This is a genomic window from Rubrivirga sp. SAORIC476, from assembly GCF_002283555.1.
Classification (GTDB): Bacteria; Bacteroidota; Rhodothermia; order Rhodothermales; family Rubricoccaceae; genus Rubrivirga.
On record NZ_MVOI01000006.1, the window covers coordinates 452040 to 508935 of the forward strand.

At 71.8% G+C, this 56896-nt stretch carries 52 protein-coding genes and 1 tRNA gene (1 of these 53 running past the window's edge); 29 read left to right on the forward strand and 24 right to left on the reverse strand.

What is annotated here, in order from left to right; genetic code table 11:
• Window positions 1-781: hypothetical protein (locus B1759_RS13525; protein ID WP_158225257.1), on the forward strand; the 781-nt coding region annotated here is incomplete at its 5' end.
• Here B1759_RS13525 and B1759_RS13530 read toward each other — a convergent pair.
• Window positions 778-1116 (reverse strand): hypothetical protein, encoded by a 339-nt coding sequence (locus tag B1759_RS13530; RefSeq protein ID WP_095515593.1) that lies wholly within the window; start codon window positions 1114-1116, stop codon window positions 778-780. The genes B1759_RS13525 and B1759_RS13530 overlap by 4 nt on opposite strands.
• A 57-nt stretch (window positions 1117-1173) precedes the next feature.
• Between B1759_RS13530 and B1759_RS13535 the strand changes: the two genes are divergently transcribed.
• The 6 genes from B1759_RS13535 to B1759_RS13560 all read left to right on the forward strand — a co-directional run bounded on the left by B1759_RS13535 (window position 1174) and on the right by B1759_RS13560 (window position 3898).
• Window positions 1174-1587: a hotdog fold thioesterase gene (locus B1759_RS13535; RefSeq protein WP_095515594.1), complete on the forward strand. Its 414-nt coding sequence runs from the start codon at window positions 1174-1176 to the stop codon at window positions 1585-1587.
• A 214-nt stretch (window positions 1588-1801) separates the two neighbouring features.
• Window positions 1802-2293 carry a hypothetical protein gene (locus B1759_RS13540; RefSeq protein WP_095515595.1) on the forward strand — a complete coding sequence of 164 codons (492 nt, stop codon included), beginning with the start codon at window positions 1802-1804 and terminating at the stop codon, window positions 2291-2293.
• A gap of 119 nt (window positions 2294-2412) precedes the next feature.
• Entirely contained in the window at window positions 2413-2859 is a 447-nt protein-coding gene (locus B1759_RS13545; RefSeq protein WP_095515596.1) for a hypothetical protein, read from the forward strand.
• A 50-nt stretch (window positions 2860-2909) separates the two neighbouring features.
• Complete coding sequence (locus B1759_RS13550) at window positions 2910-3290, forward strand: DUF6314 family protein (protein ID WP_143537387.1); 381 nt, start codon at window positions 2910-2912, stop codon at window positions 3288-3290.
• A gap of 42 nt (window positions 3291-3332) precedes the next feature.
• On the forward strand, window positions 3333-3629 hold the full coding sequence (locus B1759_RS13555) for a EutN/CcmL family microcompartment protein (RefSeq protein WP_095515598.1): 297 nt from the start codon (window positions 3333-3335) through the stop codon (window positions 3627-3629).
• Window positions 3626-3898: a EutN/CcmL family microcompartment protein gene (locus B1759_RS13560; protein WP_095515599.1), complete on the forward strand. Its 273-nt coding sequence runs from the start codon at window positions 3626-3628 to the stop codon at window positions 3896-3898. The genes B1759_RS13555 and B1759_RS13560 overlap by 4 nt, the downstream gene beginning before the upstream one ends.
• A 63-nt stretch (window positions 3899-3961) precedes the next feature.
• On the opposite strand, the gene B1759_RS13565 is transcribed toward B1759_RS13560, so the two are convergent.
• The gene (locus B1759_RS13565) at window positions 3962-4384 is read right to left on the reverse strand and encodes a hypothetical protein (protein WP_095515600.1); all 423 of its coding nucleotides are present in this window, start codon (window positions 4382-4384) and stop codon (window positions 3962-3964) included.
• Window positions 4385-4405: 21 nt separating this feature from the next.
• On the opposite strand from B1759_RS13565, the gene B1759_RS19755 reads away from it, so the two are divergent.
• Window positions 4406-5290, forward strand: a complete 885-nt coding sequence (locus B1759_RS19755) for a hypothetical protein (RefSeq protein WP_095515601.1) — start codon at window positions 4406-4408, stop codon at window positions 5288-5290.
• 68 nt (window positions 5291-5358) lie between these two features.
• On the opposite strand, the gene B1759_RS13575 is transcribed toward B1759_RS19755, so the two are convergent.
• The 6 genes from B1759_RS13575 to infC all read right to left on the reverse strand — a co-directional run bounded on the left by B1759_RS13575 (window position 5359) and on the right by infC (window position 11578).
• Window positions 5359-6318 (reverse strand): DUF368 domain-containing protein, encoded by a 960-nt coding sequence (locus B1759_RS13575; protein ID WP_095515602.1) that lies wholly within the window; start codon window positions 6316-6318, stop codon window positions 5359-5361.
• Between the two features lie 72 nt (window positions 6319-6390).
• Window positions 6391-8928: a phenylalanine--tRNA ligase subunit beta gene (pheT, locus tag B1759_RS13580; protein WP_095515603.1), complete on the reverse strand. Its 2538-nt coding sequence runs from the start codon at window positions 8926-8928 to the stop codon at window positions 6391-6393.
• Window positions 8929-9012: 84 nt separating this feature from the next.
• A complete protein-coding gene (gene pheS, locus B1759_RS13585) occupies window positions 9013-10059 on the reverse strand; it encodes a phenylalanine--tRNA ligase subunit alpha (protein ID WP_095515604.1) in 1047 nt (348 codons plus the stop codon).
• A 152-nt stretch (window positions 10060-10211) separates the two neighbouring features.
• Window positions 10212-10559, reverse strand: a complete 348-nt coding sequence (gene rplT / locus B1759_RS13590; protein ID WP_095515605.1) for a 50S ribosomal protein L20 — start codon at window positions 10557-10559, stop codon at window positions 10212-10214.
• A gap of 60 nt (window positions 10560-10619) precedes the next feature.
• Window positions 10620-10814 (reverse strand): 50S ribosomal protein L35, encoded by a 195-nt coding sequence (gene rpmI / locus B1759_RS13595; RefSeq protein ID WP_095515606.1) that lies wholly within the window; start codon window positions 10812-10814, stop codon window positions 10620-10622.
• Between the two features lie 182 nt (window positions 10815-10996).
• A complete protein-coding gene (infC, locus tag B1759_RS13600; RefSeq protein WP_369811377.1) occupies window positions 10997-11578 on the reverse strand; it encodes a translation initiation factor IF-3 in 582 nt (193 codons plus the stop codon).
• Between the two features lie 134 nt (window positions 11579-11712).
• Here infC and B1759_RS13605 point away from each other — a divergent pair, with 134 nt between their 5' ends.
• Window positions 11713-12696: a sulfotransferase gene (locus B1759_RS13605; protein ID WP_095515608.1), complete on the forward strand. Its 984-nt coding sequence runs from the start codon at window positions 11713-11715 to the stop codon at window positions 12694-12696.
• Window positions 12697-12751: 55 nt separating this feature from the next.
• Window positions 12752-13027: a hypothetical protein gene (locus B1759_RS13610; protein ID WP_095515609.1), complete on the forward strand. Its 276-nt coding sequence runs from the start codon at window positions 12752-12754 to the stop codon at window positions 13025-13027.
• Here B1759_RS13610 and B1759_RS13615 read toward each other — a convergent pair.
• The 3 genes from B1759_RS13615 to B1759_RS13625 form a co-directional block, all read right to left on the reverse strand.
• Window positions 13024-13971 (reverse strand): alpha/beta hydrolase, encoded by a 948-nt coding sequence (locus tag B1759_RS13615; protein ID WP_095515610.1) that lies wholly within the window; start codon window positions 13969-13971, stop codon window positions 13024-13026. The genes B1759_RS13610 and B1759_RS13615 overlap by 4 nt on opposite strands.
• Window positions 13972-14086: 115 nt before the next feature.
• Entirely contained in the window at window positions 14087-16099 is a 2013-nt protein-coding gene (thrS, locus tag B1759_RS13620) for a threonine--tRNA ligase (protein ID WP_095515611.1), read from the reverse strand.
• A gap of 111 nt (window positions 16100-16210) precedes the next feature.
• Window positions 16211-16729, reverse strand: a complete 519-nt coding sequence (locus B1759_RS13625) for a hypothetical protein (RefSeq protein ID WP_095515612.1) — start codon at window positions 16727-16729, stop codon at window positions 16211-16213.
• A gap of 207 nt (window positions 16730-16936) precedes the next feature.
• Between B1759_RS13625 and B1759_RS13630 the strand changes: the two genes are divergently transcribed.
• Both B1759_RS13630 and B1759_RS13635 read left to right on the forward strand, forming a co-directional pair.
• Window positions 16937-17131, forward strand: a complete 195-nt coding sequence (locus B1759_RS13630) for a hypothetical protein (protein WP_095515613.1) — start codon at window positions 16937-16939, stop codon at window positions 17129-17131.
• A 125-nt stretch (window positions 17132-17256) separates the two neighbouring features.
• Window positions 17257-18501 (forward strand): nucleotidyltransferase family protein, encoded by a 1245-nt coding sequence (locus B1759_RS13635; RefSeq protein ID WP_095515614.1) that lies wholly within the window; start codon window positions 17257-17259, stop codon window positions 18499-18501.
• Between the two features lie 12 nt (window positions 18502-18513).
• On the opposite strand, the gene B1759_RS13640 is transcribed toward B1759_RS13635, so the two are convergent.
• From B1759_RS13640 to B1759_RS13665, 7 genes are all read right to left on the reverse strand, one after another.
• The gene (locus B1759_RS13640; protein ID WP_095515615.1) at window positions 18514-20730 is read right to left on the reverse strand and encodes a CRTAC1 family protein; all 2217 of its coding nucleotides are present in this window, start codon (window positions 20728-20730) and stop codon (window positions 18514-18516) included.
• Window positions 20730-23951: an FG-GAP-like repeat-containing protein gene (locus B1759_RS13645; RefSeq protein ID WP_095515616.1), complete on the reverse strand. Its 3222-nt coding sequence runs from the start codon at window positions 23949-23951 to the stop codon at window positions 20730-20732. Before B1759_RS13645 ends, B1759_RS13640 begins: the two co-directional genes overlap by 1 nt.
• 79 nt (window positions 23952-24030) lie before the next feature.
• Window positions 24031-24183, reverse strand: coding sequence for a hypothetical protein (locus tag B1759_RS19760; RefSeq protein ID WP_158225258.1), 153 nt, complete (start codon window positions 24181-24183; stop codon window positions 24031-24033).
• On the reverse strand, window positions 24180-25973 hold the full coding sequence (locus B1759_RS13650; protein WP_095515617.1) for an asparagine synthase-related protein: 1794 nt from the start codon (window positions 25971-25973) through the stop codon (window positions 24180-24182). Before B1759_RS13650 ends, B1759_RS19760 begins: the two co-directional genes overlap by 4 nt.
• On the reverse strand, window positions 25970-26848 hold the full coding sequence (locus B1759_RS13655; RefSeq protein ID WP_095515618.1) for a sulfotransferase domain-containing protein: 879 nt from the start codon (window positions 26846-26848) through the stop codon (window positions 25970-25972). Before B1759_RS13655 ends, B1759_RS13650 begins: the two co-directional genes overlap by 4 nt.
• Complete coding sequence (locus B1759_RS13660) at window positions 26848-27843, reverse strand: hypothetical protein (RefSeq protein WP_095515619.1); 996 nt, start codon at window positions 27841-27843, stop codon at window positions 26848-26850. The genes B1759_RS13655 and B1759_RS13660 overlap by 1 nt, the downstream gene beginning before the upstream one ends.
• 1 nt (window position 27844) lies before the next feature.
• Window positions 27845-28138: a PqqD family protein gene (locus B1759_RS13665; RefSeq protein WP_095515620.1), complete on the reverse strand. Its 294-nt coding sequence runs from the start codon at window positions 28136-28138 to the stop codon at window positions 27845-27847.
• A gap of 146 nt (window positions 28139-28284) precedes the next feature.
• Between B1759_RS13665 and B1759_RS13670 the strand changes: the two genes are divergently transcribed.
• Window positions 28285-28737 carry a lasso peptide biosynthesis B2 protein gene (locus tag B1759_RS13670; RefSeq protein ID WP_158225259.1) on the forward strand — a complete coding sequence of 151 codons (453 nt, stop codon included), beginning with the start codon at window positions 28285-28287 and terminating at the stop codon, window positions 28735-28737.
• 42 nt (window positions 28738-28779) lie between these two features.
• Here the strand turns inward: B1759_RS13670 and B1759_RS13675 are convergent, their stop codons facing one another.
• On the reverse strand, window positions 28780-30123 hold the full coding sequence (locus tag B1759_RS13675) for an MFS transporter (protein ID WP_158225260.1): 1344 nt from the start codon (window positions 30121-30123) through the stop codon (window positions 28780-28782).
• A 136-nt stretch (window positions 30124-30259) separates the two neighbouring features.
• Between B1759_RS13675 and B1759_RS13680 the strand changes: the two genes are divergently transcribed.
• From B1759_RS13680 to B1759_RS13690, 3 genes are all read left to right on the forward strand, one after another.
• Window positions 30260-31492 carry a cysteine desulfurase gene (locus tag B1759_RS13680; protein ID WP_095515996.1) on the forward strand — a complete coding sequence of 411 codons (1233 nt, stop codon included), beginning with the start codon at window positions 30260-30262 and terminating at the stop codon, window positions 31490-31492.
• Window positions 31493-31572: 80 nt separating this feature from the next.
• On the forward strand, window positions 31573-31983 hold the full coding sequence (locus B1759_RS13685; protein ID WP_198948883.1) for a SufE family protein: 411 nt from the start codon (window positions 31573-31575) through the stop codon (window positions 31981-31983).
• 41 nt (window positions 31984-32024) lie between these two features.
• Window positions 32025-33659, forward strand: coding sequence for a beta-N-acetylhexosaminidase (locus B1759_RS13690; RefSeq protein WP_095515623.1), 1635 nt, complete (start codon window positions 32025-32027; stop codon window positions 33657-33659).
• A 115-nt stretch (window positions 33660-33774) separates the two neighbouring features.
• On the opposite strand, the gene B1759_RS13695 is transcribed toward B1759_RS13690, so the two are convergent.
• Entirely contained in the window at window positions 33775-34245 is a 471-nt protein-coding gene (locus B1759_RS13695) for a methylated-DNA--[protein]-cysteine S-methyltransferase (RefSeq protein WP_095515624.1), read from the reverse strand.
• A gap of 190 nt (window positions 34246-34435) precedes the next feature.
• Between B1759_RS13695 and B1759_RS13700 the strand changes: the two genes are divergently transcribed.
• Entirely contained in the window at window positions 34436-39532 is a 5097-nt protein-coding gene (locus B1759_RS13700; protein WP_143537390.1) for a family 16 glycosylhydrolase, read from the forward strand.
• Window positions 39533-39650: 118 nt separating this feature from the next.
• On the opposite strand, the gene B1759_RS13705 is transcribed toward B1759_RS13700, so the two are convergent.
• A complete protein-coding gene (locus tag B1759_RS13705; protein ID WP_095515626.1) occupies window positions 39651-41795 on the reverse strand; it encodes a glutamine synthetase III in 2145 nt (714 codons plus the stop codon).
• Between the two features lie 54 nt (window positions 41796-41849).
• Window positions 41850-42332: an Lrp/AsnC family transcriptional regulator gene (locus B1759_RS13710; protein ID WP_095515627.1), complete on the reverse strand. Its 483-nt coding sequence runs from the start codon at window positions 42330-42332 to the stop codon at window positions 41850-41852.
• 195 nt (window positions 42333-42527) lie between these two features.
• Between B1759_RS13710 and B1759_RS13715 the strand changes: the two genes are divergently transcribed.
• The 5 genes from B1759_RS13715 to B1759_RS13735 all read left to right on the forward strand — a co-directional run bounded on the left by B1759_RS13715 (window position 42528) and on the right by B1759_RS13735 (window position 48050).
• Complete coding sequence (locus tag B1759_RS13715; RefSeq protein WP_095515628.1) at window positions 42528-42734, forward strand: DUF5683 domain-containing protein; 207 nt, start codon at window positions 42528-42530, stop codon at window positions 42732-42734.
• Between the two features lie 69 nt (window positions 42735-42803).
• A tRNA-Ile gene (locus B1759_RS13720) sits at window positions 42804-42879 on the forward strand.
• Between the two features lie 308 nt (window positions 42880-43187).
• Window positions 43188-46859 (forward strand): methionine synthase, encoded by a 3672-nt coding sequence (metH, locus tag B1759_RS13725; protein WP_095515629.1) that lies wholly within the window; start codon window positions 43188-43190, stop codon window positions 46857-46859.
• A gap of 47 nt (window positions 46860-46906) precedes the next feature.
• A complete protein-coding gene (locus B1759_RS13730; protein WP_095515630.1) occupies window positions 46907-47269 on the forward strand; it encodes a cupin domain-containing protein in 363 nt (120 codons plus the stop codon).
• 82 nt (window positions 47270-47351) lie between these two features.
• A complete protein-coding gene (locus B1759_RS13735) occupies window positions 47352-48050 on the forward strand; it encodes a DUF922 domain-containing protein (RefSeq protein ID WP_095515631.1) in 699 nt (232 codons plus the stop codon).
• Window positions 48051-48097: 47 nt separating this feature from the next.
• Here B1759_RS13735 and B1759_RS13740 read toward each other — a convergent pair whose 3' ends face one another.
• Window positions 48098-48874, reverse strand: a complete 777-nt coding sequence (locus B1759_RS13740; RefSeq protein ID WP_095515632.1) for an enoyl-CoA hydratase — start codon at window positions 48872-48874, stop codon at window positions 48098-48100.
• 172 nt (window positions 48875-49046) lie between these two features.
• On the opposite strand from B1759_RS13740, the gene B1759_RS13745 reads away from it, so the two are divergent.
• Complete coding sequence (locus B1759_RS13745; protein ID WP_143537391.1) at window positions 49047-49625, forward strand: biotin transporter BioY; 579 nt, start codon at window positions 49047-49049, stop codon at window positions 49623-49625.
• 131 nt (window positions 49626-49756) lie between these two features.
• Window positions 49757-50407, forward strand: a complete 651-nt coding sequence (locus tag B1759_RS19765) for a hypothetical protein (protein ID WP_095515634.1) — start codon at window positions 49757-49759, stop codon at window positions 50405-50407.
• A gap of 50 nt (window positions 50408-50457) precedes the next feature.
• Here the strand turns inward: B1759_RS19765 and B1759_RS13755 are convergent, their stop codons facing one another.
• Window positions 50458-51105 carry a response regulator transcription factor gene (locus B1759_RS13755; protein ID WP_095515635.1) on the reverse strand — a complete coding sequence of 216 codons (648 nt, stop codon included), beginning with the start codon at window positions 51103-51105 and terminating at the stop codon, window positions 50458-50460.
• A gap of 242 nt (window positions 51106-51347) precedes the next feature.
• Between B1759_RS13755 and B1759_RS13760 the strand changes: the two genes are divergently transcribed.
• From B1759_RS13760 to B1759_RS13780, 5 genes are all read left to right on the forward strand, one after another.
• Window positions 51348-52448 carry a VWA domain-containing protein gene (locus B1759_RS13760; RefSeq protein ID WP_095515636.1) on the forward strand — a complete coding sequence of 367 codons (1101 nt, stop codon included), beginning with the start codon at window positions 51348-51350 and terminating at the stop codon, window positions 52446-52448.
• 150 nt (window positions 52449-52598) lie between these two features.
• A complete protein-coding gene (locus B1759_RS13765; protein ID WP_198948885.1) occupies window positions 52599-53858 on the forward strand; it encodes a glycosyltransferase in 1260 nt (419 codons plus the stop codon).
• Window positions 53855-54787 (forward strand): glycosyltransferase family 2 protein, encoded by a 933-nt coding sequence (locus B1759_RS13770; protein ID WP_095515638.1) that lies wholly within the window; start codon window positions 53855-53857, stop codon window positions 54785-54787. Before B1759_RS13765 ends, B1759_RS13770 begins: the two co-directional genes overlap by 4 nt.
• 95 nt (window positions 54788-54882) lie before the next feature.
• Window positions 54883-56199 carry a polysaccharide pyruvyl transferase family protein gene (locus tag B1759_RS13775; protein WP_095515639.1) on the forward strand — a complete coding sequence of 439 codons (1317 nt, stop codon included), beginning with the start codon at window positions 54883-54885 and terminating at the stop codon, window positions 56197-56199.
• Between the two features lie 2 nt (window positions 56200-56201).
• A protein-coding gene (locus tag B1759_RS13780) for a lipopolysaccharide biosynthesis protein (protein WP_095515640.1) crosses the window boundary here: on the forward strand, window positions 56202-56896 show its 5' end (the start). 811 nt of this gene lie beyond the right edge of the window; 695 of the gene's 1506 nt are visible here — the first part of the coding sequence; its start codon is at window positions 56202-56204; its stop codon lies beyond the right edge, outside the window.

A 56896-nucleotide genomic window follows, 5' to 3' on the forward strand; every position in this document is an offset into this window, starting at 1 on the left:
CCTTCTCCTCGCCACCCTCCTCGTCTCTGCGGCCTCGGCCCAGCCGTCCAACTGGGACCTGCCTACCGACGGCACGACGGTCTCGATCAAAGCCGACCGGCCCTTCTTCACCGAGGGCAACCCCTACGAAGGCCTGACATCCGCGTGGACGCTCTCGACGACGCAGCCGGTCGGGCCGCTCCTCCGGATCGTGGGCGACCTGCCGATCGCGGTGGGCGCGACGAGCGGCGAGACCTCGGTGGCGCTCGGCAACCTCCAGGTCGGCGTCGAGGCGGACCTGCCGACCTCGCCGGTCACGCTGGGCGGGTACCTCCGCGTCCCGACCTCGACGGAGTCCGGAGACCGTACCCGCGCCCAGCTGGTCGGTGTGTTCACCGACTACGAGCAGATCGGCGCCTACGTCAGCGACTTCGTTACGCTCTCGGGGCTCGCTGAGGGCCGCGTCGACCTGGGCGCGCCGGGCCTCTCGGTCCGCCTCCGGGCCATCCCCCAGCTGCTGGTGGCGACCGACGACACGGCCGGCGACGAGACGGAGGCCTTCCTCGGGTACGCCGCGCAACTCCTCTTCGACAACGGCGCGGCGCGCCTCGGCGGCGGCCTGACGGGCCTCACCCCGCTCACGGAGGAGGGCGACGAGACGCAGCTCTTCGTCGGCGTGATGGCGGACGTGGCCGCGGGGCCGGTCCGGCCGGGCCTCGTCGTGCGGGCGCCCATCTCCGGCGACCTCGGCGAGTTCCTGGATGCGGTCGTGGGGGTCCGGGTTACGGTCCCGTTCAACTAGCCCACCGCGTCCGCCTTCGCCTCGTCGATGGTCTTGCGGATGGAGCGGACGGTGCTCCAGGCGCCGAAGGCGACGAGCAGCGCGACGAAGCCGTAGACCCACGCGGGCACGTTCTCGCCCGCGAGGATGAGGTAGACGTACGCCGAGACGAAGCAGGCCCCGGCTGCCAGGATGGGCAGCACGGGGCTCTTCTTTGCGCGCACGTTCCGCCCGAGCCACGCCAGCGAGAGGAAGAACAGCGGGATCGCGCCGACGTAGATGGCCCCGAAGACGAGCGGGTCGACGCCGTACTGGGCGCCGAGGCCGAGGAACCAGTCGCGGAGGGCGTCGAACATGGGGAAGGAGGGGGGAGGCGGCGCGTAGACTACGGCCCCTCTCGCCCCCTTACGCCGATGCCCAAGAGCCTGTCCGACTTCCCCGTCCGCGAGACGCTGGGCGACACCCTGGGTATGGAGATCGTAGAAGGGTCGGCGGAGCGCGTCGTGGCGACGATGCCGGTGGAGCCGCGGCACCACCAGCCGCTCGGCTACCTCCACGGCGGAGCGACCGTGGCGCTGGCCGAGACGGTCGCGAGCGTGGGCGCCTACCTCGCCGCGCCGGACGGGTACACAGCGTTCGGCCAGGAGATCAACGCCAACCACCTCCGCCCGATGCGGGAGGGCCTGCTGACGGCGACGGGCACGCCGATCCACGTCGGGCGGACGAGCCAGGTGTGGGGCGTGGAGGTACGCGACCAGGCCGGGCACATGATCTGCGTCAGCCGCTGCACGCTGGCCGTGGTCGCGATCCGCCGCGAGTCCTCGTAGAGGGATTGTGGCTCGACCGGTGGTCTCCGCTGTGCATCTGTCGTGGCATCGCACGATGTGACGTAAACCGTTGGATTACACGAACTCACCGGTCGAGGCTTCTCGCTAGGATGGTGGGGCAGGACAGCTCGTGCATCTGGATGGCCATCCGGTCCTGCGCTCCGTCGAGATGCACACTGCGTCTCGACCCTTCCTTCCTCAACCGCTCGAAGCCATGCTGAAAACTGACATCACTATCAACATCACGAATGCCAACTACCTCGTCAACAAGGCGGGAGGCAAGCCGCTCGACCCGACGAGCCCGACCTCGATCGACAAGCAGATGGAGAAGGCGCTCAAGGACGCGCTGACGGAGAACTTCGGCACGTACCACCCCGGCCAGACGCTGCCTCTGCAGAACAGCGGGTTCGGCTACTTCGGGCCGTTCAGCAACGCGCGCCAGGGGGAGGTCCCGCAGGCGGTCAAGAACCAGATCCTGCAGGACTTTACCAACTGGCAGATCGACACGGACACCGACGTGGCCGAGCAGATCGGCAAGACGATCACGACCAACCTCGTGGCGCAGGGCGGCCAGGCCGGTGCGTTCTCGGGCGTCACGGCTGACGGACCGAACGCCTCGATCTCGTGGCTTTGCTATGCAGGTCTGGGCAACACCGAGGACATCGTCTACGTGTTCGGCGCCGTCGAGTCCGTCGACATCGGGTAACCGGGTACGGTCCAGTCGGCTCCAGACGGTGAGGCGGTCTCACGGCTTCGGCGATCTGCCGGACCGTGAGGCCGTCTTCCGTATCCGGACTACCTTGATCGCCCCGCATCTCAGGGACCATGGCTCTCGCGTCGGCAGACCTCCATCTTCTCCTCCAGGCTGCAGGCACCGACTCCGTCGACCCGACGGCGACGGACCAGGAACTCGCGGCGGCCCTGGCGTCGGCGCTGGTGAAGGACTTCCCCGTCTTCCACCCCGGGCACGTGCTGCCGCCGGGCAACACGGACTTCGGGTACTACGCACCGTACGTATCGACATTGCCGGCGGCGTTGCCGAAGTCGATGGTGGTCCAGATCCGAGCGGACTTTCAGAACTGGGGGCTGACCGAGGCGGCGGTGGGGGCGCCGAAGCAGATCGCGCGGACGGTGGTCCTGGGTCTGGTCGCGCGGGGAGGGCAGGTCGGCCACTCGGTCGGACTGGCCGACGGCGGGGTGCGGTGGCTGTGCTATGCCGGTCTGGGCAACTCCCACGACGTGGTGTACGCGTTTGCCGCGAGCGGCGCGTGACGACGGAGCGCGCGCGGAGGGTTCTGGCACGACTGTCAGCCGCGACGCACGTGGCGCGGACGCTGCGCTCGGGCGCGGGCTGGGCGGGCGAGGGCACGGGCACCGTCGACGCGACCTGGGACGGGGATGTGCTCGTGATGACCGAGGCGGGCACGTGGGCGGCGGACGGCGGGCGCCCAATGCGCTGGCGGGCGTCGTCGCGGTGGTGGGTGGAGGGCGCCGCGCTGGCGGTCGAGATCCTGCGCCAGGACGTCCCGGCGTCGGCGGTGCTGGATCTGGGGGTGTGCGGCGCCTGGGTGGGCCGCGCGCCGTTCGTGTGCGCGCCGGACCGCTACGCCGTCTCCCTCCGCCTCGGGCCCGAGGCGGTGGAGGTCACGTGGACGGTGGAAGGGCCATCGAAGGCGGACAGGGTGGTGTCGCGCTACAGGTAGGGTCGGCGGTCCCGTACCTTCGGAGACGCTTTCTCTTCCCCCATGCTTCTCGGCGACGTCATCGGCACCGTCTGGGCCACGCGCAAGGATCCCGGCCTGGTCGGGATGACCTTCCTGATCGTCCGCGAGGTGGACCTCGACGGGGCGCCGCTGGACACGGTCGTGATCGCGGCGGACGCGGTGGGCGCGGGCGTCGGCGAGCGGGTGCTGGTGGCGCAGGGCTCGTCGGGCCGTCAGACGGCGATCACGACGGGCAAGGCGGTCGACGCAGTGATCATGGCCATCGTGGACCGGCTGGACGTGGACGAGGACGCCCGCGTCGCAGCGGAGGCGGCGTGAGGCTGGGCCGCGTCATCGGGTCGATCTGGGCGACGGTCAAGGACCCGTCGCTGGAGGCACGGCGGATGCTGCTCGTGCAGCCGCTCCGGGCGGACGGCTCGAACGCGGGGCGCCCGACGACGGCGCTGGACACGTGCGACGCGGGGCCGGGCGACACGGTGCTCTACGTGACCTCGGCGGAGGCGGCGCTGCCGTTTGTGGACGTGCAGGCGCTGACAGCAGCGGACGCGACCATCGTGGGGGTGGTGGACGCGGTGACGCTGGGCTGAGGGCGCCCGCCTCGGGGCCGAGGCGGCATGGGCGGGCACGCCAGGGGCGGCTCGCTACGGAGCTTACTCGGGCATGGGATCGTCGGAGGCAGGGCGACGGCCCCGGTCGACGACGACGCGGGCGGCGCGGTACTCGCGGGCGAAGTCGGGGTGGGCGTCGGCGAGGCGGGCGACGGCGGGGTCGAGGTGGTCGCGGAGGAGGCGGTGGATGGCGGAGAGGTGCTCGGCGATCTCGGCGGTGGCGCGGCTCCTGGCGACGATGGCGGTGCGGGGAGTGGTGAGGTCGGCAGCGAACCGGTCGTCGAGAGCATCGAGGGCATCGACCTCGTCGGAGGGGACGTTCTGGCGGGCGGTGAGGCCGTCCTCGCCGTCGAGGTGGTCGCGGGCGTCGGCGACGACGATCTCGGACTGCTTGGCGAGGTCGAAGTCGCGGAGGGCGTAGACCTCGGTGCGGGTGAGGTCGTTGCGGGCGGCGAGTTCGGTCATGCCGCGGCGGGAGGCCCAGGAGTGGACGGCGGCGGCGAGGTGGAGGACGCGGGTGCGGACGTCGTCGCGGAGTTCGGCTTTGACCTCGGTGATGGGCTGGGTAGGATCGGCCTGAGCGAGGGCAGCGGCGGAGACGTCGGCGAGGAGGGCGGCGAGGGTGTCGCGGTCGTCTGGCTGTGGCTGACGTGGCGGTCGCTGCGGGCCAGCCGGGACGCGGTGGCGACGGCGGACGACTCGAACCGGGTGAGCCGGGAGGCGCTGGCGGAGGCGCGGGCGGCTAACGAGGTCAGCCGGGCGGCGCTGGTGCAGCAGGCGAGGCTGGAGGCGTATCCCGGGCTGTACGTCGAGGCGGAGGAAGCAGACGGAGGGGAACAGATGACGCTGACGCTGTACACCGTGACAGGCCGGGTGGCGACCGAGGTCTCCGGGATTCTGCTGAGCTACAACTACGGGACAGTCTGGGACGAGGAGGAGCAGGAGCCTGTCGAGTGGGAGAACTATGAGGCGGTGATCTGCTTCGACATCCCGTCGGTGGTGCCCGGTCGAGGGTATTCGGTGCGAGCGAACAAGGGGGGACGGTCTGTGTGGACGGTGCTAGTACTCCAGTTCACAGACGTGTTGGGGACCCACTTTACCGAGCGCTACACCTTCATGGACTCGGATGAGGGTGGTGGGCGGATGGAGCTACTGAGCAAACAGCCGAGCGAGGTGTATCCGTCGCCACGCTGGGTTGTCGGTCCTAGACAAGAGGGTGGCCTCCTGTCAGTGGCGGAGGTGGTGGAGGCTGATCCCCGCATGGCTCAGGTCCTCGATGCGTCGCTCGCTACTGCTCTGGCCGAGGTCAGCGGCTTTGGCCTCGCTCTGCGCTCTGCGTCGGTCAACGTCACAGATGTGCCTCGGCGGTGAGCGGGCACGCCAGCGGCGTGCCCCTACGGGAGGCGCCTGGGTCGGCCTCGGGGCCGAGGCGGCATGGGCTACTCGGCGTGGATCTGGTCGTGCTCGGCGGCGAGGATCTCGTCGCCGTGCCCGAGGCGCTTGCGGCCGACCCAGGCGAGGCCGGTCACGAAGGCGAAGCCGAGGAGCGCCAGGCCCAGCGCGACGGGCCACTCGGAGCCGGGCGCGAGGAGCACCGACGGGTCGGGGACGACCTCGACGGTGCCGTCGGAGGAGACGTGGTCGATGGTGGCGACCCACGGCCAGAGGGCGCGCAGCGAGCCCGCGAGCAGGCCCACGAGGACCGCCATCGTCCAGTCGTGGTAGCGGTCGAGGAGCCAGCTCAGTCCCTTGGCGGCCAGACCCAGGCCGACGCCCGCGCCGCCCATGAACGCCAGCACGTAGGGGATGTCGAGGCCGCGGAGCGCCTCCAGCGTCGGGCGGTAGAGGCCGAGCACCTCCAGCAGGAACGCACCGCTGACGCCGGGCAGGATCATGGCGTTGATGGCGACCGCGGCCGTCCCGGCGACGCGCCACAGCGACGGGTCGGCGGCGTCGCCGCTGCGCGGCAGGCCGACGAGCACGAACGCGACGAGGGCAGCCACCACGGCCACCACGACGTGCATCGGCCGGTGTGCGTGCCGCTCGCGCCACGGGATCACGAGCGACGCGGCGACGAGCCCGAAGAACAGCGCTCGGCACTGGACCGGGTACGCCTCCAGCAACTCGGGGATGAACAGCGACCCGATCACGACGGCGACGCCGATCCCGCCCGCGACGGGCAGCAGCAGCCCCCAGTTCAGCGCGCGGACCTGCCGGATGGCCTCTCCGACGCGCCCGCGCCCCAACGTCAGCACGGCCGAGAACGCGTCGCCGATGGCGCCAATCAGGTCCTTGTAGATGCCGACGATGAGGGCCATCGTGCCGCCACTGACACCGGGGATGATGTCGGCGCCGCCCATGAGGAGGCCCTGCAGGAAGCGGCGGAGGAGGTCGGGCATGTCGGGAAGAAGGGGGAGGGGAGGCGAGCAGACCCACCTCGGTGCCGAGGCGGGCGGGGGCGGCGAGCGACGCTACGACCGCAGGGTCGCCCCGTGCTGCGCCTCCAGCATCTTCACGATCCTACGGACGCGTCCGTCCACCTCCTGGTCGCGGAGCGTCTTGTCGGCGCCGAACCGGAGCGCGACGGCGAGGCTCTTCTGACCCGTCGGCACGCCGTCGCCACGGTACACGTCGAACACGCGCACGTCCTGGAGCAGCGGGCGCCCGGCCTCGCGGATCGTGCGCAGCAGCGGCGCGGCAGGCTGGTTCTCCGGGACCACCAGGGCGAGGTCGCGCTCCGCGGTCGGGAAGCGGGAGATGGCGCGGTACGCGGGGGGCTCGGCGCGGGTGGCGAGTCGAGCGAGCGCGTCCCAGTCCAGCTCGGCCACGAACAGCTCGGCCGTGAGGTCGGCCCGGTCGGCCACGTCGTCGGCCAGCCGGCCCACGCTGCCGAGGCGGACACCGTCGGCGTGGAGGTCGAGCGCGTAGGCCGTCACCCCGTCGGGCGCCGGGCGCGGCGTCTCCGTGACGTCGTCGATGCCGAGGTCGGCCAGGAGGTCCATCACGACGCCCTTCAGGTCGTAGACGTCCGTCGTGCGGGCCGGGCCGTTCCAGGTCGCGGGCGTCGTGCCGCTCATGCCGAGGACGAGCGCACTGTGCTCGTGGTAGCCCTCGACGGTGCCGCTGGCATCTGCCGTGCGCCGCATCACGTGGCCGCACTCGAACAGGCGGAGGGCGCCTGCGCCGCGCGCCTGGTTGTAGCTGGCCACGGTCAGCAGGCCGGGCAGAAGCGACGGCCGCAGGGCGGCCATCTCCTGCGAGATCGGGTTGAGGGTCACCACCGGCTCGCCGTCGAGTCCGGTCCACGCGGCGTCGGCGAAGGCTTCGGCAGTGGCTGCGGGGAGGAGCGAGTTGGTGGCGATCTCGCGGAAGCCGAGCGCGGCGAGGCGCTGGCGCGTCCGGTCCAGCAGGCGGGCGTCCGGCGTGTCGCCCGCGGGCGTGAGCGGGACCGGCGTGGTGGCGGGCGCCGGGAGCCGGTCGTAACCCCACAGCCGCGCGACCTCCTCGATCACGTCGATCTCGCGCTCCACGTCGGGGCGGAACGGCGGGACGGTGACCGTCAGCCCGGCCTCCGACGCCTCGGCGAGCGCCGCGTCGACGCCCTCCTCGCGCATGGCCGCCTCGGCGAACGCGTCGAGGCCGTCGGTCTCGGACACCTCGAAGCCGATGGCCGTCAGCAGGCGCCGGATGTCGGCCTCGGGGACGGCCATGCCCAGCACCGCCGCCACGCGCGCGGGACGGACGGTGACCGTGCGGGGGGTGTAGGGGAGGGGGTGGGCGTCGATGCGTCCGTCCACGATCGTGCCGCCGCCGGTCTCGGCGACGAGCGCCGCAGCCCGCGCGACCGCCTCCGGCTGGAGGGTCGGGTCGGCGCCGCGCTCGAAGCGGTAGCTGGCGTCAGTCTGCATCCCGAGCGCCTTCGCCGCGCGCCGGATGACGGACGGGTTCCAGTAGGCGCCCTCCAGGAAGACGGTCGTCGTGGCGTCGGTCACTTCGGTGCTCTGCCCGCCCATGATGCCCGCGATGCCGACGGCCTCGGCGGGCGTCGCGACGACCACGGTCCCTTCGGGGAGTGTGCGCTCTTCGCCGTCGAGCGTCCTGATCGTCTCGCCCGCGGTCGCGGCGCGGACGACCACCTCGCCGCCCAGCCGGTCGAGGTCGTAGGCGTGGAGCGGCTGCCCCATCTCCAGCATCACGAAGTTGGTGATGTCCACCACGTTCGAGATCGGCCGCAGGCCGACCGCCCGGAGCCGGTCCTGCATCCACTCCGGGGACGGCTGGACCGTCACGTCGCGCACCACCATCCCGACGAAGCGTGGGCAGTCCTCGGGCACCTGGATGTCGACCGAGACGAGGTCATCCACGTCTCCGCCCAGCGTCGGGATGTCCACCTCGGGGCGTGTGAGGGCCGTCTCGGTGAGCGCCGCCACGTCGCGCGCCACCCCGATGTGGGACGTCGCGTCCGGGCGGTTGGGGGTGATGGCGATGTCGATCACCGTGTCGCCGGGCAGGTCGCCCTGGTTGGCGAGGTACGCCTCGAACGGCTGGCCGGGCGCCGCGTCGGCGTCGAGGACCAGAATGCCGTCGTGGTCGTCGCCGAGACCCAACTCGTCCTCGGCGCAGATCATCCCGAAGGAGACCTCGCCGCGGATCTTGCCCTTCTTGATGGTCACCGGCGCCAGCCCCGATCCGTCCCGCGCGGGCAGCATCAGCTCGGTGCCGACGGTCGCGACGGCCACCTTCTGGCCAGTCGCCACGTTGGGCGCACCGCAGACGATCTGCACCGGCTCCCCGGCGTCGCCGAGGTCGACCGAGCAGATGCGCAGGCGGTCGGCGTTGGGGTGCGGGCGCACGTCGAGCACGTGCCCGACCACGACGCCGTCGAGCGACGGTCCGGTCGCGACCACGTCCTCGACTTCGAGGCCGGACATCGTGAGCAGCTCGGCGAGGGCCTCGGCGTCCAGCCCGTGGGCGACGTACTCGGAGAGCCAGTTGTTGGAGACGTTCATGGGAAGAGAGGGATGGAGAGATGCGGGATGAGGGATGAGGAGGGCGCTCGGCCCGCATGCCTCCATCCCGTATCCCGCATCCCTCTAGAACTGCCTGAGGAAGCGGACGTCGTTCTCGTACAGCAGCCGGATGTCGTCGATTCCGTGGCGGAGCATCGCCATCCGCTCGACGCCCATGCCGAACGCGTAGCCGGTGAAGCGCTCCGGGTCCACGCCGACGTTGGCGAGCACGTTGGGGTCCACCATGCCGGAGCCGAGGATCTCCATCCAGCGCCCGCCGCCGGGCATGGCCTCGTCGGCCCACCACACGTCGACCTCGGCGCTCGGCTCGGTGAAGGGGAAGAAGCTCGGCCGGAACCGCATCTTCGCCTCCCGCGCCGGCCCGTCGCTCGCGCCGAAGAAGGCCTTCGCGAACGCCGTCAGCATGGCTTTCAGGTCGGCGAAGCTCACGCCCTCGTCCACGACCAGCCCCTCGACCTGGTGGAACAGGCAGTAGCTCTTGTACGAGATGGCCTCGTTGCGGAAGACCCGGCCGGGCGCGATCACGCGGATCGGCGGCGGCGTCTTCTCCATCACGCGCACCTGCACCGGGGACGTGTGTGTGCGGAGCAGCACGCCGCGTCCATCGGGCGGGGGCGGCTCCAGGAAGAACGTGTCCTGCATGTCCCGCGCCGGGTGGTCGGGCGGGAAGTTGAGCGCGCTGAAGTTGTGCCAGTCGTCCTCGATCTCCGGCCCGCGCGCGACGGCGAAGCCGAACGACTGGAAGATGGCCTGGATGTCGGCCAGCGTCTGCGTCAGCACGTGGAGGCTGCCGCGCTCGGCGGGGGCGGGGACGCGGCCGGGCAGCGTCAGGTCGAGGTCGGTGGCGCCCGCCTCGGTGTTGGTGGCGAGGGCGGCCGTGGCTGCGTCGAGGCGGTCCTGGGCGGCCTGCTTGAGGGCGTTGAGGCGCTGGCCCGCCGCCCGGCGGTCCTCCGGCGCGACCGTCCCGATCTGGGCGAACAGGTCGGTGATGGCGCCCGCCTTGCGGCCGAGGAAGCGCACGCGGAAGGCCTCGGCCTCGTCGGCGGTCGTGAGCGGCAGCGTGTCGATCTCAGCCTGGACGGCGGCGATCGAGTCGTCGAGCGAAGACATGGTCCGTGGTGCGTGGTACGTGGTCTCGATGTAGCGGCGTGCGAGCCTGCGCGTGAGGCGGTGCCGTCAACGCAACACGCCACAGGGCCGAACCAAAAACTCCCGCCGGGCCGGGGCCGAGCGGGAGTCGCGTGGTCGAACGGGTCCGGGGCTTACGCCGCGGCCTGCTCGACCACGGCCGTAAAGGCGGCCTTGTCGTGGACCGCCAGGTCCGCGAGGACCTTCCGGTTCAGCGGGATCCCAGCCTTGCTGAGGCCGGAGATCAGGCGCGAGTACGTGGTCCCGTTCTGACGGGCGGCGGCGTTGATACGGGCGATCCAGAGGCGGCGGAACTGGCGCTTGCGCGCACGGCGGTCCCGGTAGGCGTACTGGAGGCCCTTCTCAACGCTCATCTTCGCAACGGTGTGGACGTTGCTACGGCGTCCCCAGTAGCCTTTCGCCAGCTTCAACAGCTTCCGGCGACGGCGACGGGAGGCCACTAGGTTTTTTGACCTGGGCATCTTGGTTCCGTGGTGAGGGTGGAGGAGGAGGGAAGGCGCGGCGGGCAGCGAGCCCGGTCGCTACTTGGCGATCAGCTTCTTGATGCGCTTCTCGTCCGCGGGCGCGACCAGGGTCGACTCGCGGAGGTTGCGCTTCCGCTTCGGCGACTTCTTCGTCAGGATGTGGCTGGCGAACGCCTTGTTGCGCTTGACGCGACCCGTCCCGGTCAGCGAGAAGCGCTTCTTGGCGCCGCTGTTCGACTTCATCTTCGGCATCGATCTCTTGGCTTTGCGAGAGGGTCCAGACAACACCGCCCACCGCAGACACGCGGCGGGCGGGGAGGCAGGGAAGCTAGAGGCACCCGGGCGGCACGCCAACCGGCGCCCGGGGTCTTCGCAGAGTGTTCGGGGGCTGGAGGCCATCCGCCTCGGCATCTAGGCGGGCACCCGGACGTCGGCTAGCCCTTCTTATCCGGCGTCAGCATCGTCGTCATGCGGCGGCCTTCCATGGTCGGGGCCTGGTCCACCTTGGCGATGTCCGCGAGGTCTTCCGTGAAGCGCTCCAGCATGTCGAGGCCCTGGTCCTTGTAGATGATGTCGCGGCCACGGAACTGGACCCACGCCTTGACCTTGTTCCCCTTCTCGAGGAACTCGCGGGCGTGCTTCAGCTTGAAATCGTAGTCGTGGTCATCGGTGCGCGGGCGGAAGCGGACCTCCTTGAGCTCGCCCTGGTGGGCCTGCTTCTTGCGCTGCTCCTTGGCCTTCTTCTGCTGCTCGTACCGGAACTTCCCGAAGTCCATGATCTTGGTCACGGGCGGGTCGGACGAGGCAGAGATCTCGACGAGGTCGAGGCCCATGCTGCGGGCCAGGTCGATGGCCTCCTCGGTGCGCATGACGCCCTTCTGTCCCTCGCCGTCGATGACGACGCGGACCTGAGGCGCGCGGATGTTCTCGTTGATGTTGGCGTCGGGCTCGCGGCGCTTTGGCTCGGGCCGGCGGGATCTACGTCGGGCTATGGTGGACCTCTCGGGTTGTGGAATGGGGCGGCAAAACGGGGGGCCGCGGATGGGTTGGGTACGTCTGAGGCGGAATGGGGTTCGGGCAGAGGCTGCGAAAACCCGGCACGGACCCCGGCGAGGGGGCGGCTATCTTCGCAGCCCCCGCCCGTCTCTCCATGGATCCACACGATACGGCAGCGGCCTCGGATGCCGGACGCGGAGAGATTCCGCACCTGATCCACATCGGGTATCCGAAGGCTGGCGCCACCTTCTTCAAGGCGTGGTGCGAGTCTCGGGAGGACATCGCCTTCACGCGGCGAGGGTTCGCAGGGCACGCGCACATCGAGGACATCCCGAACGACATCGTCGGCCCGCAGCCCGGCCTGGTGGTGTCGAGCAGCGAGGCCCTCGTGAGCGTCTTCTCGCGTCACGGGCGGTCCCCCCGGTCCGGCTGGCCGACGGGCGACCCGCCCCGGATGAGCACGCTGGCCGCGGGGCGACAGCGGCAGGCCGAGACGTGCGCGCAACTGGCCCGTCTCTTCCCCACGGCCCACATTCTGATCCTGGTGCGCGGGTTCGAGGGGGCCATCCGCTCGCTCGTCGCTCAGCGCATCAAAGCTGGCCGCCCCGAACGCTGGGCGTGGGACCCCGACGCCAACGTGCAGGCGCTCAAGAGCTACCGCATGTTCATGGACTACGACCGCGTGATCGGGCTGTACGAGGCCGCGTTCGGGCGTGAGCGGGTGACGGTGCTGCCGTACGAGATGCTGCGCGACGACCTGGAGGCGTACGTGCAGACGCTGTGCCGGGTCGGAAGCCTGCCGTACCGGCCATTCGACCCCGGGCGGGTCAACGCGTCCATGCCGGGGCACGCGCTGGCGGCGACCACGCGCCTGTCGGCCGTCGTGCGGCCGGTGCTGGATCGCGTGCCCGGGCCCGCGAATCGCGCCGCGAGCCGGGCATACGCGCGGCTGCTGGCGGTCGGGCCGGTGCGCCGTGCACTGGACCTGACGGGCCGCGTCGCGCGGGCGACGCCCTTGCCCGACCCCCTCGTCCCTGCCGACGCACTCCGCGAGGCCTTCGCCGGGTGCGCCGACTCCCTCGTCCTGCGACCCGAGGTGGCGCCCTACGCCGCGGAGTATCTCGCGACCGGCCGGTGAGGCGTGTTCGCGCGGGCGGCGGGTCTAGCTTGCGCCCGTCACCGCCTGCACCGCCATGGATTTCACCACTGTCGACCTTCGGGTCGGGACCGTCGTCGAGGCCGTCGCCGAGGGCGACGCGCTCCACCTCGTGATCGACGTGGGCGGGGGCCGCCGCGAAGCGGTCTCGCACATCACCGAGAACTACGGGCCGGAGGATCTGCTGGGGACGCAGGTCGTGGTAGTCCCCAGCGGCGCCGAGGTGGTGGTGCTGGCGGCCGTCAGCCCGAGCCAGGGCGCCATCGTGCTCCGCCCCGACCGACCCGTCGCCAACGGCACGCAGGTCGTCTAGCAGTCCCGCTGGCGGACGAAGCGGAGCGTCTCCGGCCCAACCACCCGGTCGGGGTGGCTCAGGTTCAGAACGCCCACCTCGTGGTTGAAGGCAGGCATCACGGCCGTCGAGTGGAAGACGGACGCGGCGCGGAGCGCGCGGGCCAGCGCGGCGGCCTGGGTCCCGAAGAGCGCCGCCTCGCCGTCGGCATAGAGGATCAGCGTCGCCGGGTCGTCCGACGTGACGTAGCTCACCGGGGAGGCCTCGACCTGCCAGGGGTACGGCGTCTCGGGCGGCCCGTCCAGGTCCTCGTTGGACGGAGAGAAGAGGGCCGAGTAGTAGCCGAACCGAGTGCCAGTCTCCCACGTCGCCGGGTCCACGAGGTCGAGCGCGGCCCCGCTCACACTGACGAGCCCGCACACGGGCATGGCGCCCGCGGCCTCGCGCACCGCCGGGTCGTAGGCGACGCGTGCCGACAGTTGGGCGCCCGCCGAGTGGCCCATCAGCACGACCGAGGCGGGGTCACCGCCGAATGTGGCGATGGTGTCCTGCACGAACGCCAGCGCCGCCGCCACGTCCGCGACCTGGGACCGCCAGTCGGTGGTCGGCAGAAGGCGGTAGCTGATCACCGCCGTTCCGATGCCGTGCCCGGCGAGGTAGCGCCCGACGTTGTTGTAGAAGTCCTCGCCGCCGAACGAGAAGTCGCGGTCGCCCTCGGTCCACCCGCCGCCGTGGACGAACATCACCACCGGCCAGGGCGTCGCGCGCACGGAGTCGGCGAGGGGGAGGAACAGGTTGAGGCGGTGCTTCGGGTCGCCGTCCGGCAGGTAGGCGACGTCGCGGCGGACGTTTTCTTCCTGGAGCGAGGCCTCGGAGTACCCCAGCACGTCGACGGCGAGGGACTTGGCCGGGCCGCAGCCGCTGAGGCCGACCAGGAGGGCGGAGAGAAACAGGAGTCGAATCATGCCGCTCGAACGGTGGCAGGGGCAGCCCGGTGCCCAAGCGGGATGGGATCAGGCTCCGTCCGACCTCGACCCTGTCCGCCTCGGTGCCCCCGTAGAGGTCCCGAGGCGGGCGGACTTACGCGCGGCCCATCCCCTTTGCGATCTCGTCGAGCAGCGCCGTCCGGAGCGCGTCGAGCGACTGGACGCCCTGGTCGGAGTCGTCGCCGAGGCCGTGGCGACGGACGCTCACGGTGCCGGCCTCGGCCTCGTTCTTGCCCAGAATCAGCATCACCGGCACCTTCTCGACCTCGGCGTCGCGGATCTTGCGCCCGACCTTCTCGCTCCGGGTGTCCACCTCGACGCGGAGTCCGGCGGCCCGGAGGTCGTCGGCGACGGACGTGGCGGTGTCGTTCTGGGCGTCCGTGATGGGCAGCACCTTCACCTGGACCGGCGCCAGCCACAGCGGCAGGTTGCCACCCGTGTGCTCCAGCATCACGCCGATGAAGCGCTCCAGCGAGCCGAACGGCGCGCGGTGGATCATCACCGGCCGCACGCGGTCGTCGTTCTCGTCGATGTAGGTCAGGTCGAAGCGCTCCGGGAGGTTGTAGTCCAGCTGGACCGTCCCGAGCTGCCAGCTCCGGCCGAGCGCGTCCTTGATCATGAAGTCGAGCTTCGGCCCGTAGAAGGCGGCCTCGCCCTCCTCCTCGACCGTCTCCAGGCCCATCTCGGCGGCGGCCTCCCGGATGGCCTGCTCGGCCGCGTCCCACTGGGCCGCCTCGCCGATGTACTTCTCGGTGTTGGCCGGGTCGCGGAGCGAAACCTGCGCCGTGAACTCCTGAAAGTCGAGCGCGCGCAGGACCGTCAGCGTGAGGTCGATGACGGCCTTGAACTCGTCCTTGACCTGGGCGGGCGTGCAGAAGACGTGGGCGTCGTCCTGGGTGAACCCGCGGACGCGCGTCAGGCCGCCCAACTCCCCGGACTGCTCGTAGCGGTACACCGTCCCGAACTCGGCCAGGCGGACGGGCAGATCGCGGTAGCTCCGCGGCTTGTGGTCGTAGATCTGGGTGTGGTGCGGGCAGTTCATCGGCTTGAGCAGGTAGCCCTGCTCGTCCTCGTGTCCCTCGTGGCTGCGCGCGTTCGGGTCCTCGCCGTGCGGGATCGGCGCGCCGCCCCTCTCCAGCATCGGCGGGAACTGGCTGTCCGAGTAGTACGGGTAGTGGCCGCTCGTGCGGTAGAGGTCCAGCCGCCCGATATGAGGCGTCACGACGGGCTCGTAGCCGCGGCGCACCTGCTCCTCCTTCAGGAAGTCGACCAGCGTCTCGCGCAGGCGGGCGCCCTTCGGGAGCCACATCGGCAGGCCGGGACCCACCTTGTCGGAGAACATGAACAGCTCCAACTCCTTGCCCAGCTTGCGGTGGTCGCGCTGCTTGGCGAGCTCCAGCCGCTCCAGGTACTCCGTCAGCATCGACTGCTTCGGGAAGCTGACGCCGTAGATGCGGGTCAGCTGCGGACGGCTCTCGTCGCCGCGCCAGTAGGCACCCGCCAGGCTCATCACCTTGACCGCCTTGATCGGCTTCGTAGACGCGATGTGCGGCCCGCGGCAGAGGTCGGTGAACCCCCCCTGCTCATAGAACGTGATCTGGCCGTCCTCCAGGCCTTCCAGCAGCTCCAGCTTGTAGGGGTCGCCCTTCTCCTCGAAGAAGGCGACAGCGTCGGCCTTGGAGACCTCCCGGCGCGCGAACGTGCTGCCGGTGCGCGCCAGCTCGATCATCTTCTTCTCGATGGCCGGGAAGTCGTCCGACGAGAGCGTCGGGTGGTCTGTCCCCGAGAGGTCGACGTCGTAGTAGAAGCCGGTTTCGATGGCCGGGCCGATGCCCAGCCGGACGCCCGGGTAGAGCGCCTCCAGCGCCTCGGCGAGGAGGTGGGCCGACGAGTGCCAGAAGGCCTGCTTGCCGCCATCGGCGTCCCACGTCAGGATGGCGGCGGTGGCGCCATCGGGCAGGGGGCGTTCGAGGTCGCGGACCTCCCCGTCCACCTCGACGGCCAGCGCGGCACGGGCGAGGCCGGACGAGATGGACTCGGCGAGGTCGCGGCCGGTGGCGCCATCGGCGAGGTCGCGGGAAGAGCCGTCGGGGAGGGTGATCTGCATGGGTCTCGGGGGGCCGGGGCGGAACCGAAGGTCGGCGCAGCCAAGCTACCCGCGCCGGTCCTACGCGCTCCCCGAGGCGGGCGAAGAGAACGCGAGAATGGCCCGGCAGCCCTACCGCACCCGGTCGAAAGCGACGCCGTTGAAGGGGCCGCGGTGCCGCGTGTCATGGTCGTCGAAGACGAGGCGGCCCCGCTCGATGCGGGCGGTCGATGGCGCCTCGTCGCCCATGTCGAGCGTGACGACCCGGCAGGCCGCGTCGGCCTGCCAGCGTCCGGTGTGCTCGGTGCGCTCGGCCCCCTCGGCATCCGCGGTGCGGTGCACGGCCCGGCCATCCTCCGAGAGCGCGAGCGTCATGTGGGGCACGATGCCGCCGTCTCGCGCCTCGGCGCGGACGTCTTCGTAGGCGTCTTTTTCCGCCGTCCACCGGGTGGCGGCGAGCGTGCCGCTGGGAGGGCGTGGACCGAGGTCGGCCAGGGAGGCGTCCATCGAGGCGACCACGCTGGCGACGATTGGAGCGCGGTCGAGGGCGTACGTCCCGGCCACATCACAGGGATCGGGGGCAGCGCTGGGACGGGGTCCGAGGGCGAGCACGAGCAGGCCGAGGGCGAGCGGGGAGAGGAGAAGGCGCATGACGGAGGAAGGGGTGTTGGTTTTTTAGCATACTGTGTCACTGCCGGATGGTTGCGTCGGTCGGCCGAGCGACTGGACCGCCCTGCGGAGGTCGAGCGCAGGGCATTCTGAAAACCTAACGGTCTTATCTGCAACAATCCCTGCGCACTCCGCGTTAACCCCTTGCCACACAATCACAACGACCCTCGCTGGAGAGCGCACTTCCCCATGGCCACCCCCAAGATGAACAACGACTGGCGCCGACTCCGAGACCGCATCAAGGCGATGTGGTCCGATGTCGAGTTCGACGACAAGCGGCTCAAGAAGACCCGTGGCAGCCTCCGGCAGATGGTCTCCCTGATTCAGGAGCGGACCGACGAGACGCGCGCCCAGATCCGCCAGAAGATCGTGGCCGTGATGTGACCCCGGTCCGATTCTGTCCCACACGACGCCCCGTGCAGAGATCCTGCAGGGGGCGTCGTGCGTTGGGGCACCCGAGTGCCGACCCCCCGGTCGGTATCCTGCCCGCTGCCGTCTCGTCCGCCTCGATGCCCCGCCCGCCGTCCTCCGTCTCTTCTGGTCCCGATGAGCGCAGCGCTCTGTTCGGACCGCCGACGACGTTGGAGCGGGATCTCTGGGCGAGGCCGGAGTCGCGCCTCCTCCTGCTCAGCGCCCGGACGTGCCCGCCACCGCTGACCGAGGCCACCGAGGGCGTCGACTGGCCGACGTTTCGGAAGCTGGTGTTCGCGCACCGGCTCGTTCCGCATGTCGCGCGCTCGCTCAGCGAGGTGCCGACGGTCCCCTCTGCGTTCTGCCACGCGCTCCAGCAGGCCGAGGCGGACAACGCGTGGCGGCAGTTGGAGATGGCGCGGGTGCTCACCGTCGTGCTGGGGGCGCTGGGGGAGGCGGGCGTACCGGCGCTCCCGATCAAGGGGCCGGCGCTCGCCTCCTGGCTCTTCGGGGACCCCGCCCGGCGGACGAGCATCGACCTCGATGTGCTGGTCGCCCCGGATGCGCTGGCGGAGGCGTTCGCCGTCGTCGGACGGATCGGCTTCGAGAGCGGCGGCAAAGTCCGCGGCCTGACGGCCGCCGAGGCGGAGGTGGTCGCGACTGAGTTCCAGCTCAAGGACGCCGCCTTCATTCACCCCGAGTGGCGGGTGTCGCTCGAAATCCACTGGCGGCCGTTCCGCGACCGCGGCCTGTCGACGCTCGCCGAGGGGCTCGCTGCCGACCTGCGCGTGGACACGACGGGGCTGGCGTGGCGCAACACGCGGGTGTCCGCTGCGGGCGCGGCCTTCGTGCTCGCTCACGGCGCCATGCACGGCTACCGCCGCCTGACGTGGCTCGCCGACGCCGCGGCTCTCTCCGAGCGCCTCGACGAGGCCGCCTGGGAGGAGGTCGTCGCGCTGGCCGCCGCGGACGGCTTCGAAGGGGCCGTCCTGCTGGGGCCGTACCTCGCCCACCGCCTCCTGGGCGCGCCGGTGCCCGAGGCAGTCCGCCCCCGCATCGAGGCGCACCTGCCGCGGCTGCGGCGGCTGGCGGGCTGGTGCCTCACCGAGACGCCCGACCACGAGCGCCAGATGCACCCGGCCACGGCAGCCCTCGGGGCGGGACTCTACGACCGCTCCGGCGATCGTCTCCGCCACCTCTGGCACCTGCTCGTGAGCCCGGCCAGCGGCGAACTCGCCGAGGCCGACCTCCGCCCGGGCGCTGCCGCCCGGGCGCGGCGCATCGCCGCACGACCGGCGCGGCTCGTTCGCAACGGGGCGCGCTGGGTGACGGGGCAGCGCTAGATCGCGCGGCGGTCAGGCGCCGTGGCCTTCGTGTCCGCCCATCGTGGGACGTGCAGGGGTCGCGTCGAGGGTGAGGGGGATCGGCTGCGCCGCCGTCGTGCCCTCGACCAGCCGGTAGCGCCCTCCGCGCTCGACGTCGCCGAACGTGCTCTCGGTGCCGCTCCCCGGCCACGTGACCTCCACCGCTTCGACGGTGCCGCCGCCCAGCCCGACCTCCAACTGGAGGCTGTTCGAGCCGAAGCTCCCCCCCATCCCGACCGTCCGCCAGAGCGTGCGCCGGGAGCCGTCCGAATCGAGGACGCGGACGGCGACGCGGGCGCCGATGGCGGAGCGGTTGGCCTGTTGCCCCTCCAGCCGCAACACCACCCAGCCCCGGTCCTGCCACGGGTTGTCGAAGAGCAGGTTGGCTGCCGTGTCCGACTCGAACGCACCGCCCGCGACCACGTAGAGCTCCGGGTCGAGGTCGCCGTCTACGTCACCGAACGAGACGCCGTGCCCCTTCTGCAGGTGGCCCGTGCCCGACACGTACGTCCGGTCCACGAAGCGGCCGTCGGGGCCGCCCATCAGCAGGCGGTTGGGAACGAGCGCGGCGAAGTTGGGCGCGCCGGTCGCCGCGTACAGATCCACCCAGCCGTCACCGTCGAAGTCCTCCACGTTGACACCCATGACGGGCGCGGTGAAGCGGCCCAGCCCGGCCACCTCGGTGACGTCGCCGAAGGAGCCGCCGAGGTTGCGGAACAGGTGGGTGGGTTCGTGGCGGGGAGGCATCCCGAGCGCCTCGCGCGCCGCGCCGCCCGCGAGCCCGTCGCCCTCCGAGAACCCTCGGCTGGGGTAGGCGAGCGCCATCAGGTCGTCGCGGCCATCCTGGTCCCAGTCGAAGGCCGCCGCCGAAAAGCTCGCCTCCGGGCCTGCGGCGACCGGCGCCGCCTCGAAGCGGACGCGGCCGTCGGTGCTGCGGTTGAGGTAGAGGCGGTTGGCCGCACTCATGACGCTGACGTAGAGGTCCGGCCGGCCGTCGGCGTCGGCGTCGGTCCAGACGGCGCCCTTGACGAAGGCATCGACGGTGAGGCCCGCCTCGCGCGCCGCGTCGCGGAAGGTGCCGTCGCGGTTGTTGAGGTACAACTCGGAGGCGTAGTGCGTGCGTCGCTCCCCGACCTCGTTGCCCACGAACAGGTCCAGCCAGCCGTCCCCGTCCACGTCGGCGAAGGCAGCCGCGCCGGTCGGGCGCTCGCTTCCGAGTCCGGCGGCGAACGTGTCGTCGGTGAAGCGGCCCTGGCCGTCGTTGCGGAGGAGCGAGTTGGGGATCTCGCCCCACTGCCGCGTCCAGGCGCCACGGAGGACGAACACGTCGAGGTCGCCGTCGTTGTCCACGTCGCCGTGGATGAGGTTGAGCCCGCCCGTGAGCCCGTCGAGGCCCGCCTCCTGCGTGCGCTCGGTGAAGTGGCCTCGGCCGTCGTTCTCGTAGTAGCGGATGGGATCGGCGAGGCCCCAGCTGGACGCGATCAGGTCCAGGTCGCCGTCGCCGTCGAAGTCGTCCAGCGCGGCGCCGCCGGAGAGCGCCATCGTGGCGACACCGCGCTCCGGGGCGACGTTCTCCAGGCGCGGGAAGCCGTCGGCGGCCCCCTCGGGCGGGACGCCGAGGCCGGGGATGCGGTACCGCGCCGGAACGCCGTCGGGGTAGTCGCCCAGGGCCTGGTGCGCGATGTTGAGCAGCCAGCGGGCGTCGAGGTCGGTCGAGTCGCGGTCGAGCAGCGTCTCGAACAGGGCGGCGGCGCGGCGCGCAGGTTCGGGGTCGGCGTGGACGGCCGCCGCGCGGAACGGCAGGATGCAGACCTCAGCGGCGTGGCCCGCGGCCAGGCAGTTGGCCTGCTCGCCGAGCCGCAGGTAGGCGACGCCGAGGCGTGAGATCTGTGCGGGCTCCCAGGCCGTGCTGTCGCCCAGGCTCAGCATGTCGATGGCCTCTTGCGTGAGTCCGCCCTGGAGCAGGCGGCTGGACCCACGCACGATGTCGCGGAGCGTCGTTGGGGGCGGCCTGTCCATCTCCCGGAGCGCGCGTGCGCGACCGTTGGTGAAGGCGGGGGCGCCGCGGGCCTCAGCCAGCCACTCGTGCTTCTCGGCCAGCACCTCGGGCATCGACGGGGGCTCGGGCGTGCAGGCACTCCCCATCCCCAGGCCGACCAGCAGGATCGCGAGGACGCGTCGCCGCGCCCCGCCTGTCAACAACAGCATCAGCGCGTCTCCCGGCGGACCGTGTAGCGCGCGCCGGTCGCGAACGGACCCGAGAGGACGGTCGTCTCGCCGGTCGACCAGCGGACCTCGATCGTGTCCACGGCGCTCGCGTCGCCGAGGCCGAAGTGGGCGACGGGCTCGTCGAACGACAGGAAGCCGCCCGAGGCCTGGATCTCGCGCATCTGGTGCTTGCCGTCACCGTAGCGGACGATGACGGTGGCGCCGATGCCGGTGGTCGTGCCGCCCGCATCGTCGCGGAGCACCACCTGGAGGGCGGCCCCACCCGCCTCGTTCCGGAAAACATCCACCGGGCCCATGGCGCGGGGCGTCACGAGGTCCAGGTCGCCGTCGAGGTCGAGGTCGACGGCGGTCGTGGCGTAGGTCGCCATCCACGAGCCCAGGCCGGGGACCGTCTCGGTGACGTTCTCGAAGCGGCGCCCGTCGACGTTGCGGAACAGCAGGTCACGGTCGTTGCGGCGGTTCATCATCACGCTGTTGACGACGAACAGGTCCTGCCAGCCGTCCTGGTCGAAGTCCGCGAAGCGGGTGTCCCAGGTCCAGCCCGTCCGCGTGAGGCCGGACATCTCCACCTCGTCGGTGTAGCGGAGGGCGTCGCCGTCGGCGCGGCGCAAGAGGACGTTGAGGTTGTTGCCCTTCGACGGGATCAGGGCCGCCTTGTCGGCCTCCGAGAGGGGCGCTACGCGCTGCTCGAACAGGGCGCAGTAGCGGCTCTGGAGCCGCCAGCGTCCCGCCTCGGTCAGCACGTCACAGTTGGCGCCGTTGCGACCCTTGGTCTGGGCGAGGAAGTTGGCCGCGCAGTCGGCCTGCTCGGCGGGGTCGTCGAGCTCCATGCACACGCTCGCCGACTGCTGGTCGCGGGCGCGTGTCTGGGTCAGCTGGAAGCGGTAGGCGCGCTCGCACGCCTCGCGGTCCTGCTCGGCCCGCTCGGCGCACATCACGTCCGCCGGGAGGCGTCCCGCGACCCGCGCGTTCTCCAGGTGCCCGATCTGGGCGATGAAGAGCTCGGGGCGGAGGTCGTTGTCGAGGTCCGCCGAGACGACGCTCATGGTCGTGTTGGTGCCCGTCGGGACGATGCCGTCCTGGCGCGTGACGAGCCGGAAGCCGCCCGCGCCGTCGCCGAGGTAGAACACGTCGGGGGTGCTGAAGTCGTTGCCCGCGACGAGGTCGAGGTCGCCGTCGCCGTCGAGGTCGGAGAGCAGCAACGAGAGCGTCTCGCCAGGGACGCCGGGCAGCGCCTCCATCGCGAACGCGCCGCGGCCGCCCTCGTTGAGGAGGAGCGCGTTGCGGGCTTCCTCCAGCGACGTGTCCGCCGGGTTGCCCGGTGTGCGGACGTTGGCGCCGACCACGTTGCCGACCACGATGTCGAGCGCGCCGTCGCCGTTGACGTCGCCGAAGGCGGTCGAGGTGGAGCGGAAGGCGCCCGGCAGGTTCGGCAGCACGACGTGGCCCGCCTCGGTGAACGCGCCGCCGTCGTTGTAGACGACGTGGTTGCCGCCGCCCGCCGAGGCCACGTAGAGGTCGAGCGCGCCGTCGCCGTCGAGGTCCACGAGCCCGGCGTCGGCGATGTAGAGGTCGTCGAAGGCCGGGACGGCGATCTCCTGACGCACGAACCGCTCGCCGCCGATGTTGGCCCACAGCGAGACGCCGGCCTGCGAGGTGAACACGAGGTCCGGCCAGCCGTCGCCGTGCACGTCGCCCGACGCCGCGGCGCGGTTGGTGCCGATGCCCACGAGGGCGCGGTCCACGGTCGCGTTGCTCGGCTCCGCGATGCCCAGGTCGGCGCCGTGGATGGAGGTGAAGGCCATCGTGCCGGGCTCACCGCCGCCGGTACCGGCGGTGCGGAACGCGGTCCGCTCCACGGTCACGCCGTCGGCCGACGACACGGCCGCCGAGGCGGGCGCGGCGATCAGCAGCGCGCGGACGGCGTCGGCGGAGAGGGCCTCGGTGGGGAAGGTCGCGCGCGGGGCCGGGTCGGCCGCGAGCAGCGCCGTCGCGGCGACCGTCTGCTGACGGGTCTCGTACCACGGGTTCAGCACGAGCGCCGCCACGCCCGCCATCACGCCCAGCAGCGCCACGCCCACGAACAGGCCCACGGCCGTCGGCCGGGACATCGAGTGCTGGATCTGGAGGAACGGGTACGCGCTGAACGTGCCCAGCGTCACGAACAGGACGGCCACGTAGGCCAGCGGGACGCCCGCCGCGCTCAGGATCGCGCACACGATCACGTCGAACGCGATGGGCACCGGCAGGAACGTGCCCAGCAGGGCCACGGCGGCGAGCGTCGCGATCGTCTGGATCGGGTGGGCCTTCAGCTGCAGGGCCGGCAGCCAGTTCGTCAGCGCCTCCCACGGGAGCAGCGTCACTACGATGGCGCCGAGCAGGCCCGCGAGCAGCATCAGCGGGACCGTCGTCTTGCCGATGTACCAGAGGTTCTTGACCAGCGAGCGGACCGTCCAGGCGATCGCCGCGCCCCACGTCGCCGGGCGCGTGTCGAAGCCCATCGCCTCGTCGAGCGCCGGGGCCGCGGGGAGATCCGGGCCGATGGTCGCGCCGTCCGGGGCGAGCACCTCGGCGGCAGGGGCGGGGCCGCGCTCCTTCCACAGCATCCGCACCAGCAGCGGGATCACGAGCAGGATGAAGCCCAGCGTGAGGCCGAGCTTCAGCGACGCCATCCAGAAGGGGAACAGCGCGAACGTCATCGACAGCACGACCACGTTGAGCGTCGGCGACGACATCAGCGTGGCCAGCGTCGTCTCGCCTCTCGCGCCGGACTGGTGGATGCCCTCGGCGATGGGCACGGCGCAGTTGACGCACACGCCCAGCGGGGCCCCCATCGCGACGCCCATCAGCGTGTTCGCCATCCCCCCCTCGAACTTGCGCTTCGACGCGAGCGGCAGCACCGTCAGCACGAGGGCGGCGAACAGCACGCCGAACGTCATCCCCTGCTTGTTGGTGTAGGCCCAGTTGACCGAGTTGGCGCCGATGCGCGTCAGCACCGGCGCGTCCGGGGCGACCTCCACGACGCGGTCGAAGGCGAGGCCGGTGATCTCGGCGTCGCCCGCCATCATCGCCTTGTTGTCGAGCGACGGGTACCGGGAGCCGGTCCAGAAGGCGAATGCGACGGCAGCCAGCAGGACACCGGCCAGGACGAGACGCTTGTCGATGCCGCGCGGGGCGGCCAGCGGGGGAGCGAGCGACATAGAACGCGAGAGCCAGGAAGGGAACGGGCGCCGCCCCAATCTAGGAGCGGCGCCCGAAATCGGACGACAGCAGACTCGCCTAGGAGGCGTAGCGCTGGTCGTTCGGGAAGGAGCTCTCCGAGCTGAAGTCTTGGGTGCCCGTCTCGGTCTCACCCGTCAGGTCGAGGGTGGTGAGGGCGGGAGCGGTCCAGGGCTGACGGTCGTCCTGCGGGGTGGAGTCGAGCGTGTTCATCGCGGCGGTCGGGAAAGGGGAGCGGGGGGTGATGAAAGGAAGGATACGGCTTGAAGGCCTAATGCGGTCCACCGGCCCTGGTTTTCTGCTTCAATTTTCTGCGTCCATACTGAAAGCGCTTCCTGGAGGGCCCCTATGTCGATGAGATGTGCGCGCGCGTGGGCTCCTGGCCGGGCCGCGAGGCTCGCGAACTGGGCTGCGGCCACCTCGGTGGACTGGCGGGAGGCCTCCGTCCAGGTCGGCTCCGCCTTCGAGTCGTGCAGACGGACGCGGTCGGGCACGAGCCCGGCCGTCGCTTCGCGGAGGGGCCAGCGCCGGAGCCGTCGCCGCGTGAGCCAGGCCTCTGGAGGCAGGGACAGCGCGAACGTCAGCACGCGGCGGTCGAGCAGTGGGTAGCGGTAGCGGAGGCCGAGTGGCGTCCCGACCTGCGCCCACGCGGCCGTCCTCTGCCCGAGGTGGCCGCGGTGGAGCAGCCACGCGAGGTACGCACGCGGGTCCCCGACGGGCTTAGGAAGGCTCTCGGGAAGGTCCGCGCGCCGGAGCAGGTCCGGCCGGGCGAACGTGGCGTGCTCGCCCCGAAGCGCGGCCTCGCGCATCACATCCAGCGGCGGGTGGGCCGTCAGCCGGGCGCGGCGGATCGGCGACGCCCGGTAGCGCTGGAGCGCGGCGCGGGGGTCGGCGAGCGCGAACGCGATCAGCGGCCCCCACCGGCCGGTCCGCAGCAGGTGCGGCCCCACCAGCCCGCGCCCGCTGAAGCTGATGGCCTCGTCCCCGCCCCAGCCGGAGAGCATCAGGCGGATGCCTCGCTCGGCAGCCGCGCGGCGGACGGGGGCTTCGGGCGTCCACATGGTGGTGGGCTCGCGCGTCGCATCCATCGAGAGGCCGGCCAGGGCGTCGTCGGGCGTCGGCGGGCACCACACGACGTCCATGCCCCAGCGGTCGGCCACGGCGAGCACGCGGGCCTGGTCGGGCGCGGGCGGCGTGCCGGGCGCGGGGGCCGGGAGCCAGGAGAAGGCGGTCGGCGGCGGGAGGCTGCGGGCCGCCAGCGCCTCGGCCGCGAACGCCGCCACCGCCGTCGAGTCGATGCCCGCCGAGAGGTGGACGCCCACGGTGCCGGGCTCGGCGTCGCCGATGGCCTCGGCGGTGACCTCCCGCAGGAGCGTCCGCAGGGCCGCGCCGCACGCCTCGATGCCGCGGAAGTGGCGCACGGGCGTCGTCTCGGGTCGCCAGTAGCGCGTGGTCAGGACGCCAGTGCCGTCGGCGACGAGCCGGTGCGCGGGGGGCAGCGCCCGGATGGCGCGTAGGAAGGTCCGCCCGACCGCGGCGGGCTTGAAGGCGGCGTCCAGCAGGGCGGCGGCGAGCGCGCCCTCGTCGAGGTCGTCCGGCACGCCGTCGGCCGCGAGCACCGCCCGCACGTCGCCGCCGATCACGAGCCCGCCGGGCGTCTCGGCGACCCCGAGCGGCTGCAGCCCGAGGCCGTCGACGGCGCCCACGACGGCCTGGCGGGCGCCGTCCCAGGCGGCGTAGGCGAACGTGCCGCCGAGGCGGTCGGGGGCGTCGTCGCCCCACGTCTGGATCGCCGCGACCACGAGCGCGTCGTCGTCGGTCCCCTCGGCCTCGGCCCCGAGGTCGGCGTGGAGGCGCGCGCGGTCGGCCAGGTCGAGGTCGGCGTAGAGCAGGTGGACGCCCGGCGTCCCGGCCCAGTCGTCGAAGCAGACGACGGCGGCGCCCAGCGGGCCGCGCGCGGGCGCGTCGCCGGGGCGGACGGCAAGGGCATGCGGGGCGCTCATTCCGTCGGGAGCGCGGCGACCTCGTCGATCACGTCGCCGTAGCCGAGGCGTCGCATGACGGCCTCATGGTCAGCCACGACGCGCCGCGCCTGCTCGGGCGTCAGCTCCTCGCGCCAGGACCCCGTCTTCCCCTTGCGGAAGAACGGCGCCGTCGCACGGCCCATGTTGTGCTCCCAGAAGCCCTCGGCGGACTCCTTCTCGCGGAGTCGCTCGAAGCGCGCGGCCTCCACGGCCGCCTGGATGCGCGCCGGATCTGTGTCGACGCCGACGAAGTCGAGCACGGCGGCGAACGTGCCAGCGGTATCCGCGTGCAGGTCCTCGTAGCGGACGACGTGGAGGTCCAGGCCCGGGGCGTCGAGCCAGGACAGGACGTGGTCGCTCCACGACCCCATCGGCTCCGGGGCGATGTAGGTGTGGCTGCGCCGCCAGGGGTTGAGGATGAAGTCCGAGTTGGCCATCCGCGCGATGGCCTTGTCGATGTCGAGGCCGAAGAAGGGCGCCGTCGAGGTGGCCACGTCGAGCGGGTTGCGGACGATGTAGACCGCCCGCCCCGCGTCGGCGGGGAAGAAGCGGTCGCCGGACGCCGTTGCGACGTTCGCGCTGTGGATCTTGCAGTAGACGACGCCGGCCCAGTCGGCCGTGTCGCGCGCGAATGCGCGGGCCGCGTCGGGCTTGTACCGGTCGATCTCGTCCATGCGGAGCATCGTCGGGTTGACGCCGATCAGGTCGTCGAGGCCGCGGATGCCGCCCGGGTGGCCGGCGTGGCCGATCCGGTTGAGGTCGAGCGCCCCGGCCTCGTCGTGCCCGGCCAGCAGTGCCCGCGTCCAGGTGTTGCCGGACTTCGGGTACGACGCGAGCCAGATGACGGCGCCCATCAGCCCGCCTCGGCGACCGCACGCGCCAGCTGGGCCTCGACGGCGTCGGCGACTTCGCCGAGGGTCTGGGCCAGACGCGGCCGGATGACCTGGACGACGGGCACCGCGCCGGCGATCCGCATGGCCCACGCGAAGTGGGGCACCTGCAGCCCGGCGCTCTCGACGATGCGGCGGCGGTAGGTCATCTTGAGCAGCACCTTGGCGGCCGCCGGTCCCTGGAGGCGCTCTGCGACCAGCACGCCGGGGGCGTCGAGGCGGGCGTCGCCGGGGTCGTGGGCGTCGAGCGAGATCTCGTTCCAGGGCTGCAGCACCACGATCGCGCGCAGCGGCGCGGGCTCGGTCTGGAAGGCGGGCACCTCGTAGAGGTACTTCCGCGCGTCCTCCCGGAGCGGCGCCAGGTCGGACGGGGCGGTGCCCATGCGCTCGACGGCGTCCTCCCAGAGGCGCGTCGTCGGGTAGCCGGAGAGCACCATCGGCGTGCCGTCGGCGTCGAACTGGACGACCGTCTTGTCGTCGCTCAGGATGGGGTGGCCGCGGCGGGCCAGCTCCACGGCGGTCGTGCTCTTGCCCGCACCGGAGCGCCCCGCCACCACGACCGCGCCGCCCGGCCCCACGACCGCCGACGCGTGGAGCACGAACATCTGGCGCTGGTGCAGGATCGCGCCCAGCGTGGTGCCGAACAGGAAGGCCCGCACGTCGGCATCGGTGCCGCCGGTGCGCTCGATGACGACCTCCGACCCTTCCTTCTGGACGAGGTAGCGGGCCACGCCGTGGATCTCGTGGCGCCACGCGCCCGCGCGCCCGGCCCACGTCACGCGCTCGGCCAGCGGCTCGCCGATGTCGTCCGGCACTGTCCCGAACCCGATCCGCAGGTCGGGTTCGGTGGTCGCGACCTCCTGCGGGGCGGGGCGCAACTCGGGGAGCGCCAGCGACGAGGCGACGTGGAGCCCGTACGCGACGTAGTGGTACGCGTCGTCCTCGGCTGGAATGCTCATGCTAGGCGCCTGCGGGTTCGATCAGGCCGCGGGTCAGGAGGTCCGCGAGGAACGTCTGCGTGGCTCGCTCGGCCTCCTCTGGCTCGACTTCGAAGTGGACCGGCAGGTCGGCCGCGATCTGGGCGGGCGTCGTCGGCTCGGCGAGGAGGCCCCAGATGTGCGTGCCGACGGCGTTGAGCCCGTAGTAGTGGCCCGCTTCGATGTCCATCATCACGGCGGTTCCGTTGACGTCGGCGTGCATCGCGCGCTGGGCGCGACGCAGCGGGGCGTCGGAGGGGAGGGGAGCGTCGGACATGGAGGCGAGGCGAAAGAGTGAGAAACTTACGGCTGGAGGGGAAGCCGGGGTCTCGTGGAGGGACACGGCACGGTCTCTTCATCCGCGCCTTCAGGGGGAGGGTCCTGGGCAGGAGGCTAGTTTTCCGGATCGCCTCGTCCCCACTCGTGCCCCGGCTCCGTCTCCTGCGCGTCCTCCGTCTGCCGCTGCCCGAACTGGGCCGCGCGGTCGAGGCCGCAGTGCTGTTCCATGCGTTCCGCGTGGTGCTGCGGGTCGTGCCGATCCGTCGTCTGACGCCCCTGCTCGGCGAAGCGGGCGCGCCCGATGCCCCACTGGACGGCACCCACACGGCGACGGACGGGGTCCTGGCCGTTCGGCGGGCGCTCCGTCGGGCGGGGCGCAAGCACCCGGACACGTGCCTGCCGCAAGCCTTCGCCGGGCGTGTGATGCTCCACCGCCGCGGCCTGCCGTCCACGCTGTCGCTGGGGGTCCGGGACGAGGGCGACGGCGTCCTCGACTTCCATGCGTGGCTCCGCGCGGGCGGCCTGCTCATCAACTGGGGGGGCGGGCCGAGGCAGTACGCGGTGCTGGGCACCTACCACGACACGCCGGGCCGCTGACCGCGCCCGCCTCGGCACCGAGGTGGGCCGGCTGGGAGGTCGTCAGAGGCGAAGGGGCGTCGAGGGGGCGTCCTCTCCGTCCGCCGGCGGCTCCAGGTCCTCCAGCGCGCCCAGCCGTCGCAGCGGGGGCCAGATCAGCGCCGCCGCGCCGACGGTCACCAGCGTCAGCACGCCGCCGAGTGCGACGGTCGCCACGCTGCCGATCAGGCTCGCGACCACCCCCGACTCCAGCTCGCCGATCTCGTTGCTCGTCCCGATGAACACTGCGTTGACGGCCGCCACGCGCCCCCGCATCGAGTCCGGCGTGAGCAGTTGGAGCACAGTCGAGCGGACCACCACCGACACGTTGTCCGCCGCGCCGATGCAGAACAGTGCCATCAGCGACAGGGGGTAACTCGTGGACAGCCCGAACACGATGGTCGCCAGCCCGAAGGCCGCCACGGCGACGAGCATCGCCCGGCCCGCCTTCCGCATCGGCGGCAGCAGCGCCAGCGCGAGCCCCATCGTGATGGCGCCCAGCGACGGCATCGCCCGCATCCACCCGAAGCCCGTCGCGCCGACGCCCAGCACGTCGGTCGCGTAGACCGGCAGCAGCGCCACGGCCCCGCCGAACAGCACCGCCACCATGTCGAGCGTGATCGTGCTCAGGATCACCGGCTGGCGGCGGACGAACCGGGCGCCCTCGATCACGCTCGCCCAGGACCGCTTCTCCACCGACCGCGCCTGCGGCGTCGGGGTGATGAACAGCAGGCAGACGAACAGGACCACGCTGGAGGCCGCGTCGGCGAGGTAGACGACGCCCGCCCCGGAGGTCGCCAGCAACACGCCGCCGGCGAGGGGGCCGAGCGTCGCCGAGAGCTGGAAGGCCACGCTCCGCCACATGGTCGCGTTGGCGAACACGCGCGTCGGCACCAGCCCGGTCACGATGGCCTGCGACGCGGGCCAGCCGATGGCGCGGAAGATGCCGGTGCCGAGTAGGAAGGCGTACGTCAGCGGGATCGGACCGTCGGTGAACGACACCCAGGCCAGCCCCAGGCCCGACAGCGCCAGCCCGACCTGGCTGATCAGGATGAGCGTCTTGCGCGGGTACCGGTCGGCGGCGGCGCCCGCGGGCAGCGCCAGCAGCAGCACCGGCAGCGCCAGCACGAGCCCGATCATTCCCAGGCTCAACGGCGTCTGGGTCCGCTGGTAGACCTCCCAGCCGACCGCGACGGTCCGCATCTGGTTGCCTGCCCCGGAGAACAGGCTGCCCAGCAGGTAGAGCCGGAAGCCGGGCAGGCGCAGCGACGCCAGCGGGTCGTTGCCGCCCGAGCCGCCGCTCTGGTGGACCACCTCGGCGGGGGGCTCGGGTGCCGAGGGGCGTCGCTGTTCGTCGGGTGTCTCCACGTGGCGCGCCAACGCCGGGCGGTCCGGTGCGTTCGCCGCGGGCCGTGCGCGCTCGGTGAATGCGCCCGCCTCGGCGCCGAGGCGGGCACACGGACACCGGGCGGCCGTTGTTTACGCCATGCCCGACCCCACGCCGATGCCCGCCACCGCCCCGCTCGACGTCGCCGCCCTCCGCGCCGACTTCCCGATCCTCCAGCGGACCGTCTACGACGGCATGCCGCTCGTCTACCTTGACAATGCGGCCACCACCCAGAAGCCGCAGGTCGTGCTGGACCGGCTCGCGGCGTACTACGCCAACGAGAACGCCAACGTGCACCGGGGCGTCCACTTCCTGAGCGCGACCGGCACCGAGGCGTACGAGGAGGCGCGGCGCTCGGTGCAGCGCTTCCTCGGCGCCGCGGACGCCCACGAGGTCGTCTTCACCCGCGGCACGACGGAGGCCATCAACCTGGTCGCCCACGGCTTCGCGACGCTCCTCTCGGACGGCGACGAGATCGTGGTCTCGGCGCTGGAGCACCACGCCAACATCGTCCCGTGGCAGATGGCCTGCGAGCGGACCGGCGCGCGGCTGCGCGTGATCCCGGCGCTCGACACCGGCGACCTCGACCTCTCCGGCCTCGACGAGATCGTCACCGAGGCGACGAAGGTGGTCGCGGTGACCCACACGTCCAACGCCCTCGGCACCGTCGTGGACCTGGCGCCCCTCATCGAGGCCGCCCACGCCGTCGGCGCGGCGGTGCTGATCGACGGCGCCCAGGCGGCCCCCCACACGACGGTCGACGTGCAGGCCCTCGGCGCCGACTTCCTCGTCTTCTCCGGCCACAAGACGTTCGGCCCGACCGGCATCGGGGCGCTCTGGGGCCGCGAGGCGTGGCTCGAGAAACTGCCCCCCTACCAGGGTGGCGGCGACATGATCGACCGGGTCACGTTCGAGAACACGACCTTCGCGGGCCTGCCGGCCAAGTTCGAGGCGGGCACGCCGCACGTCGCGGGCGGCATCGGCCTCGGGACCGCGCTGGACTACCTGATGGACCTCGGCATGGACGCCATCGAGGCGAGCGAGCACGAGCTGATCCGGTACGCCGAGGATCGACTCGGCGCCGTGGAGGGGCTCCGCTTCATCGGCACGCCCGAGAAGCGCGCCGGGGCCATCTCGTTCGTGCTCGACGGCATTCACCCGTACGACGCCGGCACGGTCCTCGACCGGCTGGGGGTCGCCGTCCGCACCGGCCAGCACTGCGCGCAGCCCGTCATGGACCGCTTCGGCGTCGAGGGCACCATCCGCGCCTCGTTCGCCTTCTACAACACGCCCGCCGACGTGGACGCGCTGGTCGACGGCCTGGCCCGCGTCCGCGCGATGTTCGGGTGAGAGGTGCCGCGTCGACCGTTCGGCGTCGAACGGTCTCTCGCCTGTACACCTCGCACGTTCCACCCCGCACCTTCCACATCGTGACCGAATCCCACCGCCGCCAGCAGGCCATCGTCGACGAGTTCGCGTTCCTCGACGACTGGATGCTGCGCTTCCAGCAGGTCATCGAGCACGGCGACGCGATGCCGCCGATGGACGAGGCCGACAAGACCGACGACCGCCTCGTGCGCGGCTGCCAGTCGCGCGTCTGGCTCGACGCGGGCGCCGACCGCGACACGTTCCACGTCCGTGCCGACTCGGAGAGCCAGATCGTGCGCGGGCTCGCGTCGCTGCTCGTCCGCGTCTACGACGGCCTCCCGGCCGAGGAGGCCGCGGCCGTCGACCTCTGGTTTCCGTCCGAGATCGGCCTCGCCGAGCACCTCTCGCCCAACCGCGCCAACGGGCTCGACGCCATGCAGCGCGCGATCGCCACCGCCGCGCAGGCGGGCTGACGCCGTCGTCGTCGCCTCGCTCCTCTCCCGTCGCTCGTGCCATGCGGACGCTCGCCACTCTCTGCCTTTTCGTCGCTCTCGTCGCTCCGTCGTTCGCCCAGGACCGGGCGCAGGTCTCCGTCGTCCCGCGGCCCGCGTTCATGACGCCGCTGGAGGGCGCATTCGTGATCGACTCCACGACCACGGTCCGTGTCCGCTCCGACGACCCCGAAGCAGGGCGCATCGCAGAGGCGTGGGCGTCCCGTCTGCGGCTCGCCTCCGGTCTCCCGCTTCCCCTCGTCGACGCCGACGCCCCGTCCCAGCTGGTCTTCGCCCTCGACGCCGAGGCGGCCATCGAGAGCGAGGGCTACGAGTTGACGGTCACCTCCAGGTCCGTGGTCGTGCGCGCGGCCGATGCGGCGGGCCTGTTCTACGGCGCCCAGACGCTCCGCCAGCTCGCGCCGCCCGCCATCGAGCGTGTCGGGGTGGCGCCCAACTCGGCCGAGGTCGAGTGGTCTGTGCCCGCCGTCGCCATCGAGGACGCGCCGCGGTTCGCGTACCGCGGCCTGCACCTCGACGTGGCCCGCCACTTCTTCGACGTCGAGACCGTCAAGCGGCTCATCGACCGGATGGCGCTCTACAAGCTCAACCGCTTCCACTGGCACCTGACCGACGACCAGGGCTGGCGGATCGAGATCGAGCGCTACCCGCGGCTGACCGAGGTGGGCGCATTCCGCGACCAGACGCTCGTCGGCCACGCGGGCGCGCGGCCCGAGGTCTACGACGGGGTCCGCACGGGCGGGTACTACACCCAGGACGAGATCCGCGAGGTCGTCGCGTATGCCGCCGAGCGGCACGTCACCATCGTCCCGGAGATCGAGATGCCGGGCCACGCGTCGGCCGCCATCGCCGCGTACCCGGAGCTGGGCTGCTCCGGCGAGCCCGTCGAGGTCGCCCAGACGTGGGGCGTCTTCGAGGACATCTTCTGCCCGACGGAGGAGACGTTCGCGTTCCTGGACGACGTCCTCACGGAGGTCGTCGCGCTCTTCCCCGGCCAGGTGATCCACATCGGCGGCGACGAGGCCCCGAAGGCGGCGTGGGAGCGGAGCGACGTGGCGCAGGCGGTCATGGCGCGCGAGCGTCTGGCCGACGAGCACGAGCTTCAGAGCTACTTCGTCGGCCGCATCGAGGCGATCCTGGCGGAGAAGGGCCGCACGCTGATGGGCTGGGACGAGATCGTGGAGGGCGGCCTCAGCCCGACGGCCATCCTCATGTTCTGGCGCCACTGGGCGCCCCAGGCGCTCGACTACGCCGCCGCGCAGGGCAACGCCATCGTGATGACGCCCAACCACACGATGTACTTCGACCACTACCAGGGCGACCCAGCGCTCGAGCCGCTCGCCTTCGGCGGGATGAGCCCGCTGGAGAAGGTCTACGGCTACGACCCCGTCCCGGAGTCGTTCACCCCCGCGCAGGCCGCGCGCGTCCTCGGCACCCAGGCCAACGTGTGGACGGAGTACATCCCGACTCCGAGCCACTTGGAGTACATGGTCTTCCCGCGCCTCCTCGCGCTCTCGGAGGTGACGTGGAGCACGCGCGACCGCCGCGACTGGGCCGACTTCCAGTCTCGCCTGCCGCTCCAACTCCGCCGCCTGGACGTGCTCGGCGTCCACTACCGCCCGCCGCGGACGCCCTGACCCTCCGCCTCGGCACCGAGGCGGACGAGGGGGGACACCCGAGGCGGGTTGAGTCGGACCGAACCGTCCGCGCCACCCACGGGCCGGCGGACGAAGGCCACGCGCTCGCGTCGGGCTAAAGCAGACGTCGCTGGCGGCTCTCCAGGTCCAGCAGCGCCCGCTTGCGCTCCAACCCGCCCGCGTAGCCCACCAGCGCCCCGTCCGCCCCCACCACGCGGTGGCACGGCACGATCACCGCGACCGGGTTCTGTCCGTTCGCCGCGCCCACCGCCTGCGCACCCTTCGGCATCCCGACCCGCGCCGCCAGCGTGCCGTAGCTGACCCTGTCGCCGTGAGGAATGGCACAGAGCGCCGCCCACACGCGCTCCTGAAACGGCGTCCCGCCCAGCCGCAGCGGCACGTCGAACACGACCGGCTCGCCGTCGAAGTACGCCGCCAGCTGACTGCGCGCCGCGTCGAGCACGGCGTCTGACCCCTCCGCCTCGGGCCCGAGGCGGACCGGAGCGAAGGTGGCGGCCGTCAGCGCCGCTCCGTCGGAGACGAGGCGGAGCGGGCCGAGGGGCGTGGCGAGCGTCACGTGCGGCATGCGTCGAAGCTACCGGCCGGGGTCGGGAGGGGCGAGAGGCCCGAAGAGAAACGCCCGGAGCGGGAGGTCGGGACGCGCAGGCAACGCTCGGGGACCTGCCCGGCGCGATGTTCCAGCATCCTCCTGCCGACGCCTCGCGCCACCGAGTCCGACGGACGGGTCTGCCCGCCTTCCTCCGACACGGTCTCCCATGCTTCGCTCGTCTCCCCGGCCCCGTCCCGCGCATCGCCGACTGCTCGCCGCCCTGCTCCTTGCCGTGTGCCTCGCCCCGGTCGGGCAGGGGGCGCCGCCGCCGTCGGGCGGCTGGGACCTGATCTGGGAGGAATCCTTCGACGCCGCGGACGCGGCGTTCGACGCGCGCTGGGACATGGGCACGCACACCTTCGACGGCAACGAGGCGCAGTTCTCCCCCGACAACATCGAGGTCTCGGGCGGGCTGATGACGCTCCGCCTCACCGCCGAGCCGACCGGCACCAAGCCGTACCGCGGCGCCGAACTGCGCACCGACAACACGACCGGCTTCTTTACCTACGGCCGCTTCGAGACCCGCATGAAGGCGGCGACGGGCTCGGGCATCATCTCGTCGTTCTTCACCTTCCGCTACGACCCGTGGCAGGAGATCGACATCGAGTTCCGGGGGCGGGACGCCAACGCGATGCAGGCCAACATCTTCTACAACGGCGGCGCCGAGGGCGACCCCAACAACGCGCCCTTCGAGGTGCCGCCCTTCCCCGAGGACGCGCTGCTGCCCTACGACGCGGCCGAGGAGTTCCACGTCTACGCCTTCGAGTGGGACCCTGGCGTGATCCGCTGGTACATCGACGACGTGCTCGTGCTGGAGAGCACGGACCCGGCGCAGGTCCCGGACCTGCCCCAGCAGCTGATGATGAACCTCTGGCTGACCGACAACGCCTGGGCGGGCCCGATCGACCCGGCCGCCGTCCCGGCGCAGGCGCAGTACGACTGGGTGCGCGTCTACCAGCGGGCGAGCTCCGGGCTCGTCTTCGACTCGTTCGACGACGGCGACGTGAGCGACGTGTTCACCTTCAGCGAGACCAGCGGTGGCGTCGGCGTGGGGCCGACGGACGGGGCGAGCGGCGACCCGAACACGGCCCTCTCGGTCGGCATCGACCCGGCGCTGGCGGGCGCCTTCGCGGGGGTGGTCATCACCGGCGGCGCGGGCACCGTGGACGCGTCCGGTGCGGCCGCGCTCGCCTTCGAACTCCGCCCGACCACCGTGTCCGCCGGCAACCTGCCCATGACGCTGGAGATCAACCTCCACGAAGACCTCGACGGCAACAACGTCTACGACGGCGCCACCGAGGACGAGTACCAGGCGACCATCGAGATGCCGCTCGGCGGGGGCTACCAGACGGTCGTCATCCCGCTCTCGGCCTTCACCGACGACAACTCGGTCTTCCCCGGTGCCGACGACGGGTTCGACTACACGAAGGTGATGGAGGTGGTGGTCGCCATCGGCGGCCTGACGGGGCCGGCGTTCCAGTTCGCGATGGACGAGGTCCGCTTCACGCCGGTGCTCCTCGTGGACACCGCCCTCGACACGGCCTCGGACGCGTCCAGCGTGGCCGACTGCACCGACGGCGTCTCGGACGGCGACTGCTCCCTCCGCGAGGCCATCGAGGTGGCCAATGCCGACCCGACGCTCGATGACATCCGGTTCGACGTCCCGGGCGGTCTTGCGGTGCTCACCCTGAACGACGTGCTGCCGGGGATCGCCGACCCCGGCGTCTCGATCGACGGCTCGACCCAGCCCGGCGCGTCGTGCGACGCGGGCGGCGGGGTGCCGGGCCTCCAGGTCGTCCTCGATGGCGCTCTCCTCCCGCCTGGCTTCAACGACGTGCTGTCCACCGCTGTCGGTGCCGACGGCGTCTGGATTCGCGGCCTCTCGGTCGTCTCGGGGCCGGCCGCCGGCGTCTCCCTCCGAGGCGCCGACAACCGCGTCGACTGCTCGCTGATCGGCCTCTTCCCGGACGGCACTCCGGCGGGCAACGGTCGCGAGGGCCTTTACGTGGGCGTCGAGGCGACGAACGCCCAGATCGGTCAGCCCGGCTTCCGGACCGTGGTCTCGGACAACGGCTTCCAGGGGATCGTCATCAACGCGACGGGCACGAAGGTCCACGACACCTGGGTCGGCCTCGGCCTCGACGGCGTCACCGGTCATGGCAACACCCTCGACGGCATCCTCGTCGGGGCGAACGCCAACTTCGTCTTCGTCGGCGGCCCGGACGGGCAGCGGAGCGTGGTCTCGGGCAACGGCGAGAACGGCGTCAACGTCGCCGGGGGCGGCAACGGCGTGACCGTCAACAACGCCTACATCGGCGTCGGCGCGGACGGCATGACGCCCGTCGGCAACGCCTTCCACGGCGTCCGCTTTGCCGACGCGCCGGCCTTCGCGCGGGTCGGCAACGTCGACCTCGGCAACGTGATCGCGGGCAACGGCTTCTCCGGCCTGATCATCGAGGGGACAGGGACCGACAACGGGCAGGTGTTCGGCAACCTCATCGGCCTCGGTGCCGACGGCGCGACGGCCGTTCCGAACGGGATCGACGGCATCACGGTCACCGGTGGGCCGACGAACGTGCGCATCGGCGCGAACCAGGATCAGAGCATCGTGGCCCCCAACGTGGTGTCCGGCAACCTCCGCGACGGCATCCGCATCGACACGGACGCGTCGGCGTACGTCGCCCACAACCTCGTCGGCCTGGGGGCGGATGGCAGCGCGCCCCTGGGCAACGGCGCGGAGGGCATCCACGTGATCGGCGGCAGCGGGACCGTGATCGGCGGCGTCGAGGCGGGCAACGTCAGCTCGTCGAACGCGTCCAACGGCATCCGGGTGACGGGCGGAGCCGCCGGCATCGAGATTCTCGGCAACACGCTCGGGCTGGACGCGGCGGGCCTGCTCGACCGAGGCAACGGGGTCCACGGCATACGGGTCGAAGGGGGCGCCGAGGCGACCCTGATCGGCCGCGCCGACCTCCCGGGCTCGGGCAACCTGATCGCGGGCAACGCGAACAACGGAATCGACGCACGGGGCGCGGGGGTGGGGACCGTGGTCGTCCGCAACACCGTCGGGCTCAACGCCGCCGGGGACGGAGAGCGGAACGGCAACTCCGGGGTGACCATCATCAGCACCCCGGAGGTGACGGTCGGCGGCATCGGCGTCGGCAACACCATCGGCTCGAACGGCCAGACGGGCGTCTACGTCCGGTCCGCCAGCACCGTGGGGATCTTCGGCAACACGATCGGGCTTGCTCCGGACGGGGTCACCCCGCGGGGCAACGGGTTCTCTGGCATCATCCTCGACAACGTCGCGGGAGCGGTCGTCGGCCAGCCGGGCGCGGGCAACGTGATCGCGTCGAGTACCGACAGGGGCGTGTACGTGCTGGACGGCACGGCGGGCGTGCGCATCCAGGCCAACCTCATCGGTCTCGCCGCCGACGGGACCACGCCGCGTGGCAACGGTGCCGCGGGCATCGAGATTTCCGACGGGGTCGACGTCCTCGTCGGCTCCGACCTCGACGGCGTCGACGACGGCCTCGAAGGCAATCAGATCGCGTACAACGCGGACGGGGTCCTCGTCCTCGCCCCGACGGGGGCCGGGCACCGCCTGGTCGGCAACGCCATCCACGACAACGTCGGCCTCGGCATCGACCTCGGCGGCGACGGCGTGACGGCCAACGACCCCGACGACCCCGACACGGGCGCCAACGGCCTCCAGAACCATCCCGTGGTGACCGACGCCTCCGTCGACGACGGCGTCGACTTCGCCCTCGACTCGACGCCCTCGACCGCCTTCCGCGTCGAACTCTTCGCCAGCGCCGCCGCCGACCCGTCGGGCTACGGCGAGGGCGAGCGCTTCGTCGGCGCGACGACGGTCACCACCGACGCCTCGGGCGATGCGGTCGGCTCGTTCCCCGGCGCGGGCCTGCTCGACGGCGAGGTCGTCGCCCTGACCGCCACGCCCATCACCGGCCCCGAGGACCTGGGCGGCACGTCCGAGTTCTCCGCCGCCGCGTTCCTCGGCCCGCCGTACGCCGTGAGCGGCCCGGCCGCGCTCGGGGCGTACGCCCACGGCAGCACCCTCAACGTCGTCTGGTCGACGCTCGACCCGGCGCTGGAGGCCGGCCCCGTTCGCGTCTCCGTGCTCTGCCCCGGCAACGCGCCCTTCGTCCGCTACGCCTCCACGCCCAACGACGGACAGGCCGGCTTCACGGTCCCGGCCAGCCTCGGCACGCACGGCGGCGTGGACGATCAGGCGTCCGGCTGCGCCGTCGAGGTCGCCTCGGTCGCCGACCCGTCGCGCGCCGCCGAGTCCGCGCCCTTCACCGTCCGCCCGGCCGGCGTCGCGGGCGTCACCACCCGGCGGCTCGACCTCGCGACCGGTTTCCGCCCGGCCCGCTACGGCCTCCAGGACGTCATCAAGTGGTTCTGGGACGAGACCTCCATCCCCACCGGGACCGTCCGCCTGTCGCTCGTCTGCGACGGCCGCGACCGGTTCGTCCGCTACCCCGACACGCCCAACGACGGGCAGGCGAGCGCCACGCTCCCGGCCCTCTTCGGGGCCTACGAGGTCTGCCGCACCGAGGCCGTCTCGCTCGACGACCCGACGCGGTTCGGCCGCAGCGCCCCCTTCCCGATCCTCGACACGCCGCTGCCGTCGGTCGATGTGCTCTCGCCCGCCCCCGGCGGCGCGATCGCGATGGGGGCCGACCTCGACATCACGTGGGAGACCGTCGCCATCGACCCGAGCGCTCCGGTTCGGATCCTGCTGGTGGACCTGACGAACGGCCCGCCGAACCGGCTCATCGCTCAGACGACGAACACGGGCTCGTACACATGGCCGGTGCCGACGGACCTGGACCCGCATGCCGAATACCGTCTCTCGGTGAAGGCCATCCCGGATGGCGAGCCCGCCGTGACGACGCTCGTCGACCCGCTGACGTTCTCGTCGCCGATGAGCCTGGCGGCCGCCGCCTCGTCGTCGGCCGAGGAGGCACCGCCGGAGGTGCTGAGCGTCGGCGCGTCGCGTCCGAACCCGACGCGGAGCCGCGCGACGGTGCGCGTCGGCCTGCCCGAGGCCGGTCCCGTCGAGGTGGCGGTGTACGACGCCGTCGGCCGTCGCGTGGCGGTGCTGGCGTCCGGCGAGCGGTCGGCCGGGTGGCACGACCTCGCCGTCGAGGCGGGCGACCTGGCGCCGGGCGTCTACGTGGTCCGCGCCGTCACGAGCGGCACCGTCGCCACGCGGACGCTCTCGGTGGTCCGGTAGAGACTCCTCGCCCCCACAACGACACCGCCCGCCTCGGCACGGTCACCGAGGCGGGCGGAGGCACAGCGGGCGCGGATGCGATCCGTCCCTACTTGCCCGTGCCCTACTTGCCCGTGCCCTACTTGCCCGTGAACAGCATGTCCCGGTACGTCGGCAGCGGCCAGAGGTCCGCCGGGACCTCCTTCTCCAGCGCGTCGCACGCCGCCCGCACCTTCGTCAGCGCCGGGATCACCTTGTCCTTCATCGCCATCGACTCGTCGGCCGCCTTGTGGGCCGCCGCGCGCGCCTTCGCGAGCGTGCCGAGCGCCTTCTGGAGCGCGTTGACCTGCGTCACCACACCCTCCGCGAGGGCCTTCGCGCCCGACGTGTCGAGCCCCAGGTCCTCCGCCGACTCCGCGCCCTCGCCGATCTCCGCCAGGTAGCGGAGCGCCGCCGGGAGCACCATCGTCTTCGCCATCGACTCCGTCGTCGCGGCCTCCACGTTCAGCGTCAGCGCGTACTGCTCCGAGAGGATGTCCTTGCGGCTCTCCAGCTCCGCCTCCGTCAGCACGTCGTAGGCCTCGAAGACCGCCACGTTCTTGGCGTCCGTCAGCGTCGCCAGCGCGTCCGGCGTCGTCTTCAGGTTCAGCAGCCCGCGCTCCTCGACCGCCTCCTTGTGCCACGCGTCCGAGTAGCCGTCGCCGTTGAACACCACCTTCGTGTGCTCGCGGATCGAGTCCGTGATCACCTCGCGGACCGCCGCCTCCAGCGCCTTCTTGGACGGCCGCTTGCCCAGCTTCGCGTCCAGCTTCGTCGCCAGGTCGTCGATGGCCTCCGCCACGATCGTGTTGAGCACCGTCAGCGGGAACGACACCGACTGGCTCGATCCGACCGCGCGGAACTCGAACTTGTTGCCCGTAAAGGCGAACGGGCTCGTCCGGTTGCGGTCGCCCGCGTGGCGCGGCAGCGTCGGCAGCACCGGGCTACCGAGCCCCAGGAAGCCCGACTGCTTCGACTCGGTCGCCGTGCCCGTCGCCGTGATCTGCTCGAACACGTCCGAGAGCTGGTCGCCGAGGAAGATCGACAAGATGGCCGGCGGCGCCTCGTTGGCCCCGAGCCGGTGGTCGTTGGCCGCCGTCGCGATCGACGCCCGCAGCAGATCCTGGTGCGTGTGCACCGCCTGCACCACCGCCGTGCAGAAGAACAGGAAGCGCAGGTTCGAGTGCGGCGTGTCGCCCGGGTCCAGGAGGTTCTCGCCCGTGCTCGTCGACATCGACCAGTTCACGTGCTTGCCCGACCCGTTGATGCCCGCGAACGGCTTCTCGTGGAGCAGGCACGCCAGCCCGAACCGCTTCGCGACCCGCTGCAGCACCATCATCATCACCTGCTGATGGTCCGCGGCGACGTTGGCGTTCTCGAAGATGGGCGCGAACTCGTACTGGCCCGGCGCCACCTCGTTGTGGCGCGTCGCGACCGGCACGCCGAGGGAGTACAGCTCGGCCTCGACCGCGTTCATGTACGCCATGATCCGCTCCGGGATGGACCCGAAGTAGTGGTCGTCGAACTCCTGCCCGCGCGGCGGCGCCGCGCCGACGAGCGTCCGCCCGGCCACCAGCAGGTCGGGGCGCTCCTCGAAGAAGGCCTCGTCGATCAGGAAGTACTCCTGCTCCGCGCCGCACGTCGCGTAGACGCGCCCGACGGGCTCGCCCAGCAGGTCGAGCGCGCGGCTGGCCTGCGTGTCGAGCGCGTTCATGCTGCGCAGCAGCGGGATCTTGTGGTCCAGCGCCTCACCCGTCCACGACGCGAAGGCCGTCGGGATGCAAAGCGTCGCCGAGCCGTTGTGCTCGACCAGGAAGGCCGGGCTGGTCGGGTCGTAGGCCGTGTAGCCGCGTGCCTCGAACGTCGCGCGCAGGCCGCCACCCGGGAACGAGGACGCGTCGGGCTCGCCCTGGACGAGGCTCTTGCCCGAGAACTCGGCGACCGCGCCGCCGCCCGCGTTGGGCGTGATGAACGAGTCGTGCTTCTCGGCCGTCCGTCCGGTGAGCGGCTGGAACCAGTGCGTGTAGTGGGTCGCGCCGCGCTCGACGGCCCACTCCTTCATCGCCAGCGCCACCGCGTCGGCGACGGTTTCGTCGAAGGGCTCGCCCTTGTCGATGGTGGCGGTGAGCTTCTTGAAGACGGCCTTCGGCAGGCGCGACTTCATCTCGGACAGGCCGAACGTGTTCTGGCCGAACGTCTTCTCGACGTCCTGGACCATCGCGTGACCGTTGGTGAGGGTGGGCATGGAGGCAGGGAGGGTGACGGGGGAATCGGGTGGCCTCGGTGCCGAGGCCGGGGGCTAGTCGTCGAGCGAGGACAGAACCATCGGCTCGGCGGTGAGATAGGCAGTCTCCTTGTGGGTCGTCAGCACGAGGCTCGTCCGCGTGCCGCGGACGCCGGGCACGGCCTGGACCTTGGCCAGCAGGCGCTCCAGCGCCGTCGTCGTCCGCACGCGCACCTTGAGCACGTGCGAGCCGTCGCCGGTGACGGAGTGCAGCTCCTGGACCTCGTCCAGCGCCGAGACCGTCTCGATGAACTCGGCGTAGTGGTCGCTGCCGGTCGACTGGACGAACACGAACGCCATCACGTCGTGCCCGAGCCGCTTCGCGTTGACCGTCCCGTGGAAGCCCGTGAGCACGCCGCGGGCGTCGAGCTTGCGCATGCGGTCGGAGACGGACGGGATCGAGAGGCCGACCGCCTCCGCGATGTCCTTGCGCTTGATGCGCCCGTCGCGCTGGAGGAGGTCCAGGATCTGAGCGTCGATGGTGTCGATTTTGTCCACGTGGAGGGCGTTTGCCGTAGTTATTGAGGCGATCCAAAACCTACGCCTTCTCCGGGGCCGAGGTCGTGTGGCGACGCATTCTTTACAGAAGCGCTTCCGGAGATCCGCCTCGGTGCGCCCCGGGAGGTCCCAGAAGGGGGCGACGCAACCCGGTCCGGTCCAGGGCGCGTACACGAGCCCCCTTTCCCCGGACCCATGAACGCCCCCGGTACTGCCGCCGTCCTCAGCCTCATCGTTCCCGGCGTCGGCCAGATCTACAACGGCACCTTCTTGCGCGGCCTCTTCTGGCTGATCGTCACGCCCGGCTTCTGGATCGGCACGGGCGGCTTCTTCGGCTGGGTCGCACACGTGATCGCGGCGTACACCGCCTACCGCTATGCCGAACGTCATCCGAAGACGTGATCCCTCGGTCTCGTCACAGTGCCCGCCGTCCGCCCGAGGCGGGCGCGGCTGCCTGTAGTTTGCGGCTCCGGGCTCGTAGCACAACGGTTAGTGCAGCCGGCTCATAACCGGACGGTTGCAGGTTCAAATCCTGCCGGGCCCACCATGCGCATCTCCGCGTGACATGCCACGGCATGGGGCGGAGGGCCGACACGGCGGGGGCGCCTGCGCTGCGTGAGGGTCTCGGAGGTGAGGGCAGGGCGCTCGCAGCCTGCGGCCGGGCGGCCTGCCTCGGCGCTGCCATGGGCTCGACGTGGAGGGTTCCGGCGGGTCTCTCGGGTGAGAGACCGCTCGCCTCGGCGAATCCTCCGCCCCGGAGGACGCCTGTTTTTCACCCCCGATATCCCCCGAGAGTCTGGACCTTCGGGCATCGGCCGTCCCGGCCGACCCTGATTCCGCACGCCCCCCGTTCCCGTGAGCACCCTCGACACGTTCCGCTCGATCCTCGACCGCCGCATCCTCGTCCTCGACGGGGCCATGGGCACGATGATCCAGGCCGCCGGGCTCACCGAGGCCGACATCCGCGGCGACCGCTTCGCCGACTGGCCGACCTCGCTCGCAGGCGCCAACGACCTGCTGGTGCTCACCCAGCCGGACGCCATCCGCGACATCCACCGCCAGTACCTGGAGGTCGGCGCGGACATCGTCACGACCAACTCGTTCAACGCGCAGGCCATCTCGCTCGCGGACTACGAGATGGAGGACCTGGCCTACGAGCTGAACGTCGCGGCGGCGCGCGTGGCCCGGGAGGCCTGCGAGGCCGTCGGGACGGCCCGCAAGCCGCGCTTCGTGGCGGGCTCCATCGGCCCGATGAATCGGACGCTGTCGCTCTCGCCGGACGTCGAGGACCCCGGCTTCCGTGCCGTCACCTTCGACCAGGTCAAGGACGCCTACGCCGAGCAGATCCGCGGGCTGGTGGACGGCGGGGCGGACCTGCTGCTGGTCGAGACCATCTTCGACACGCTCAACGCCAAGGCCGCCCTCGTCGCGCTGCGCGAGCACCGGCGCGCGACCGGCTCGCTCCCGCCGGTCATGATCTCCGGCACCATCGTCGACCAGTCGGGGCGGACACTGGTGGGGCAGACCGTCGAGGCGTTCCACACGTCGCTGGCGCACGCGCCGGAGCTGCTCTCGTTCGGGCTCAACTGTGCGCTCGGGAGCGCCCAGATGCGGCCGTTCATCGAGGAGCTGTCCGAGGTGACGCCCGCCTACACGAGCCTCTACCCGAACGCGGGCCTGCCCAACGAACTCGGCGCCTACGACGAGGGCCCGGCGTTCATGGCCGAGCAGGCCCGGAGCTACGCCGAGGCGGGGCTGCTCAACTTCGTCGGCGGCTGCTGCGGGACGACGCCCGAGCACATCCGCTCCATCGCCAAGGCCGTCGCGGGGATGGCGCCGCGCGTTCCGAGCACGCCCACCTCGACGCTCCGCACGGCCGGGCTGGAGACGCTCACGCTCCGCCCCGAGACCAACTTCGTCAACATCGGCGAGCGGACGAACGTGACGGGCTCGAAGCGATTCGCCCGGTTGGTCCTCTCGGACAACTACGACGAGGCGCTGTCGGTCGCCGCCCAGCAGGTCGAGGCGGGCGCGCAGATGATCGACGTCAACATGGACGAGGGGCTGCTCGACAGCGAGGCGGCCATGGAGCGCTTCCTGCTGCTGGCGATGGCCGAGCCCGACATCGCCCGCGTGCCCGTCGTCGTCGACTCGTCCAAGTGGGACGTGATCGAGGCGGGCCTCAAATGCATCCCGGGCAAGCCGGTCGTCAACTCGATCTCGATGAAGGAGGGCGAGGACGCCTTCCGCGCCCAGGCCGAGCGCGCCCGCGACTACGGCGCCGCCGTCATCGTGATGGCGTTCGACGAGGACGGCCAGGCGGACACGCTCGACCGGCGCATCGAGGTCTGCCAGCGGGCCTACCGGATTCTGGTCGACGAGGTCGGCGTCCCGGCCGAGGACATCATCTTCGACCCCAACATCTTCGCCGTCGCGACGGGCCTGGAGGAGCACCGGCGCTACGCGATCGACTTCATCGAAGCGGTGCGGTGGATCAAGGCGAACCTGCCGGGCGCGCGGATCTCGGGCGGCGTCTCGAACCTGAGCTTCTCGTTCCGCGGCAACGAGCCCGTTCGCGAGGCGATGCACTCGGCGTTCCTCTACCACGCCGTCCAGGCGGGGATGGACATGGGGATCGTCAACGCCGGCCAGCTGGCAGTCTACGACGACCTCGACCCGGTGCTGCTGGAGGCCGTCGAGGACGTGCTGTTCGACCGTCGCGACGACGCGACCGAGCGGCTGGTGGACCTCGCCGACAGCTTCCGCGTGCCGGACGCGGCGCAGGAAGCGAAGGCCGCTGCCTGGCGCGAGACGCCGGTCGAGGAGCGCCTGGCGTACGCGCTCGTCAAGGGCATCACCGACTTCATCGACGCCGACACCGAGGAGGCGCGGCAACAGTACGCGCGCCCGCTGGAGGTGATCGAGGGGCCGCTGATGGACGGCATGAACCGCGTCGGCGACCTGTTCGGGGCGGGCAAGATGTTTCTGCCGCAGGTGGTCAAGAGCGCCCGCGTGATGAAGCGCGCCGTCGCCGTGCTGACGCCCTACATCGAGGCCGAGCAGGCCGCCGGCGGCGAGATTCAGGCGCGGACCAAGGTGCTCATGGCGACCGTCAAGGGCGACGTGCACGACATCGGCAAGAACATCGTCGGCGTGGTGCTCGGCTGCAACGGCTACGACGTGATCGACCTCGGCGTGATGGTCCCGGCGCAGCGCATCCTGGATGCCGCCAGGGAGCACGAGGTGGATGCCATCGGGCTGAGCGGCCTCATCACGCCCTCGCTGGACGAGATGGTGCACGTGGCCCGGGAGATGGAGCGCGCCGGGCTCAAGCTGCCGCTGCTGATCGGTGGCGCGACCACCTCGAAGCTCCACACGGCCGTCAAGGTGGCTCCGCACTACAGCGGCCCGGCCGTCCACGTGCTCGACGCGTCGAAGTCGGTCCCGGCCGTCTCCTCGCTCGTCTCCGACGACCAGCGCGACGCCTTCGTGCAGGGGGTCGCCGACGAGTACGCGGTCGTCCGTGAGCGCTACGCGGCTCGCCAGCGGACCCAGACGTTCCTCTCGCTGGCCGACGCCCGCGCCAACGCGCAGGAACTGGCCTTCGACGACCTGCCCGCGCCCGCCCGCCTGGGCGTCGAGGCGCCCGAGGTGACCGTCGCCGACCTGCGTCCGTGGATCGACTGGGGCCCGTTCTTTACCGCCTGGGAGCTGCGCGGCAGCTATCCGCAGATCCTCGACGACCCCGACAAGGGCGAGACGGCGCGCAAGCTCTTCGCCGACGCCCAGGACCTGCTCGACGAGATCGAGCGCGACGGCCTCTTCCAGCCGAAGGCCGTCTTCGGCCTCTTCCCGGCTCGCCGCGACGGCGCCGACGACATCCGCCTCGACCTGGAGGGCGCCGAGGTCACGCTGCACACCCTGCGTCAGCAGGCGCAGAAGACGCCCGGCAAGCCCAACCGCGCCCTCGCCGACCTCGTCGCCCCCGAGGGCGACCACGTCGGTGCGTTCGTGGTCACCGTCCACGGCGCCGAAGTCCTCGCCGCCGAGGCGCGCGACGCGGGCGACGACTTCCGCGCCATCCTGGCTCAGTCGCTGGCCGATCGGCTCGCCGAGGCCGCCGCCGAGTGGCTCCACGCCCACGTCCGCCGCGACGCCTGGGGGTACGCGCCCGACGAAGACCTCAGCACCGAGGACCTGGTCCGCGAGCGCTACCGCGGCATCCGTCCCGCACCCGGCTACCCGGCCCAGCCCGACCACACGGAGAAGGTGACGCTGTTCGAGATCCTCGACGCGCCGCACCACACCGGCGCCGGGCTCACCGAGCACCTCGCCATGACGCCCCCCGCGACGGTCTGCGGGGTCTACCTCGCCCACCCCGAGGCGAGCTACTTCAACGTCGGCCTGCTGACGCGCGACCAGATCGAGGACTACGCGGCGCGTAAGGAGATGCCGGTCCCCGAGGTCGAGCGCTGGCTCGGGCCGGCGCTGGCCTACGATCCCACGCCGGTCTCCGAGGCTGCCTGACCCACCCTGCCCGCCCCGCTCCCGGGGGTGGGCACGCTCGCGCTGCGATGACCCCGATCAACCTCGCCGACACGCTGACCCGGTTCGACGCGACCTGGACACCGCACGTGATCGCCGAACTGAACGGTCAGCAGGTCAAGCTGGCGAAGCTGGAGGGCGCCTTCGTGTGGCACGACCACGCCGACGAGGACGAGCTGTTCTGGGTCGTCTCCGGGCGCCTGCGGATCGAGTTCCGCGACGCGCCCGATGCCGTGCTCGGACCGGGCGAGATCCTGGTCGTGCCGCGCGGTGTCGAGCATCGACCGGTCGCCGAGCCGACGGCCGAGGTGGTCCTGTTCGAGCCTGCCTCGACGGCCCACACGGGTGCCGTCGACCACCCCCGGACGGTCCGCGACCTGCCCCGACTCTAAAACGCGACAGTACCGGGAGGTGGAACCCGGGCATTGAAGGCGGTGGACGATCGGCCGATACTCTGCCGGACTCCACCGTCCGATGCGCCTCCTTTTCTTTGCCCTCGTCCTTTCCGCTCTCGGGGCGGGATCGTTCTGGGCCCTCACGCAGGGGCCTCTGGCGCCCGTACTCGGCGCAGCCGCTTCGGACTCGACGCGCAGCGTGCTGGCCGTTCCGCCGCCGCCGGGGAGCGTCCCCCTCGCGGAGCCGTCCGCGGCCGACCCCAGCCAGTCGGCGGTGCAAGAGCAGGTGACGTACCAGACGTACGCGGTCACCGGGCAGTCGGCCGAGGCCATCCTCCGCTCGCTCGTCCAGAATGGACCTCGCGAAGGGGAGGACATCTTCTTCGGCCTGACGCAGACCGACCTGGACGTGCGCTACGAGCCCCGCGCCATCTCAGGGGGCTGCATCATCGAGGACACCCGGGTCTCGCTCGACGTGGTGGTGACGCTGCCCGAGTGGATGCCCGCCGCCGACGTGGACCCCGCGCTCCAGGCCGGCTGGGGGCGGTTCCGACGCGCGCTCGCCGCCCACGAGCATCAGCACCGCGTGATCGCGGTCGGCTGGGCCGAGACGGCCTACAAGGCGGTCGCCGGGCTGTACCGCTCCTCGTGCGACGCTGCGGTGTCGGAGGCGCGGGCGCGGCTGGAACGGCTCGGCGTGGAGGTCAACGCAGCCCACCGGCAGTTCGACGATGAGACCGAGCACGGCAAGACGACCGGCGCGTACTGGCCCCAGTAGGAGCGCTCGGAGACTCCGGTGTCCCACCCGACCTGCGAGACCGGGGCCTACTCGAACGAGGAGAAGTCCGGCGCGCGTTTCTCGAAGAAGGCTGAGAACGCCTCCGCGGCTTCCGGCGAGCCGAGGCGCTCGACGAACAGCGCGCCCTCCCGCGCGATGGCGTCCCCGACCGCCTCGGCGGTGTCGTGGGCCAGCAGCGCCTTCGTCAGGCGGACCGCCGCGGGCGGCTTCGCGGCCAGCAACGCGGCCCGCGCCAGCGCATGCGCGACGGGGTCCTCGACGACGGCGTTGAGCAGTCCGACCTCGCGCGCGGTCTCCGCCGGGATCGCCTCTCCGAAGAGCAGCATCTCGGCCGCGCGGACGCGTCCGGCCAGCCGCGGCAGCAGCAGGCTCGACGCCGCCTCGGGCACCAGGCCCAGGTCCACGAACGGCATCTTCAGCATCGCGCTCGCCCCGGCATAGGCGAGGTCGCAGTGGAGCAGGATCGTCGTCCCGATGCCGATGGCTGGGCCCTCCACGGCGGCCACGAGCGGCTTCGGGAACGTGGCCGCGGCATGGAGGAACCGGAAGACCGGGCTGTCCGGCCCGGTCGGCGGGTCCATCATGAAGTCGGCGAGGTCGTTGCCGCCGGTGAACACGCCCCCGCGCCCACTCAGCACGACGACGCGGACGGCGCCGTCGGTGACGGCCTCCTCCAGGCTGTCCGCCAGGCGGGCGTACATGGCCCGCGTGAGGGCGTTCTTCTTCTCGGGCCGGTCGAGGACGAGGTGCAGCACGCCGCCGTCGAGCGTGGCAGAGACGTGGTCGTGGGCAGAGTCGGTCATCGGTCGGGGAGGGGGGAGGCCGGAAGCTACGGGCGGCCCTCGTCCTCTCTCGGGGTCCACCTCGGTGCCGGGGCGGCGGAAGCGGACGATGGCCCATGCCGGGCGTCCGCACGGTGACGCATCGTGCCGTCCATCGTCCCCTGTATCTTTGCGGCCCCTCTCTCGCACGCCCATGGCCCTCACCCTCGCCCCCCCGTCCGCCGCCTCCGTCGACCGCCTCCGCGCCGCCGACGCGCCGCTCGCCCTCCAGGCCGCCCTCGTCGTCGGCACCGCGCTGCTGACGGGCCTGCTGGCCCAGTTCGAACTGCGGATCTACCTCTGGGAGGTCCCGCTGACGCTCCAGACGCTGGCCGTCTACGGCGCTGGGCTGTTCCTCGGCTGGCGCACCGGCGCACTGGCGATGCTCCTCTACCTCGCGCTCGGCCTCGTACTGCCGATGTACGCGGGCGGCGGCACCGGCCTCGGGCACCTGCTGGGCGCGTCTGCGGGCTACCTGTTCGCGTTCCCGCTCGTCGCGTTTCTGGCCGGGCGCCTCACCGAGGCCAACCGGGGCGTGGGGCGGACGCTCCTCGCGCTCGCTGCCGGGTCCGTGGTGCTGTTCTCCTGCGGCATCGTCGGGCTCCACCTCGTGGCGGGGATGGCGTGGGCCGACGCGGCCGTGAACGGCTGGCTGCGGTTCGTGCCGTGGGACCTGACCAAGATCGCCCTCGTGGCGTCGCTCTATGCCGCCGCGCGCCGCGCCACCGCCTGAGCCTGGACCGCCTCCGCCTGGTTTTCGTCCGACGCCCGCCCCACCCGGCGGGCGTCGTGCGTTCAGGCCTCTCCGTTACCTGTCGCCGACCGTCGGCGGCCTCTTCATCGCTCTCCCTTCCCCCCGCTCCCATGCTTCGCCTTCGCTCCGCCCTCTCGCTCACCCTCGCCCTCGGGGCCGTCCTCGCGCTCGGCGCCTGCGACACCACCGAGGACACCGCCCTCGACGTCTTCGTGGTCGACTTCAACTTCGACTCCCAGGACTACATCGCGGGGAACGATCTCAAAACGGCCACCTTCGATGCCCGCGATGCCGCGGTCACGCGCGGTGACCTCGGCGACGCCCTGCAGACGGCCGGGGATGGCGCCTTGGTGATGCTTTACATCGACGTGGAACTGGTGTCCCCGGTTGAGGGCGCCTCCGGGAACGTCACGTGGGCGGCGCTTCCGCTGTCGCGTTCGTTCGAGGAGATCGTCCTCGATGACCAGGGAGAGGGCTCGACGATTCCGGTGGTCGGGTACACAGCCTCCTACGAGTACTCGTTCGACAACCAGGACCTCTACTTCGACATCGTCTCCTCGGCCCCGTACACCGACTTCTCGTCCGACCCGCGCGATCTGTTCGACTTCATCGCGCCGCAGCGTCAACTGGGCGGATCCAGCGACATCGATCTTCGCCTCGTCGTGATTCCGGACGAGCTGTTCTACGTCAATGGCTCCGGCGCTCGGATCGACGTGCGCGACTACGAGGCCGTCAAGGCCGCCTTCGACCTGCCCGACTGAGCCGGTCCGGCCCGCCTCGGTGTGCCCACGGCGCCACCGAGGCGGGCGGGCTAGACCTCGTTCTGCGCCGTCCAGAGGGTCGCGCGCTGCACGAACTCGTTGGTCGTCGAGAGGCCCAGCTTCTGCTTGATGTGGACGCGGTGCGTCTCGACGGTCTTCGGCGAGAGCATCATGGCCTCGGCCACCTGTGACGTGGTCAGGCCCTGGCCGAAGTAGCGGAAGACCTCCAGTTCGCGGTCCGTCAGGTCCGACACCGCCGAGTCTGAGGGCGAGCCGGCGGCGAGGTAGCTGCCCACGACGCGGTCGCGGACCTCGTCCGAGAGGTGGAGGCGGCCGTCGAGGACCGTCCGGATGGCGTCCAGCAGCACGCCCGAGGCCTCCTGCTTGGCGACGTACCCGAGGGCGCCCGCGCGGACGGCCCGCTCGGCGTAGACCCGCTCCGGGTAGGCCGAGACGATGAGCACCTTGAGGTCCGGCTCGATCGACTTGAGCTGCTTCGTCAGCTCGATGCCGTCGGAGCCGTCGATGGAGATGTCCGCCAAGACGAGGTCCGGCTTCGCCGAGCCGATCAGGTTGATCGCGTCCGGCCCGGACGAGGCCTCGCCGACGACTTCGAGATCGGGGGCCGACCGGATGAGAGAACGGAGGCCCTCCCGCGTGATCGGGTGGTCCTCGACGAGGAAGATGCGGTGGGTCATGATGGAAACGACGTGGCGGTGACGCCTGGGGGAACGAAGAGGGAGGAAACTGCGGGTGTTCTGCCGCCCAGTCTAGAGGATACATGTAGGGAGGTTCCCTATGGAAGGACGGGGCGAGTCCTTTGTTTCAGTTTTGACTGAAAGCTGCAGGGTGGGGACGACCGGAACGCCGCCACGCGTTCCTCGTGGGAGCCCCCCCAGGTGCCCCGCCGATGGCACCGGTCCCCCCAGCCCCCGTCGCCATGCGATTCCGGTATGCCGCGTGGGACGCCGAGCGCCACGGCACCACGCGCTCGACGTTCGACACGCTCCTCGACCTCTTTCAGCAACTCCTCCTCCACACCGGCGGCGACGCCGGGGAGGCCCTCTCCTGGCTGACCGCCATCGACAAGGAGTACGACATCACCGACGAGGGCATGGGCCTGGGCGACTTCATCGAGGAGCTCAAGAACCAGGGCTACATCGCCCGCGACGACGAGACGGGCGTGGTCGCGATCACCGCGAAGGCCGAGCGCGGCCTCCGGGAGCGGTCGCTGGAGGAGATCTTCAAGGACCTCCACAAGGCCGGCCGGGGCAACCACAAGACGCCCTTCTCCGGCGCGGGCTCCGAGCGTCAGCCCGAGACCCGCCCCTACAGCTTCGGCGACGACGTCCACGACCTCGACGTGACCGGCACGCTCTCGAACGCCTTCCGACGCGGCGGCATCGGCGAGTTCAGCCTGGAGCAGGACGACTTCCAGGTGTTCGAGACCGATCACCACACGTCGGTCGCTACGGTCCTGATGATCGACCTGAGCCATTCGATGGTGCTCTACGGCGAGGACCGCATCACGCCTGCCCGCAAGACGGCGCTCGCGCTGGCCGAGCTCATCACGACGCGGTATCCCAAGGACACGCTCGACATCGTGGCGTTCGGCAACGAGGCCTGGGAGGTGGAGATGAAAGACCTGCCGTACCTCCAGGTCGGGCCGTACCACACCAACACGCGGGCGGGGCTGCAGCGGGCGCGCGACATCCTGCGCCGCCGCAAGAACCGCAACAAGCAGATCTTCATGATCACCGACGGCAAGCCGTCGTGCCACATCGAGAACGGGCGGATGTACCGCAACGCCTACGGCCTCGACCGCAAGATCATCAACAAGGTGCTGGACGAGGGCGCCATCTGCCGTCGCGAGGGCATCACGATCTCAACGTTTATGATCGCGCGCGACCCCTACCTGCAGGACTTCGTCCGCCAGCTGACCGAGGTGAACCACGGTCGGGCGTACTACGCCGGGCTGGACGAGTTGGGCGGCTTCCTGTTCGAGGACTACGCCCGCAACCGGCGGAAGCGGATGCGGTGAGGGGTGGGGCACCGGGGCGAAGTTCCCGGATGCCTCGTAGTCCTCGCGGCGTGAACGGGGCATCTTGTCGGTCCCCAGTCCCCCGGTCTTCTGGCCCTCCCCCGCGTCCTCGTCGTCACGTACTACTTCCCGCCGGCGGGCGGGCCGGGCGTGCAGCGGACGCTGAAGACGGTCAAGTACCTCCGCGACGCGGGCTTCGAGCCGGTCGTGCTGACGGTCGAGGACGGCGCCTTCCCCAGCCGCGACGCCAGCCTGGCCGCCGACGTGCCCGAGGGCGTCGAGGTGATCCGCACGAAGGCGCCGGACCCGTTTACGCTCTACGCGCGCCTGACCGGCGCCGACAGCGTCCCGACCGGCGCGGTGTCGCAAGGGGGCCGACTGTCGCGGGCAGCCCTGTGGGTACGCGCCAACCTGTTCCTGCCCGACGCCCGTGTGGGCTGGGTGCCGTTCGCGAAGCTCGCCGGGCGCCGACGCGTGGGGAAGGCATTCCGGGCGCACATGCCCTTCGCCGCCGTCGTCACGTCGGGGCCGCCGCACTCGGTGCACCTCGTCGGGCGCCGCCTCCAGCGGATGGGCGTGCCCTGGGTGGCCGACTTCCGCGACCCCTGGACGGCGATCAACTTCTACGACGACCTCCCGATGTCGGCCCCGGCGCGGCGCCTCGACGCGTGGCTGGAGCGCCGCGTCCTGCGCGGCGCCGACGCCGTCACCACGGTCAGCCCGACCTGGGCGCGGCACCTCGAAAACCGGGGCGGCATCCGGCGCGGTTCCGTCGAGGTCGTCCACAACGGGGTCGACGAGGCCGACCTCGGGGACGCTGAGGGCGTGGCTGTGCGCGAGGACGCGTTCGTGCTGACGCACGTCGGCAGCCTCTACGCGACGCGCGACCCGGCGGCGCTCTGGGAGGCGGTGGCCGCTCTGCACGCCGAGGGGCGGGTGCCGTCGCTGGTGATCCGGCTGGTCGGCAAGACCGACGCGGCGGTCCGCGAGGCGGCCGAGGCGACCGGCGTGCCGGTGGAGGTCGAGCCGTACGTCGACCACGCCGAGGCGGTCCGCGAGCAGGCACGGGCGGCGCTGCTCCTGCTCTCCATCGAGCGATTCTCGGCCGACGCGGGCATGATCACGGGCAAGCTCTACGAGTACCTCGCCTCGGGGCGGCCGACGCTCGCCCTCGGGCCGGTCGGCGGGGACGCGGCGGCGCTGCTGGAGGAGACCGGCGGCGGGACGCTGCTCGCGCGCGACGACGCCGACGGAGTCGCGGCGGCGCTCGTCCGCCACTACGACGCCTGGGCCGCCGGCACGCCGGTGGCCGGAGCGCCCTGGGAGGCGGTCGCGCCGTACACGCGCCGCGCCCAGACCCGGCGCCTCGCCGACGTGATCCGTGCTCTGCCCGACCGGCCCGTCCGATGACGCCGGCCGTCACCATCGCCATCTGCACGCGCGACCGCGCGCGGATCCTGGCTGAGACGCTGACCCACCTCCGCGCCACGGTCGGTGAGGCGCCGGACGCCGTCGAGGTGCTGCTGGTCGACAACGGCTCCTCGGACGCGACGCCGGAGGTGGCCTCCCGGTTCGCCGACTGGCCCGCCTTTCGCTCCGTCACGGAACCGAGGCCCGGCCTCAGCCACGCCCGCAACCGTGCCCTGGCGGCCTCCGCGGCGGAGTGGCTGCTCTACCTGGACGACGACGCGTTCGTGTGGCCCGGCTGGCTCGACGCGCTCCGCGGTGCCATCGCTCGGGAGGGCGTGGTGCTCATCGGCGGACCCATCGAGCCGCGTTTCGAGGCGCCGCCGCCCGCGTGGTTCGACCCCGCCTCGGTGCGGCGGACGTTCGGTCCGGAAGGGCCGCTCTCGGACGCGGCGGCGCGGGAGGGCTTCTCGGGGGGCAACCTCGGCGTCCGACGGTCGGCGCTGGAGGCGGTGGGGGGCTTCGACGGCCGCCTCGGCATGATCGCGGGGACGCTGGGGCTGGGGGAAGAGACCGAGCTGGCCGGGCGGCTGGTGGACTGGTTCGGCAACGCGACGTGGCACGCGCCCGCGATGGGCGTTGACCACCTGGAGCCCGCGTGGAAGCAGACGCCGCGCTACGTGGCGCGGCGCGCGTTCGTCAACGGGCGGCAGGCGTGGCGCTACGTCGGCGGGGGGCGCGGGCGGAAGGCGGGGTTCAGCGCGCTCAAGGCCGCCAAGCAGGCCGGGACCGGACTCCTGCGGCTGCCGCTGGCCGTCGTGCGGCCGGGGGCGCTGCACGGGGCGCTGAAGGGGCTCGCGACCGGCGCGGGCGCGGCGGTGGGCGTGGTGCGCGCGGCCCGGTCGTCGGGCACAGCGAGCGGAGACGCGTAGGCGGGCACCCTTGCCGGGGCCCTCTGCCATTTCCCCGCTTCCATTTCCCATTTCCTGCGAGCATCGCACGTCCCGATGCCCGGTAGCTTCGCCGCATGCCGACTCCCACTCCAGCCCCGCTCCGCGTCGCCGTCATCAACGTGACGCTCGGCAACGGGGGCGACGCTGCCATCTACCTCGGCCTGGAACGCGCGCTGCGCGCGGCGCTGCCGCCGTGCGAGATCACCATCTTCGAGACCCAGCCGGAGGTCGCACGCGAGGCCTATCCCGCGTTCGACATCCGGACGGGCCTGTCGAGCGTCGCGTGGCCGCAGATCGCGAAGGGCATCCCGGCGCGCGCGCGTCGCATCCTGCGCTGGCTGACGATGCGCCCCCGGCTCCTCGCTGCCGCCCGCGCCTGGCGGGCCGGAAAGCGGGACCGGGCGCTGGCGCTCGCCGGGTCCGAGGGGCCGGACTCGTTCCGAACCATCGCCGAGGCGGACCTGGTGGTGAGCACGGGGGGGACGTACTTCGTGCCCGCCTACTGGCTCGGGCTGCGGTACCTGGAGTTCGACATCCTGCAGGCGCTCGGCCAGCCGTACGTCCTGTTCACGCAGTCCGTCGGGCCGTTCGACACGATGCCGAAGGAGACGCTCCAGCGCATCTTCGAGGGCTCCCGGCTGATGATGCTGCGAGGGGAGGAGAGCCAGGCGTCGGTCCGCGAGATCGCGCCCGCCACGAACACGGTCGTCCGCGCCGACGCCGCCTTCGCGCTCGCCGACGCCGAGCGGCTGGCCGCTGCGAAGGATCGAGTCTGGCCGGAGACCCCGACCGTCGCCATATCCGTCCGCGACTGGCCGCACTTCGTGACGACCGACGCCGAGGAGGGCATGGCGCGGTACCGCGCGTCGGTCGCCGAGGCCGCGACCCGGCTCGTCCGCGAGCACGGCGCCCGCGTCCGCTTCCTCTCGACCTGTCAGGGCCGCCCGAAGTACCGCTACGACGACTCGGCGGTGGCGCTCGACATCGTGGCGCTCCTGCCCGACGACGTGCGGGCGAAGGTTGATGTGGACCGCGCCGCGCACCACCCGGCCGAGGTGCTCGACGCCTACGCCGAGGCAGACCTGGTGATCGCGACGCGCATGCACGCCGCCATCCTGGCGCTCGCCGCCGGGACGCCCGTGCTCGGCATCGCCTACGAGTTCAAGACGGCCGAGCTGCTCGGCGGGCTCGGCCTGCCGCACTGGGTCGAGGACATCGAGACGATCACGCCCGAGACGCTGAGCGCCCGCCTCGGCACTGTGGTGTCCGAACTGCCCGCCGCGCGGGCGGCGCTGTTCGACGGCGTCGAGCGGATGCGGGCCGACGCCATGGAGGCGGGCGTGCTGGTGGCCGAGGCCCTCGCCGACCGGATCGCCGCCGCCGGGGCCTGAGCGTGCTGCGCCGCCTCTTCAAGCAGAGCAGCATCTACGCCGTCGCCAGCGTCACCTCGAAGCTGACGGGCTTCATCCTGCTGGCCTACTACGGCGACCCGGACATCCTGCCGAAGGCCGACTTCGGCTACCTCGGTGCGCTCGACGCCGCCAAGATGTTCGTGCTGCTGGTGGCGGGCGTCGGGCTGCCGCTGGGCATCCTGCGGTTCGCGTCGTCGCCGCAGTTGACCGAGGCCGAGCGGGCGGCCGTCCCGGCGACGGCGCTGGGCGTGGCCCTCGTGGCGGGGGGGCTGACGATGGCCGCCGGGTGGGGGCTGGCGCCGCTCGCCTCGGAGGCGCTGTTCGGCACCGCCGCCCGTGCGGACGCCATCCGCTGGCTGGCCGTCTTCGTGGGCTTCAAGACGGTCTCCGACGTGTCGTATACGGTGCTCCGGCAGCGCGAAAAGGCCGGCGCGTTCGTGCTGATCGGCGTCGTCGAGTCGCTCCTGCTGGTGGCCGCCGTAGTGTTCTTCCTGATCCGCGGGGAGGGGCTGACGGGCGTGATGAAGGGCTACGCGGTGTCCGCGGCGACCATCGCCTTCGTGGTGACGCCGATGCTGTGGCTGCGGGTCGAGCGGCGGGTGGACGCGAGCCTGGTCGGGCGGATGCTGGCGTTTGGGCTGCCGCTGATCGCGTCCGGCTTCGCGTCGCGCTTCCT

Coding starts and splice junctions, on each gene's coding strand:
- B1759_RS13530 (WP_095515593.1), bottom strand. CDS start 1,116: ATGTTCGACGCCCTCCGCGACTGGTTCCTCGGCCTCGGCGCCCAGTAC.
- B1759_RS13535 (WP_095515594.1), top strand. CDS start 1,174: ATGCCCAAGAGCCTGTCCGACTTCCCCGTCCGCGAGACGCTGGGCGAC.
- B1759_RS13540 (WP_095515595.1), top strand. CDS start 1,802: ATGCTGAAAACTGACATCACTATCAACATCACGAATGCCAACTACCTC.
- B1759_RS13545 (WP_095515596.1), top strand. CDS start 2,413: ATGGCTCTCGCGTCGGCAGACCTCCATCTTCTCCTCCAGGCTGCAGGC.
- B1759_RS13555 (WP_095515598.1), top strand. CDS start 3,333: ATGCTTCTCGGCGACGTCATCGGCACCGTCTGGGCCACGCGCAAGGAT.
- B1759_RS13565 (WP_095515600.1), bottom strand. CDS start 4,384: ATGACCGAACTCGCCGCCCGCAACGACCTCACCCGCACCGAGGTCTAC.
- B1759_RS13575 (WP_095515602.1), bottom strand. CDS start 6,318: ATGCCCGACCTCCTCCGCCGCTTCCTGCAGGGCCTCCTCATGGGCGGC.
- pheT (WP_095515603.1), bottom strand. CDS start 8,928: ATGAACGTCTCCAACAACTGGCTCTCCGAGTACGTCGCCCACGGGCTG.
- pheS (WP_095515604.1), bottom strand. CDS start 10,059: ATGTCTTCGCTCGACGACTCGATCGCCGCCGTCCAGGCTGAGATCGAC.
- rplT (WP_095515605.1), bottom strand. CDS start 10,559: ATGCCCAGGTCAAAAAACCTAGTGGCCTCCCGTCGCCGTCGCCGGAAG.
- rpmI (WP_095515606.1), bottom strand. CDS start 10,814: ATGCCGAAGATGAAGTCGAACAGCGGCGCCAAGAAGCGCTTCTCGCTG.
- B1759_RS13605 (WP_095515608.1), top strand. CDS start 11,713: ATGGATCCACACGATACGGCAGCGGCCTCGGATGCCGGACGCGGAGAG.
- B1759_RS13610 (WP_095515609.1), top strand. CDS start 12,752: ATGGATTTCACCACTGTCGACCTTCGGGTCGGGACCGTCGTCGAGGCC.
- B1759_RS13615 (WP_095515610.1), bottom strand. CDS start 13,971: ATGATTCGACTCCTGTTTCTCTCCGCCCTCCTGGTCGGCCTCAGCGGC.
- thrS (WP_095515611.1), bottom strand. CDS start 16,099: ATGCAGATCACCCTCCCCGACGGCTCTTCCCGCGACCTCGCCGATGGC.
- B1759_RS13625 (WP_095515612.1), bottom strand. CDS start 16,729: ATGCGCCTTCTCCTCTCCCCGCTCGCCCTCGGCCTGCTCGTGCTCGCC.
- B1759_RS13630 (WP_095515613.1), top strand. CDS start 16,937: ATGGCCACCCCCAAGATGAACAACGACTGGCGCCGACTCCGAGACCGC.
- B1759_RS13635 (WP_095515614.1), top strand. CDS start 17,257: ATGCCCCGCCCGCCGTCCTCCGTCTCTTCTGGTCCCGATGAGCGCAGC.
- B1759_RS13640 (WP_095515615.1), bottom strand. CDS start 20,730: ATGCTGTTGTTGACAGGCGGGGCGCGGCGACGCGTCCTCGCGATCCTG.
- B1759_RS13645 (WP_095515616.1), bottom strand. CDS start 23,951: ATGTCGCTCGCTCCCCCGCTGGCCGCCCCGCGCGGCATCGACAAGCGT.
- B1759_RS19760 (WP_158225258.1), bottom strand. CDS start 24,183: ATGAACACGCTCGACTCCACCCCGCAGGACGACCGTCAGCCCTGGACC.
- B1759_RS13650 (WP_095515617.1), bottom strand. CDS start 25,973: ATGAGCGCCCCGCATGCCCTTGCCGTCCGCCCCGGCGACGCGCCCGCG.
- B1759_RS13655 (WP_095515618.1), bottom strand. CDS start 26,848: ATGGGCGCCGTCATCTGGCTCGCGTCGTACCCGAAGTCCGGCAACACC.
- B1759_RS13660 (WP_095515619.1), bottom strand. CDS start 27,843: ATGAGCATTCCAGCCGAGGACGACGCGTACCACTACGTCGCGTACGGG.
- B1759_RS13665 (WP_095515620.1), bottom strand. CDS start 28,138: ATGTCCGACGCTCCCCTCCCCTCCGACGCCCCGCTGCGTCGCGCCCAG.
- B1759_RS13680 (WP_095515996.1), top strand. CDS start 30,260: ATGCCCGCCACCGCCCCGCTCGACGTCGCCGCCCTCCGCGCCGACTTC.
- B1759_RS13690 (WP_095515623.1), top strand. CDS start 32,025: ATGCGGACGCTCGCCACTCTCTGCCTTTTCGTCGCTCTCGTCGCTCCG.
- B1759_RS13695 (WP_095515624.1), bottom strand. CDS start 34,245: ATGCCGCACGTGACGCTCGCCACGCCCCTCGGCCCGCTCCGCCTCGTC.
- B1759_RS13700 (WP_143537390.1), top strand. CDS start 34,436: ATGCTTCGCTCGTCTCCCCGGCCCCGTCCCGCGCATCGCCGACTGCTC.
- B1759_RS13705 (WP_095515626.1), bottom strand. CDS start 41,795: ATGCCCACCCTCACCAACGGTCACGCGATGGTCCAGGACGTCGAGAAG.
- B1759_RS13715 (WP_095515628.1), top strand. CDS start 42,528: ATGAACGCCCCCGGTACTGCCGCCGTCCTCAGCCTCATCGTTCCCGGC.
- B1759_RS13730 (WP_095515630.1), top strand. CDS start 46,907: ATGACCCCGATCAACCTCGCCGACACGCTGACCCGGTTCGACGCGACC.
- B1759_RS13735 (WP_095515631.1), top strand. CDS start 47,352: ATGCGCCTCCTTTTCTTTGCCCTCGTCCTTTCCGCTCTCGGGGCGGGA.
- B1759_RS13740 (WP_095515632.1), bottom strand. CDS start 48,874: ATGACCGACTCTGCCCACGACCACGTCTCTGCCACGCTCGACGGCGGC.
- B1759_RS13745 (WP_143537391.1), top strand. CDS start 49,047: ATGGCCCTCACCCTCGCCCCCCCGTCCGCCGCCTCCGTCGACCGCCTC.
- B1759_RS19765 (WP_095515634.1), top strand. CDS start 49,757: ATGCTTCGCCTTCGCTCCGCCCTCTCGCTCACCCTCGCCCTCGGGGCC.
- B1759_RS13755 (WP_095515635.1), bottom strand. CDS start 51,105: ATGACCCACCGCATCTTCCTCGTCGAGGACCACCCGATCACGCGGGAG.
- B1759_RS13760 (WP_095515636.1), top strand. CDS start 51,348: ATGCGATTCCGGTATGCCGCGTGGGACGCCGAGCGCCACGGCACCACG.
- B1759_RS13770 (WP_095515638.1), top strand. CDS start 53,855: ATGACGCCGGCCGTCACCATCGCCATCTGCACGCGCGACCGCGCGCGG.
- B1759_RS13775 (WP_095515639.1), top strand. CDS start 54,883: ATGCCGACTCCCACTCCAGCCCCGCTCCGCGTCGCCGTCATCAACGTG.